46 protein-coding genes are annotated in these 55,902 nt (G+C 53.1%); 25 read left to right on the plus strand and 21 right to left on the minus strand.

All coding sequences use genetic code 11. The features are described from left to right. Positions 1–46: 46 nt before the first annotated feature. Together WKJ04_RS15750 and WKJ04_RS15755 are read right to left on the minus strand one after the other, a co-directional pair. Entirely contained in the window at positions 47–2,911 is a 2,865-nt protein-coding gene (locus tag WKJ04_RS15750) for a TonB-dependent receptor (protein WP_337881285.1), read from the minus strand. A gap of 416 nt (positions 2,912–3,327) precedes the next feature. Further along, positions 3,328–6,201 carry a TonB-dependent receptor gene (locus tag WKJ04_RS15755; RefSeq protein WP_337841230.1) on the minus strand — a complete coding sequence of 958 codons (2,874 nt, stop codon included), beginning with the start codon at positions 6,199–6,201 and terminating at the stop codon, positions 3,328–3,330. Between the two features lie 463 nt (positions 6,202–6,664). On the opposite strand from WKJ04_RS15755, the gene dinG reads away from it, so the two are divergent. The 4 genes from dinG to WKJ04_RS15775 are packed head-to-tail and all read left to right on the plus strand — an operon-like array spanning position 6,665 to position 10,994. Continuing rightward, positions 6,665–8,692: an ATP-dependent DNA helicase DinG gene (gene dinG, locus WKJ04_RS15760; protein WP_337881286.1), complete on the plus strand. Its 2,028-nt coding sequence runs from the start codon at positions 6,665–6,667 to the stop codon at positions 8,690–8,692. Beyond that, entirely contained in the window at positions 8,692–9,474 is a 783-nt protein-coding gene (locus WKJ04_RS15765; RefSeq protein WP_337881287.1) for a TSUP family transporter, read from the plus strand. Before dinG ends, WKJ04_RS15765 begins: the two co-directional genes overlap by 1 nt. Before the next feature lie 3 nt (positions 9,475–9,477). Continuing rightward, complete coding sequence (gene priC, locus WKJ04_RS15770) at positions 9,478–10,047, plus strand: primosomal replication protein PriC (protein WP_337881288.1); 570 nt, start codon at positions 9,478–9,480, stop codon at positions 10,045–10,047. Continuing rightward, a complete protein-coding gene (locus WKJ04_RS15775; RefSeq protein ID WP_337881289.1) occupies positions 10,023–10,994 on the plus strand; it encodes a histone deacetylase in 972 nt (323 codons plus the stop codon). The genes priC and WKJ04_RS15775 overlap by 25 nt, the downstream gene beginning before the upstream one ends. Here WKJ04_RS15775 and WKJ04_RS15780 read toward each other — a convergent pair. After that, entirely contained in the window at positions 10,983–12,080 is a 1,098-nt protein-coding gene (locus WKJ04_RS15780) for a tryptophan 2,3-dioxygenase family protein (protein ID WP_337881290.1), read from the minus strand. The genes WKJ04_RS15775 and WKJ04_RS15780 overlap by 12 nt on opposite strands. 148 nt (positions 12,081–12,228) lie before the next feature. Here WKJ04_RS15780 and WKJ04_RS15785 point away from each other — a divergent pair, with 148 nt between their 5' ends. From WKJ04_RS15785 to WKJ04_RS15800, 4 genes are all read left to right on the plus strand, one after another. Then, positions 12,229–12,498, plus strand: coding sequence for a late competence development ComFB family protein (locus tag WKJ04_RS15785; protein WP_337841236.1), 270 nt, complete (start codon positions 12,229–12,231; stop codon positions 12,496–12,498). Further along, the gene (locus WKJ04_RS15790) at positions 12,485–12,664 is read left to right on the plus strand and encodes a DUF2496 domain-containing protein (protein ID WP_337881291.1); all 180 of its coding nucleotides are present in this window, start codon (positions 12,485–12,487) and stop codon (positions 12,662–12,664) included. The genes WKJ04_RS15785 and WKJ04_RS15790 overlap by 14 nt, the downstream gene beginning before the upstream one ends. Positions 12,665–12,672: 8 nt before the next feature. Next, positions 12,673–13,590 carry a DMT family transporter gene (locus tag WKJ04_RS15795; protein WP_337881292.1) on the plus strand — a complete coding sequence of 306 codons (918 nt, stop codon included), beginning with the start codon at positions 12,673–12,675 and terminating at the stop codon, positions 13,588–13,590. Between the two features lie 66 nt (positions 13,591–13,656). Then, positions 13,657–14,439, plus strand: a complete 783-nt coding sequence (locus tag WKJ04_RS15800) for a transporter substrate-binding domain-containing protein (RefSeq protein ID WP_337881293.1) — start codon at positions 13,657–13,659, stop codon at positions 14,437–14,439. A 41-nt stretch (positions 14,440–14,480) separates the two neighbouring features. On the opposite strand, the gene WKJ04_RS15805 is transcribed toward WKJ04_RS15800, so the two are convergent. Together WKJ04_RS15805 and WKJ04_RS15810 are read right to left on the minus strand one after the other, a co-directional pair. Continuing rightward, entirely contained in the window at positions 14,481–14,987 is a 507-nt protein-coding gene (locus tag WKJ04_RS15805; protein WP_337881294.1) for a DUF1993 domain-containing protein, read from the minus strand. Between the two features lie 76 nt (positions 14,988–15,063). Further along, the gene (locus tag WKJ04_RS15810) at positions 15,064–15,456 is read right to left on the minus strand and encodes a cytochrome b562 (RefSeq protein WP_337881295.1); all 393 of its coding nucleotides are present in this window, start codon (positions 15,454–15,456) and stop codon (positions 15,064–15,066) included. A 112-nt stretch (positions 15,457–15,568) separates the two neighbouring features. Between WKJ04_RS15810 and WKJ04_RS15815 the strand changes: the two genes are divergently transcribed. Beyond that, the gene (locus WKJ04_RS15815; RefSeq protein WP_337881296.1) at positions 15,569–16,360 is read left to right on the plus strand and encodes a PhzF family phenazine biosynthesis protein; all 792 of its coding nucleotides are present in this window, start codon (positions 15,569–15,571) and stop codon (positions 16,358–16,360) included. Here WKJ04_RS15815 and WKJ04_RS15820 read toward each other — a convergent pair. Continuing rightward, complete coding sequence (locus WKJ04_RS15820) at positions 16,357–17,076, minus strand: DUF445 domain-containing protein (protein WP_337881297.1); 720 nt, start codon at positions 17,074–17,076, stop codon at positions 16,357–16,359. The two genes, WKJ04_RS15815 and WKJ04_RS15820, sit on opposite strands and share 4 nt — an antisense overlap. 396 nt (positions 17,077–17,472) lie before the next feature. Here WKJ04_RS15820 and WKJ04_RS15825 point away from each other — a divergent pair, with 396 nt between their 5' ends. Both WKJ04_RS15825 and WKJ04_RS15830 read left to right on the plus strand, forming a co-directional pair. Beyond that, positions 17,473–18,063, plus strand: coding sequence for an FMN-binding negative transcriptional regulator (locus WKJ04_RS15825; RefSeq protein WP_337881298.1), 591 nt, complete (start codon positions 17,473–17,475; stop codon positions 18,061–18,063). A gap of 60 nt (positions 18,064–18,123) precedes the next feature. Next, positions 18,124–18,537, plus strand: coding sequence for a hypothetical protein (locus WKJ04_RS15830; protein ID WP_337881299.1), 414 nt, complete (start codon positions 18,124–18,126; stop codon positions 18,535–18,537). Positions 18,538–18,584: 47 nt separating this feature from the next. Here the strand turns inward: WKJ04_RS15830 and WKJ04_RS15835 are convergent, their stop codons facing one another. Beyond that, positions 18,585–18,740: a hypothetical protein gene (locus WKJ04_RS15835; RefSeq protein WP_337881300.1), complete on the minus strand. Its 156-nt coding sequence runs from the start codon at positions 18,738–18,740 to the stop codon at positions 18,585–18,587. A gap of 81 nt (positions 18,741–18,821) precedes the next feature. Then, entirely contained in the window at positions 18,822–22,067 is a 3,246-nt protein-coding gene (locus WKJ04_RS15840) for a S41 family peptidase (RefSeq protein WP_337881301.1), read from the minus strand. A gap of 202 nt (positions 22,068–22,269) precedes the next feature. On the opposite strand from WKJ04_RS15840, the gene WKJ04_RS15845 reads away from it, so the two are divergent. Further along, a complete protein-coding gene (locus WKJ04_RS15845; protein ID WP_337881302.1) occupies positions 22,270–23,145 on the plus strand; it encodes a hypothetical protein in 876 nt (291 codons plus the stop codon). Positions 23,146–23,203: 58 nt separating this feature from the next. Here the strand turns inward: WKJ04_RS15845 and ltaE are convergent, their stop codons facing one another. The 3 genes from ltaE to WKJ04_RS15860 form a co-directional block, all read right to left on the minus strand. Next, complete coding sequence (ltaE, locus tag WKJ04_RS15850) at positions 23,204–24,274, minus strand: low-specificity L-threonine aldolase (RefSeq protein WP_337881303.1); 1,071 nt, start codon at positions 24,272–24,274, stop codon at positions 23,204–23,206. 29 nt (positions 24,275–24,303) lie between these two features. Continuing rightward, positions 24,304–25,041, minus strand: coding sequence for a hypothetical protein (locus WKJ04_RS15855; protein WP_337881304.1), 738 nt, complete (start codon positions 25,039–25,041; stop codon positions 24,304–24,306). Between the two features lie 124 nt (positions 25,042–25,165). Next, positions 25,166–25,762, minus strand: coding sequence for a LysE family transporter (locus tag WKJ04_RS15860; RefSeq protein WP_337881305.1), 597 nt, complete (start codon positions 25,760–25,762; stop codon positions 25,166–25,168). Between the two features lie 95 nt (positions 25,763–25,857). Here WKJ04_RS15860 and WKJ04_RS15865 point away from each other — a divergent pair, with 95 nt between their 5' ends. The 4 genes from WKJ04_RS15865 to WKJ04_RS15880 all read left to right on the plus strand — a co-directional run bounded on the left by WKJ04_RS15865 (position 25,858) and on the right by WKJ04_RS15880 (position 31,934). Then, positions 25,858–26,730: a LysR family transcriptional regulator ArgP gene (locus WKJ04_RS15865; RefSeq protein ID WP_337881306.1), complete on the plus strand. Its 873-nt coding sequence runs from the start codon at positions 25,858–25,860 to the stop codon at positions 26,728–26,730. Between the two features lie 187 nt (positions 26,731–26,917). After that, the gene (gene fusA, locus WKJ04_RS15870) at positions 26,918–29,014 is read left to right on the plus strand and encodes an elongation factor G (RefSeq protein WP_337881307.1); all 2,097 of its coding nucleotides are present in this window, start codon (positions 26,918–26,920) and stop codon (positions 29,012–29,014) included. Positions 29,015–29,172: 158 nt separating this feature from the next. Beyond that, a complete protein-coding gene (locus WKJ04_RS15875; RefSeq protein WP_337881308.1) occupies positions 29,173–29,952 on the plus strand; it encodes a dienelactone hydrolase family protein in 780 nt (259 codons plus the stop codon). Between the two features lie 707 nt (positions 29,953–30,659). Further along, positions 30,660–31,934 carry a jacalin-like lectin gene (locus WKJ04_RS15880; protein ID WP_337881309.1) on the plus strand — a complete coding sequence of 425 codons (1,275 nt, stop codon included), beginning with the start codon at positions 30,660–30,662 and terminating at the stop codon, positions 31,932–31,934. Positions 31,935–32,135: 201 nt separating this feature from the next. On the opposite strand, the gene WKJ04_RS15885 is transcribed toward WKJ04_RS15880, so the two are convergent. Then, positions 32,136–34,301, minus strand: a complete 2,166-nt coding sequence (locus WKJ04_RS15885) for a prolyl oligopeptidase family serine peptidase (protein ID WP_337881310.1) — start codon at positions 34,299–34,301, stop codon at positions 32,136–32,138. Between the two features lie 281 nt (positions 34,302–34,582). On the opposite strand from WKJ04_RS15885, the gene WKJ04_RS15890 reads away from it, so the two are divergent. From WKJ04_RS15890 to WKJ04_RS15900, 3 genes are all read left to right on the plus strand, one after another. Continuing rightward, positions 34,583–35,995, plus strand: a complete 1,413-nt coding sequence (locus WKJ04_RS15890; protein ID WP_337881311.1) for an alpha-amylase family protein — start codon at positions 34,583–34,585, stop codon at positions 35,993–35,995. Positions 35,996–36,091: 96 nt separating this feature from the next. After that, the gene (locus tag WKJ04_RS15895) at positions 36,092–37,195 is read left to right on the plus strand and encodes an alpha/beta fold hydrolase (RefSeq protein WP_337881312.1); all 1,104 of its coding nucleotides are present in this window, start codon (positions 36,092–36,094) and stop codon (positions 37,193–37,195) included. Between the two features lie 123 nt (positions 37,196–37,318). Then, positions 37,319–38,863, plus strand: a complete 1,545-nt coding sequence (locus WKJ04_RS15900) for a carboxypeptidase (RefSeq protein ID WP_337881313.1) — start codon at positions 37,319–37,321, stop codon at positions 38,861–38,863. A 61-nt stretch (positions 38,864–38,924) separates the two neighbouring features. Here WKJ04_RS15900 and WKJ04_RS15905 read toward each other — a convergent pair whose 3' ends face one another. From WKJ04_RS15905 to WKJ04_RS15920, 4 genes are read right to left on the minus strand one after another with little or no spacing between them, the layout of a single operon-like run. Next, positions 38,925–39,431 (minus strand): DUF2937 family protein, encoded by a 507-nt coding sequence (locus WKJ04_RS15905; RefSeq protein WP_337881314.1) that lies wholly within the window; start codon positions 39,429–39,431, stop codon positions 38,925–38,927. Then, on the minus strand, positions 39,428–39,724 hold the full coding sequence (locus WKJ04_RS15910) for a helix-hairpin-helix domain-containing protein (RefSeq protein WP_337881315.1): 297 nt from the start codon (positions 39,722–39,724) through the stop codon (positions 39,428–39,430). The genes WKJ04_RS15905 and WKJ04_RS15910 overlap by 4 nt, the downstream gene beginning before the upstream one ends. Positions 39,725–39,752: 28 nt before the next feature. Further along, entirely contained in the window at positions 39,753–40,031 is a 279-nt protein-coding gene (locus tag WKJ04_RS15915; protein WP_337881316.1) for a hypothetical protein, read from the minus strand. 45 nt (positions 40,032–40,076) lie between these two features. Next, a complete protein-coding gene (locus WKJ04_RS15920; protein WP_337881317.1) occupies positions 40,077–41,099 on the minus strand; it encodes a Gfo/Idh/MocA family oxidoreductase in 1,023 nt (340 codons plus the stop codon). 139 nt (positions 41,100–41,238) lie between these two features. Between WKJ04_RS15920 and WKJ04_RS15925 the strand changes: the two genes are divergently transcribed. Continuing rightward, positions 41,239–43,191, plus strand: coding sequence for an alkaline phosphatase D family protein (locus tag WKJ04_RS15925; RefSeq protein WP_337881318.1), 1,953 nt, complete (start codon positions 41,239–41,241; stop codon positions 43,189–43,191). 25 nt (positions 43,192–43,216) lie between these two features. Here WKJ04_RS15925 and WKJ04_RS15930 read toward each other — a convergent pair whose 3' ends face one another. Continuing rightward, entirely contained in the window at positions 43,217–43,942 is a 726-nt protein-coding gene (locus tag WKJ04_RS15930; RefSeq protein ID WP_337881319.1) for a transporter substrate-binding domain-containing protein, read from the minus strand. Positions 43,943–44,152: 210 nt separating this feature from the next. On the opposite strand from WKJ04_RS15930, the gene WKJ04_RS15935 reads away from it, so the two are divergent. Then, positions 44,153–46,483, plus strand: coding sequence for a TonB-dependent receptor (locus tag WKJ04_RS15935; protein ID WP_337881320.1), 2,331 nt, complete (start codon positions 44,153–44,155; stop codon positions 46,481–46,483). A gap of 48 nt (positions 46,484–46,531) precedes the next feature. On the opposite strand, the gene WKJ04_RS15940 is transcribed toward WKJ04_RS15935, so the two are convergent. The 4 genes from WKJ04_RS15940 to WKJ04_RS15955 form a co-directional block, all read right to left on the minus strand. Next, positions 46,532–47,707 carry a glycerophosphodiester phosphodiesterase family protein gene (locus WKJ04_RS15940; protein WP_337881321.1) on the minus strand — a complete coding sequence of 392 codons (1,176 nt, stop codon included), beginning with the start codon at positions 47,705–47,707 and terminating at the stop codon, positions 46,532–46,534. Between the two features lie 76 nt (positions 47,708–47,783). Further along, complete coding sequence (locus WKJ04_RS15945) at positions 47,784–48,641, minus strand: DMT family transporter (protein ID WP_337881322.1); 858 nt, start codon at positions 48,639–48,641, stop codon at positions 47,784–47,786. A 205-nt stretch (positions 48,642–48,846) separates the two neighbouring features. Continuing rightward, positions 48,847–49,332 carry a glutathione peroxidase gene (locus tag WKJ04_RS15950; RefSeq protein ID WP_337881323.1) on the minus strand — a complete coding sequence of 162 codons (486 nt, stop codon included), beginning with the start codon at positions 49,330–49,332 and terminating at the stop codon, positions 48,847–48,849. Positions 49,333–49,418: 86 nt separating this feature from the next. Beyond that, positions 49,419–50,312, minus strand: a complete 894-nt coding sequence (locus WKJ04_RS15955) for a diguanylate cyclase (protein WP_337881324.1) — start codon at positions 50,310–50,312, stop codon at positions 49,419–49,421. 194 nt (positions 50,313–50,506) lie between these two features. On the opposite strand from WKJ04_RS15955, the gene WKJ04_RS15960 reads away from it, so the two are divergent. The 4 genes from WKJ04_RS15960 to WKJ04_RS15975 all read left to right on the plus strand — a co-directional run. Then, on the plus strand, positions 50,507–52,072 hold the full coding sequence (locus tag WKJ04_RS15960) for a tyrosinase family protein (RefSeq protein WP_337881325.1): 1,566 nt from the start codon (positions 50,507–50,509) through the stop codon (positions 52,070–52,072). Between the two features lie 123 nt (positions 52,073–52,195). Beyond that, a complete protein-coding gene (gene cobB, locus WKJ04_RS15965) occupies positions 52,196–52,906 on the plus strand; it encodes a Sir2 family NAD+-dependent deacetylase (RefSeq protein WP_337881326.1) in 711 nt (236 codons plus the stop codon). Positions 52,907–53,098: 192 nt separating this feature from the next. Then, positions 53,099–55,099, plus strand: a complete 2,001-nt coding sequence (locus WKJ04_RS15970; RefSeq protein ID WP_337881327.1) for a PhoX family phosphatase — start codon at positions 53,099–53,101, stop codon at positions 55,097–55,099. Between the two features lie 444 nt (positions 55,100–55,543). Next, positions 55,544–55,902, plus strand: a 359-nt coding sequence (locus WKJ04_RS15975) for a hypothetical protein (protein ID WP_337881328.1), incomplete at its 3' end; no start/stop codon positions are given.

Genomic DNA, 55,902 nt, shown 5'->3' on the forward strand with positions numbered 1-55,902 from the left:
AAATAAAAAAGCGGGCCTTTGCCCGCTTTTTCTAATTCAAGTCAGCTTAGAACTTGAAGGTCACAGACGCGTGTAAGTAACGACCTAAGGTGTCATAGAAACCTGCGATCGCATTACCGTTGGTCGCCAGAGAGCCACCCACCATTGGCGGTTCACGGTCCAGTACGTTGTTCACACCGATTAACAAGGTGGTGTAATCGTTCACAGCGAATGAACCTTTCAGGTCAATAAAGCTTTGTGAATCGATGCCATCCTGTACCAGCGTGTCGGTGCCGCTGTAATCAGCGATTTCACCGTAGAAACGCCATTTCAACGTGGCACGCCAGAAGCTGCCGGTGTCATAGTTAAAGGCTAACACATGACGCCATTCTGGCTGGGCAAAACAGCCATAATCCAGAGTGCTGACGCAATCAAAGGCTGGAGAAACGCCTGGAATATTGTCGTACTCTTTGGTCAGCATATAAGTACCAATCAGGTTGGTATTCAGGTTGCCGCCAAATAATTCCATATTGTAGTTTGCACTTAAATCCACACCTTCCCAGTGCAGTTTACCCAGGTTGATATTGGTCGCGACGACGCGGCCTTCACCTAACCACAGACTGCCACTACCCGGAGTACGTTGTACGTTATCACAGAAAGCTGAGTTGCCGGTCAGAGCACATTGAGTCACGATAATTTCCGCATCAATGGCACCAATGGCATCTTCCAGTTCAATATTCCAGTAGTCGACAGAGAAGTTAAAATCTTCAAACGGATTGCCGACGATACCAAAAGATACGGTGTCTGCAACTTCAGGTTTCAGTTCAGGGCTACCACCAAACAAACCATTGTATTGGTCTGCCGGGCTCTTACTGATATTGCCGTACTGAGAAGCTGTTACACCAGTCAGCGCACATTGGGCAGCCGTTAAGGTTGGAGTGGCGCCAGAACATGGATCAGCACCCTGCCACAGACCTTCGCTTTGTGGCGCATAGAGTTCAATATTGTTGGCCGCACGCACAGCCCGGTTAAAGCTGCCACGCAGTTTCCAGTCGTCGTTTACATCCCAATCGACAGCAATCTTGTAGGTAGGCTCGGCACCTGATGTGCTGTAATCAGACCAGCGGTAACCCAGGTCTAAAGCAATACCATCCGCAATAGCGATGTCCTGCACCAGTGGTACACGTAATTCTGAGTACAGTTCACGAACTGAGTAACCACCATAGATACTCTTCGTGGTGCCGCCCTGACCTAATAACAGGCCTTGCTCATACACTTCATCCGCAGTACGTGAGTAGTTTTCTTTCCGGTATTCAGCACCCAATACAGCAGAAATTGGTGTATCTGAACCAGGGAAGCTCACACCAGTCTCACCGGTCACGAAACCACCGAAAATAATCTGCTCGGTCACACCATTCATAATGGCAGTACCAGTTAAAGCGCGGGCTGCTTCAGTAGTCACACCATTGTACTTAAACACTTCGTATGGAATACAACCATCTGTGCTTGCACAGTCTTCTCCATTGGCTGACAACGCAGTGAAAATACGCGGGCCGAAGAAGTCATTCAGGTAAGCAGAAGACGATGAGGTAGAGCCATACTGAATCGTCGTATCGTAGGTCCAGGTGTCCGAAATTTCACCTTCAGTCCCTAATACCAGACGGAAGGAGTTGTGCTCCAGCTGGTCCTGACGGCCGCCCCCTTCGACGTTACGTTTACCGATATAAGCAGCAAACTGATCGCCGGATTGCAGACCAAAACGGTCAGTCAACTGAGCACGCTGACCATCGGTCAGCAGCGGGCTGTCAAAATCAATCAGGTAGTTATCGTTAAAGAAAGTACCTGACTCTGCAATCTGCGCCACAGTGCGGTCACGCATAAACATCGCTTCCATATAAGGACGGAAGTGATCGTTTATTTCGTAGTTGGCAAACATACCAATGGTATGGCGCTCATTCGGGCGTAAGAAGAAGTTGATAGGTGCATAGTTATACACCTGGGTGTCAGGCGTAAAAGAGCTGTCAGAATTTAATGACCAGTACTCATAGTCACCTTCGTCCCAGTCAAAAGAACCATCCGCATTAGGAGACGAAATATAGAAGTTCGGGATTGGTGTATTACCTGAACCACCACAAGATGTACCTGTTGCACTCAAGGCACATGATGAATAGTCACGGGCACCCTGGCGTAATTCAGTTTGTTTCATGTAGGTCATATAACCTACAACGTGACCTTTGTCACCCAGTTCACCACCCATAGTGACAGAGAAGTCATAGGATTTACCGTCAATGCCTGAGCTGCCTGTCGGGTACTCATAACCACGGGCATCCATTTTGCTCTGGATGTATTTGTTATCGTTATCGTGTTGGTAACCAGACCCGTTGGCTGTAATTTCCAAACCTTCGAAGTTTTTGTCCATCACGAAGTTCACAACACCGGCAACAGCGTCAGCACCGTAAGTGGAAGAACCACCGCCGGTCATCACTTCGACACGCTCAATCAGAGCGGCAGGGATTTGGTTGATGTCAGCCGCAGACGAGTTGATACCACCGGCCTGCATACGGCGGCCGTTGATCAGTACCAGCGTACGCTGTGGACCCATACCACGTAAGTCTAAGCTTGCAGTACCTGTAGCGCCGTTCGACTGGAAGGCCGTGTTAGAGGCTTCGATTTGCGGCAGGCTGTTCATCATGTCTTCAACACGGGTAAAGCCGGCAATTTTGATTTCTTCTTTGCTGGTCACCTGAACCGGGCTGGCGGTCTCTAAGTCAGTTCTTTTAATACGAGAACCAGTGACCGAAATACGCTCGACTGAATCGCCTTCAGCAGCAGCTTCCTGAGCCATGACCGCAGAAGACATAGCTGCACCTGAGCTGACGCCGAAAATCATCGCCAGCTTCACAGCTTTTGACAGTTTATTATTTGTAAACATGTTTTTCTCCCTGGACCACTCTCTATGCAAGTGATTCTATTTTTTAAAAGGACTAATCCTGTTCAGCGATACAAGTTCCGTCTCATTGTTTCGGCCTTTGGCCTCAAACACATCGATAATAAACGCAATTTTTTCGATGGGTCAACAGCTTTTGCGGAACTAAACATCTGGCTGATGGTCGTCCGTGTTGACAACAAAGCACACAACGTGGACAACTTTTAACCAGTCTGTTTTTCCGAAGCAATTCCCCAAAATCAGACAGCACACGGAAAAACTGGCCTGCAGCGCGATCCTTAGTTCCACTTAAACTTTCAAACCTGCTGATTACGCAAAAAAAAACCAGCCCTGTACAGGGCTGGTTTTTTTTGAAATGACGGCTGAAAATAAATCAGCTGTGCATTTTAACGACGTTCAAATCAGAACTTCTGTTCGTAACGAACGTACCAGAAACGGCCGATATCAAAACCACCGTAGTAAGCGAAGTTACTGCTTGGCTGTGAATACATGATTGGGCCTTGTTTCTCAAACACGTTGTTGGCACCAACAGAGATACGGGCTTCCCATGGAGCATGGTAGCTGAACTGTACATCGTTGAACGTGGTTGAACCGTAACGGTTGTACGGAGTCACTACGTCGTTTGTCCAGTCCGCTTTGAAGTCTGGGATGCTGCACTTGTCAGTGTAGTAGCAACGCTCTTTGGTAGAGGAGTAGTAACGCATAGTCCAGTTCACACCAAAGTCGCCCAGGTTCCAGCTTAAACCTAAGTTAGAACGAACACGGAAGGTTGAACCGTAACCCACTGACGGAGTCAGCAGAGCTTCTGGGTCATTGGTTGACTTGCTGTCGTATTTTTCGATGTAGGTGCTGTTCCAGTTAGTACCAAAAGTACCGAACTCAGTTTCGTATTTGTAAGCCAGGCCTAAGTCGAAACCAGCAGTTTTGGTCATACCAGCGTTACGCAGGCCATACGTCAGGTTGCTGACAATATGGTTTACCGGGTCACGTGAGAACATAGCACAACGAGACTCGATCAAACCCACATAACAGTCATCCACAATGGCGTTTGCTGTATCGGTGACCATGGTGTCTTCGATCTTGATGTTCCACCAGTCGAATACCACGTTCAGGTTTTCAACAAACTCTGGGCTCCAGACGAAACCAACAGTGGTCGTTTCTGAAGTTTCAGGTTGCAGCAGTGGGTTAGAACCGCTGTTAAACGGAACCGGAGTCTGGGCAGCAGGGCCTGTTGTTGGGATAAAGCCCTGTTGCAGCTGACGGTAGTCGGCTGGAACATCTTGTAAACAACGGGCTGTGCCTTTGGCTACACCGTATACAGAGTCACACGGGTCGATAAAGCCTGTAACGAAGCTCTGTGAACCACCACCGTACAGGTTGCTGATGGTAGGCGCACGGAAGCCTTCTGACATAGTGGCACGAACTAACAGCTCGTCTACTGGTTTCCATTTCAGACCGATTTTGCTGTTGGTGGTGTCACCGAACGAGCTGTAGTCTGAGTAACGTGACGCCAGGCTCAGGCTGACTTCTTTTGCGAAGTCCATGTCCGCCAGAATTGGTACGTTTAATTCAGCATAGTACTCGTCCAGGTCGTAAGTACCACGAGTCGGGCCTGCAGCCAGCGTAGTCGTCATACCAGACTGAGCCAGAGCGTCAGGGCTGAACACACCTTCTTCTTTACGGTGCTCAGTACCTACGGCGAAGGTAACGTCACCAGCTGGCAGAGTGAATAACAGACCGCCGATGTTCGCGAAGAAGATTGACGATGTTGTTTCACCACGGGCGTGTGACGTTGGGAACAGGAATGCCTGAACAGCCGGATCTGACAATGAGTTCGCTTCAGAGCCTGCACCAAAACCTGCCAGTGGGTTCCAAGGAACACAACGGGTCAGAGGGATTGGGTTAGCTGCAGTACCACACTGAACAATACCCTGAGCGGTCATAAATGACGGGCCAGTTGCCAGAACAGTGTTTGGTACATGGAAGTCACCACGGCCAATTTGCAGAGTATTGCTCTGGCTATACAGACCGCCGATATCCCAGTCGAAGTAACGCTCACCGATATCAAATGAACCTTCCAGCGCGGCAGTAGCACGCAGAGTGTCTTGTTTGCTTTCAGTGGTGCGAGGCATTTCCCAACCACGACGGGTGAAACGTACGTTGGTGTCTACCGGGTTGAAATAGCTGTTCGCATCCAGGAACCAGCCGCTGACAGCACCAAAAGTACTGGCAGATTGCAGAGGGTAACCGGCGATCTGACGGGTAGAGCTGCGGTTGGTGTAACCGATGTCAGACGTAAACTTAACGTTTTCAGCCAGCTCGTAGTTTGAACTCAGGTACAGAGAACGTGCACTCAGAGGAGTTAACAGGTGCATCTGCTCGTTTGGATTACTGGTATCGCCCAGGCCTGAAGCACTGGCTGCTTGCTGAACATGGAAGTCGTTGGCAAAATCAGAAGCTGTGCTTGGACGGTCGGCAACCCACCATTGGCCATTGTAGCTGAAACGGCCATACTGACCGACCAGTGTGTAGTTTGAAGAATAATCTTCGCGGTCTGGGCGACCTAATTTTGAAAACTCACGGTCTTTTGCCCACACTTCGCCTTCGTCACGCCACTCGGCACCCCAAGTGATAGAACCTTTTTCACCAACAACACCACCAACCAGACTGACGTTGGTTTTAGCGCCGTCGCCCTGGTCATATTCACCAGTGTACGCAATTAATTCCAGACCTTCGAAGTCTTTACGGGTAATGATGTTCACTACACCGGCCATAGCATCAGAACCGTAAATGGTGGAGGCACCGTCTTTCAGTACGTCTACGCGCTCAACCATTGACATTGGGATGGCTGATAAGTCTTGCAGACCGTCAGTCGTAATACCTAAACGTTTGCCGTTTACCAGAACCAGAGTACGGTTTGCACCCAGGTTACGCAGGTTGGCATAGTTACCACCAACACCTTCACCTGAACTTAATACAGATGAACGGCTGATTGGAGGCGCACCAGTGCTTGACATGTTCTGCAGAATATCGGTTACAGAAGTGAAACCCTGGTTGGCAATGTCCATACGGTCCATTGTGAACACTGGTTGTGCAGTTTCGATATCGGTCTGACGGATACGGGAACCCGTTACGTCAATACGCTCTACTTTTTCTGCAGATTCTTCTTTGGCAGCGTCCTGAGCGAAAGCTGCGCCTGTGAACGCCACGGTTGATACAGCGCCAAAAGCAACGGCTAAGCGCACAGCTTTTGACAACTTATTATTTGTAAACATGTTTTTCTCCCTGGACCACTGTGAAGTGATTCTATTTTTACGACAACCAACCTTTCAAGGTGGCTGGAATTCCGATACAACATTCCGGAGGTGAAGCCGGTTCGGCTGCCGGATAATAAACGTAAATTTTTCTCGTGGTCAACAAATTTGGAGGAACTTCTGAGGTTAAGAGTTGTCTAATGTAAAGTGATGTGAGTATTTTTCCGCCAAATTGGCGCCAGAGCCCACCAGACAAGGAATTCTGCTGCAGTTTTTCCACCCGCAAATCACCGAAACTATCCGGTTATTCACCACAATTTAACAGCATTTCACCGCATCAGGCGCTGGCTGTTTGTATTGGTTTGCTGACAAAGTTGCACTTTTTTCCAGCAACAGCTGAGGTTAATTCAGCTGTGTTTCGTCGATTGTTGCATTCGACCTACTGATTTATCATAGGGTTTTTGCAGCGGCCCCAGTCTATTCAATGCTCAGTGATTCTCTGAAACAACGTATCCGCACCATTCATCAGGCCATGAAACTGCAGCTGCCGGGCTATCAGCCCCGCCCCGGTCAAAACCAGATGGTCGCCGAGATTGCCAATGTGATCGCTGGCAGTTATCACAGTTATGACAGAGTCGCCTTAATTGAAGCCGGCACAGGCACAGGGAAATCCTTGGCCTATCTGATGGCTGCTGTGCCTGCAGCACAGTTTTACAACAAGAAACTGGTGATCGCCACGGCCACAGTGGCGCTGCAGGAGCAGTTGGTCAGCAAAGACCTACCGTTTTTCCGTCAGCACAGCGGACTGACATTTGAGTTTTGCCTGGTCAAAGGCCGGCAACGTTATGCCTGTGTGGAGAAAATAAAACGACAACTACAGCAACCGGATTTATTTGCCGGTGCTGCCAACCCCTCGGATCTGAGTTTACTGCCCAAATGGCTGGCGCAATGGCAGGCCGGGCAATGGAGCGGTGACAGCGACAGTCTGGACGATGCGGTACCGCCCGCCCTCTGGCAACTGATCAGTGCAGATCCCCAACAATGCCCCCGCAGTCATCAGCACTGCCCTTTTCATCAAAGCCGCCAGCAGGCTGAGCAAGCCACCGTATTGGTGGTGAATCATGCCTTGTTACTGGCCGACCTGGACAGCGGCGCACAAATTTTGCCTGCACCAGAAGATTGCATTTATGTCATTGATGAAGCGCATCATTTACCCGACATTGGCCGGGATTTTTTCTCCGCCGAGGCTCAGCTGGATTTACCGGAACGCTGGTTAGATAAAACGAAAAAGCTTAGCCAGCAATTGCACGGCCTGCTGCCACAAAGTGGCGCCAGCACCTTGTGTTTTCAGTTTGACGAATTGTGGCTGGAGCTGGACAAAGAGCTCAGGCAGTTAACCCGGCAGATCAGTCAACAAGGCTGGTTCAGTGAAAAAACCAGCCACCGCTTTGCTGATGCCTTATTGCCGGACTGGCTGCAGAAACAAACCAATCCACTGGCCGAGTGCAGTGGCAAACTGCTCAGTGTGGTAGAAAAATTACAACAGCTGTTAAGCGACGCCGACACCGAACATAAAGTGGCCACAAAACTGACCCAGCCGCTGCAGCATGAACTCAGTTTGCAGCAGCACAGAGTGCAGAATCAGTCTGAACTGTGGCAATTGCTGTCGGTGCCGCAACACAAGCACGTCAGTCAGGCCCGCTGGCTGGAGTATCAGGAGCATCTGACTGCCCATGCCTGCCCGTTGTCGGTCAGTTTTATGCTGGACGATTTATTATTCAGCCAGGCCTTTGCCAGCATCTTGTGTTCAGCCACCCTGACCACGCTGAATAGTTTTGACCACATCCGCTTTGAGCTGGGGCTGAAAGACCACGAAGGTGTGCGTATGCTGCGGGTGGCCTCGCCTTTTGCCTACCAACACAATGCCAGCCTGCTGCTCCCCGCCATGCAAACCGATCCGGCCGATGACGCTTTTACCGATGAACTGATCCAGGTGCTGCCCAAGTTCCTGGACAAAACTCAGGGGCATCTGGTGCTGTTTGCTTCGTATTGGCAAATGCAACAGGTGGCTGAAGGCTTGCGCGGTCAAGGCTGGTCGTTGCTGGTGCAGGGCGAGGCTTCGCGGCAAAGCCTGCTGGACTTGCATCAGAAAAAAATCAACGGTGGCAGCGGCAGCATCCTGTTCGGCACTCAAAGCTTCTCTGAAGGGCTGGATTTACCCGGCAAGCTGCTGACCAATCTCATTATTACCAAATTGCCTTTTGCCGTGCCCTCCTCCCCCTTTGAAGAAGCAATGGCCGAAGCCATCACCAAACGGGGTGGCAATGCGTTTTTGCAGCAAACAGTGCCAGCGACGGCACGAAAACTGGTGCAGGCCTGTGGTAGACTGCTGCGCAAAGAGCAGGACACAGGCCGGGTAGTCATTTTGGACCGGCGTTTACTGACCAAATCTTATGGCAAAGCCATGCTCAGTGCTTTGCCTCCTTTTTCCCGGACAATAGAAGACAATTGATGGAAATAGCGCTGGATCTATGGATGGTGGCTGCTTTATGTGCTGTCGCCCTGGTGGCTGGTTTTATTGACGCCGTAGCAGGTGGCGGCGGCCTGTTAACGGTCCCAGCTCTGCTGACAGCAGGCTTGCCACCCCATCTGGTACTGGGTACCAACAAACTGGCCGCCACTTTTGGTTCAGTCACAGCGTCGCTTACTTATTATAAAAGGCGCTTGTTTGACCCTTCGTACTGGCGCACCGCCCTGATCTTTACTGCGGTCGGCGCCATTGCCGGCACTTTGGTGGTTGATCGGATCAGCAAAGAGTGGCTGGAAAAGATCATCCCGTTTTTTATTGTGGTGGCGGCGCTCTACAGTCTGTTGGTTAAAATGCAACCGGACGACAAACTCAGCCTGCCACCACAAACAGCCGGCCATTTCTGGCGCCAGCGCTTACAGGGCTTAAGCCTGGGTTTTTATGATGGCCTGGCCGGGCCTGGCACCGGCTCCTTCTGGATGGTGTCCACCATGGCGCTGTATAAAATCAACCTGCTGCTGACCAGTGGTGTGGCCCGCACCATGAACTGCGTCAGCAATGTGTTTGCTTTAGTCACCTTTGCCTATTTAGGCCATATTCATTACGCCTTGGGACTGACCATGGGCGCCTGCCTGATGTTGGGGTCCTATTTTGGTGCCCGCTCCGCCATTAAATTTGGCAGCAAGTTTATCCGGCCTTTGTTTTTAACTATGGTACTGGCTATTACTGCCCGTTTGTTATGGCAAGCCTGGGGCGGCCAGGGTTAAGTGATGCAACAGCAACTGAGCATTCTGACCGAACAGCTACAACAACTGGCGAACCAGGCGGAAACCCTGGATCAACGTCAGGCGCAGTGGTCTAAAAAGCCCTGGTTTGGCACTGAACTCTTTCAGTCCCGTTCACCTTATCTGATTGATTACGTGCAGGAAGCCGAGCAGTGCCTGAAACGGCTGAAACAAGCCGTAGCGAGCCAAAGCCCGTCCGCAGCTTTGTTGGCCAGTAAACTGGCAAAGCAGGTCGATGCGTTAAGCCGGGCTTTTGAAACCAAAGAGTTACGGGCATTAAAAGGCAAAACCAAACCCAAAACTCAGCGACAAAAAGCCGAACAACTGGTGGGCCAGCTGCGGCAAAGTACTCAACAGCTGTACAGCCAGCTCAGCACCACCAAAGGTTATGAGCAGCGTTTATTGGACATGCTGCAACTGGAGCAACAGGCGCTGGCGCAGCAACAAAGCAGCCCGGAGCGGGTGCTGGCGCTGCAGGCCAGGCTGGGCCGCTGCCGCAAGGCCATTTCTGAACTGGAGGCGCAAATTCAATGGGCAGAGCAGCACCAGAGCTGATTTATCATCCCATCTATTCCGAACTGGAATTGCCGTACCGCCACCGCTACCCCATAGGCAAGTACCGGGCTTTGTATCAGGCACTGCAGCAGCTGGGTGTGCCTGCCCATGCCTTTCAGCTGTCTGAAACCGCAGATTTAGCTCTGATCCGCCAGATCCATCAGCCGGATTACCTGCAGGCGCTTTGCACAGGGCAACTGGATGCCAAAGCGATGCGCCGCATTGGTTTTCCCTGGTCTGAACAATTAATCAGGCGCTCTTTGTTATCGGTCGGCGGTACAGTGCAAAGCACCCGGCTTGCCTTGCAGCACGGCTTGGCTTTGCATTTAAGTGGCGGTTATCACCATGCTTTTGCCGACTATGGCAGCGGTTTTTGTCTGCTGAATGATTTGGCCGTCGCGGCCCGTTATGCGCTGAACCAAGGTGTGCACAAGGTGCTGATTTTTGACTGCGATGTGCATCAGGGCGATGGCACAGCGGCTATTTTTGCCAACGAGCCTGCGGTGATCACCTGCTCTTTGCACGGCGAAAAGAACTTTCCATACCACAAGCAACACTCCGACTGGGATTTAGCGCTCGACAGCAACAGTGCCGACCCGGACTATCTGGCGGCAGTGGAACAAAGCCTGGATTATCTGCTGCGTTTGCATCAGCCGGAGCTGGTGATTTACGACGCCGGCATTGATGTGCACCAACAGGATGAGTTAGGCCTGCTGGCCGTCAGCACCCGCGGTATTGCACAGCGCGACTGGCTGGTCCTCAGCCGCTGCCAGCAGGAAGGCATCCCGGTAGCGGCAGTGATAGGCGGCGGTTACCAACGGGACCTGGCCCAGCTGACACATAGTCATCTGCAGCTGTTTTTTGCCGCTTTTGCGCTGGCCGGCCAGCCATTGCCCAGCCATCCCGACTGGCAATGGGCATTGGCAGCAACGCCCTTACTGGCCTGAAAAGTAAAAACCAAGTTGGCGACGCACCTGTTCCGGCAGTTGGGGTAAACCCGCTTTCGGCAACAGGAAAGTTGCCATATGGAACAGATCGGTAAAAATACGGTTCTTTTCCGTGGTGCGTTTTAAATAATCATGGCCAGACGAGCCACCTGTGCCAATTTTGGTACCCAGCATGCGCTGCACCATCATGGCGTGTTTATAACGCCAAATCGTCAGGTTCTCGTCAATTTCAGTCAGGCAGGTCAGCACCTGGAATGGCAGGTTAAAGACAGGTTCTTCCTGGTACAGGGTAATAAAAAGCGCGGACAACATAGCGCGCTGGCTTAAGCGGAAACTACCCTGCTGCTGCAGTTGCTGGTATTTGTTATCGTCCAGCAAAGCGGCAAATTTGGCTCTGGTATTGTCAATTTCTTTTAGCTGCAACTCTCGTTCATGTTCAGCAATCTGCTCAATGGAACGCACTGTCTGTTCATCTTCGTCCAGCATTTGTGCCGTCGCATCCTGGTACATCTGCCAGAAACTGAAATCGCCAAACTGCAAAAACGGCATGCGCTCCAGCCATTTCTGTACTAATTCAAACAAACTGGGTTCAGTTTCCAGCGCCTGCAGGAAGTGACGGTCTTTGTCATTCAACCGGCTGTAAAACGAGTTTTTGTCAAAGTCGATGCGGTATTCGCTTTTAAGACCTAAGCCAATTTCCAGCATTTTAAACTGCACACTCTGAAAACCTGAGGCTGGCACCAGGTAGTCGCGGAACGACATAAAATCCTGTGGTGTCATGGTTTCCATCACACTGATCTGCTGGTTCAGCAACTGCTGAATGCTGATCACCCGCTTCAGTTTGTGCACCACCCCTGTCAGTTGCTGGTCTTTGACCGCCGGTTCAGCAAACACCGCCAGCACCGCCTTTAATTCATGCAGAATTTGTTTAAACCAAAGCTCATACACCTGGTGCACCACGATAAACAGGGTTTCATCATGGGCTTCCTGGCCATACTTTTCACTTTCCGGCGCCTGGGCCGTCAGAATTTTATCCAGTTGCAGGTAATCGCCGTAATAACAAGGAGTGGTATTTTTTTGCATCATTCAGTTCTCTTGGCGTCAGGCCAATTGTATAGACAAGCTATTGTAGCCAGACGGAACCCAGCTGGCTATCCACCTGAACACTGGTAGCCTTTTTGGACTGAACTGATTATGCTAAACCGGACAGCATGAGAGCGGACAAGGAGCTCCAATGAAATTAGATGACGACATTCACAACTATTATGAAAAACTCTTGTTGGATCACTTGGTTGAGTTACAAATAGACCAGCAGTACGACGCCGAATTTATTGCCGATCTCTGTTGCATTGTACTCAATCAGCTGCCTGCCAAATACATCCGTTATGAAGTGGATATGGCGTTTTACCTGCCTCAGACCGAACGTTTTGAAATGGTGATGAAAGTCAGGGAAGCAGTGGCGCGGGCCAAAACCTTCCTCGATGGTCAACGTGACAAAGAATAAAACAACACCTTTGTCCGAAGCTGCACCTGAAGTGCAGCTGGCCGTGGACCTGATCCTGCTGCTGGAACAGCAGGAGCTTCCTGCGCAGCTGGTGCTTTCTGCACTTCAGATAGTGCAGCAGGATTATCAACGTAAACTTGCGCTGGCCTTGTCTGCCAGCCCCTGAGCTTATTCATGCTGACTCATTCTGCCACGCTTTACCTTGCCACAGTGCTGATCTGGGGTTCCACCTTTTATGCCATTAAATTCCAGCTGGGCGAAGTCTCCGAGCTCTGGTCCATCTGTTACCGTTTTGCTTTAGCCGCCTTGCTGTTGTTTGTCTGGTGCGGCTGGCGGCGGCTGCCGATGCGGTTCAGCCGGCAGCAACATGGCCGGATGGCGCTGCAGGGGTTGTTTTTATTTTGTCTGAACTACCTGTTGATTTATTACGCCACCGGCATGTTAACCAGTGGGCTGATTGCGGTGGTATTTTCCAGCATAGTGCTGATGAATATTCTGAACGGAGCCCTGTTTTTTGGCCGGCCCATTGAACGGCGCAGTTTGGTGGGCGCTGTACTGGGGCTGATTGGTATTGCCCTGGTGTTTTGGCCCGAACTGCGAAAGCTGGAGCACAACAGCCAGGCATTGACCGGCCTGGGGCTGAGTGTACTGGGCACTTATATCGCTTCGTTGGGTAATTTGTTTTCATCAAAAAATCAGCAACAGCAGTTGCCGGTGATCCAAACCAATGCTTATGGTATGGCTTATGGGGCTGCACTGATGGCATTGCTGGCGCTTGGCAGCAGTGGTTGGCCCGGTTACAGCAGCCAACTGAGCTTCAGTCTGTCCTTGTTGTATCTGGCCTTATTTGGTTCGGTGCTGGCCTTTGGCGCTTATCTGACCCTGCTCGGCCGCATTGGCGCTGCCAAAGCGGCCTACACTATGGTGCTCTTTCCTCTGGTTGCCCTGCTGATTTCAACCCTGTTTGAATCCTATCAATGGAGCCCACCCGCGTTACTCGGTATTGCAGTGGTTGTGCTTGGTAATGTGATCCTGCTGGCACCAGCCAGTCTGTGGCAACGATGGCGGCCAGCTAAAGCTCAATCTGGCTGAGTCCAACTTGTCAGCACCCTTCACTGCGGCTATAACCTTGTAACATGAAGGGGAACGGAGACCGTTATGCGCTGCCTGATCCTGTGGATGTGCTGGTTAAGTTTCGTGGTACAGGCGCAGCCTGTGCGTCTGATCACTGTGATAGAACCCCCCGTCAGTTACCTCGACAGCCACGGCAAACCAGTGGGTTTCGCCGTGGATGTGGTGAAGGCGGTGCAGCATGAGTTGGGGGATAAAACGCCGATTGAAGTCATGCCGGAGGCCCGGGCCATCTATATAGCCCGCACCGAACCTAATGTGCTGCTGTTCAGTTTTTCCCGCACCCCTGAGCGTGAAAATGAGTTTTATTGGATCACCCCGCTGGTGCAGAAATCCTGGTCTGTGTATGGACTGACCACCAACCCTATTCAGGTCCAGTCACTGGAGCAACTGAAACAAGTGACGGCCATCGGCGTGGTGCGGGGCGACATTCGCGAAGAATGGCTGAACAATCTGGGGTTTAAAAATCTGAGCAAGTCGGTGAATCATCAGCAAAACCTGGACCGCCTGCTGGCTGGCCGTCTTGATTTAATCGCCTATGAAAGCCAGGGGATCCGGCATTTATTGCAAGAGGCAAGCCTGAGCCTGGACGCTGTCCGTCCTGTGTTTGTGCTTCAGCAGTCCGATGTCTATCTGCTGATGTCAAAAACTGGCACGTCGCCCGAGCTGGCAGAACGCTGGCGTATGGCTGCAGATAAAATCCGCCGCAGTGGAAGCCAGCAGTTTATCGCTGAAAAATGGCAGCTGCAGCTGAAACATTTTCAGGATATGGACACTGAAATCCAAAACGGCGTGTTGGTCTTCAAGTAAATAAAATTTTATCTCGACACGTCAACAAGCCCCAGGCCGAATCAGCCCATAAAGTCTTTTTTACCAACCTCAATGCCATTGTGGCGCAAAATCGCATAGGCCGTAGTGACATGAAAATAAAACTGCGGCAGACCATAGAGCAACAGGTAGTCTTCAGTGCTGGCAAAACGTTTCTCTTTTGCCGTGCCAGGCCTTAACACCACTTCACGGCCAGCTGCGTCTGCAAATGCCGATTCAGGCAGGCTGAGCAAAAACTGCCGGGTTTTCTCCAGTCGCAGCACCAGCTCGGCATAACTCTGTTCTGTATCGTCATAGGATGGCACCTCCACCCCGGCCAGACGTGCTGACACACTTTTGGCAAAATCTGCAGCAATTTGCACCTGGCGGACCAGCGGAAACATATCAGGATACAAACGGCTTTGTAACAACACCGCATCGTCCAGATTTTTGCTCTGGCTGTAGAATTCTGCTTTTTTCAGCAACCCTTCCAGGTTATTCAAAAACTTAACAAAAACAGGCACTGAGGCATGATAAAAATTCAGACTCATAACAAAGATCCCTCGTGGTGAAAACTGAGGTTAGATATGAGGCTGGGTTGAATCATTTACAAGGCTGGCAGTGAGCTCAGGACTGGTCGGAGCCAAAGAGTAATTGCCAGAAACCTGGCTGACGTTCCTTGTGGTATTTTTTTCTGAGCCTGTCTAGCTCTGCCAGGCTGCTTTTAGCGCCAGCCAAATCATGTTGCTCAAGCAACTGCTGGGTGTGCTGCGTGGCCTGCTCCAACTCTGTCAGCCCCTGTTGCATCAGCTCTGCTTTGCTGCCTTTAAAACCCAACTGCTGTGCCTGGTGCAGTGACGCACTAAAATCCTGCATAGCACGTTGCATGACTTCCAGTGTCTGAGCTTCCCGCGCCTGTTTAAAGCTCAGGCCCATCTGTTTCATGCTGTCTTCCATATCGGGTGCAGCCTGTGCAGTAAAGACTATCAGGCTGAATAATAAGATCGTCAGGGTTTTCATGCTGTCCTCCGGTTTCGGCCGGCAGTATAAAACATTCGCCCGGTGTTTTGTGCTGTGCGCGGCGGATTTGCCTTGTTATGCTGCCAAGTCCGTCAATCCAAGGAACAACCTTATGCGTGCAGAGCTTTATCAGGTGGATGCCTTTACCAACCAACTGTTTCGTGGCAACTATGCCGCCGTGGTGCCGACAGCTGAACCACTTGCAACGGCTCTGATGCAGCAAATCGCCAGCGAAAATAACTTGTCTGAAACGGCTTTTGTCTGGCCGCTGGCCCAGGATCATTATCAAATCCGTTGGTTTTCGCCGCTGACCGAAATTGATTTTTGTGGCCATGCCACACTGGCTGCAGCTTATGTGTTATTCAGCAAGGGCGCTGGCCCGGTCGTCCGTTTCAGCACCCTGGCGGTGGGGGATTTATCTGTGCGCCAACATGAAACAGGCCGGATAGAAATGGATTTTCCACAGCGGCCGGCCAAATTCGCCACAGCACCGGCCCCGTTGCTGGCAGGTGTCTCTCAAGCGCCACAGGAAGTCTTACAAAGCCCGCAAGCCTGGATGCTGGTATACGCCAACGAACAGCAAGTGCGGCAACTGACTGCAGACTCCAGCTTACTGAAACAACTGGCGCCTTATGATGTGGTGGTGACAGCACCGGGTGAGCAGCATGATTTTGTGTCGCGCTATTTCTGGCCAGCCAACGGTGGCGATGAAGACCCGGTCACAGGCTCTATCCATGCAGCATTGGCCCCTTATTGGGCAGAGCGTCTCGGGAAAACAGAACTCACTGCCTTTCAGGCGTCCACACGAGGTGGCCAGTTATGGTGCCGGTTGCAGGGTGACCGGGTCTTAGTCAGCGGTGAAGCTGTGCTTTATCTCAAAGGAGAAATTCAACTGCCCGCTTAGGCGGACAGTTGGGCTAACAGCTGGCTTGCCAGTCCGATCAGTGCACCAAACACACCGCCCCAAACCACCAGCCAGCCCAGGTGTTCGCGAATGAGCTGCTGCACCAGTTCCTTCACCAGTTGAGGCGTCAGCTCATCTAAACGGGCCTGTACTATGTGGCTGATTTTGGCCTGCATCTGCTCCAGCTGTTCATTTTGCTGCAGCTGTGCCAATAACTGCTGCTGCACTTCTGGGCTGTCAGACAACTGCAACAAGGACAGTTTCAAGTTGTCGATAAAGGGCTGTTTCAGCGGCAGCAGCATTTGCGCCCCACCAAACATCGCCAGCATGCCACCCAAGGATGATTTTTGCACCGTATCAAGCAAGGCGTCAAAAGCCGGGGATAAATCCACCGCCTCCAGCACCGGACCCAGTTTGACAGCCACCGCATCCTGCTGGTGCTGGCTGCTAAGCAGCCGCTGCAGGTTTTCCGTGGAGAAAAACTGCCCCATCACCAACAGATACAAGGCTTGTTTGAATTCACTGAAACGGGCCGGGATCACCCCTGAACCATACAGCAGCGGCACTTTTTCAAACAACATATGGATGGCTAACCAGTTGGTCACAGCCCCTGAAAAGGCAAAGAGCCCCATCCCCCACAACCAGCCAAGCTCCAGCGTGTAACCCAGACCCATCGCCAGCAGGGCCACTAAATTGGTGATCAGACTTTTATTCATGCTGCAGACTCCTTCTCAATCCAATTGCGCATTCAATGCCGCGCGATTGTAATGAGCCTGCAGTCACTCAACAAGATGGAGTTCACGACGTGTTCAGAATGGCCACTGCTGCTGGATCAGCAGGGCACTGCCCATCAGCACCACAACCAGCCCCAGTACCTTACGACTTTGCAGCATAAAAGGCCGTTGCCCCTTTAACTCTTGTTTGTTCATCACACAGCTCCCAATTAACTTATTGAGAATAATTCTCATCAACATAAATTACAAGGGATCTGTGGCTGATTAAAACGGATGGGAAATTTCAGTTTTTCCGATGCAGCGCCAGCAAAGCGCTGTTGCACAGGCCACGGCTTATGCCAGAATGGCCGCTGTTCCCCTTGTATTACAGAGTCTGGCATGAGCTACCCACCCCGTTATTTTACCTGCACGGATGACGCCTTGATTCGTCAGTTTTTACAGCAACATTATTTTGGTTTGTTACTCAGCAGCCAGGCCGGGCTGCATTACAGTCCGCTGCCTTTTTTAATTGAGCAGCAGCCGCAAGGCTGGCAACTGGCGTGCCATCTGGCGCGGTCCAACCCACAGTTACAGGGGCTGGATGGGCAGCCGGTGACGGTGGTGATCCAGGGCCCACACGCCTTTGTGTCCGCGGCTTGTTATCCGGAAAAACCCGCCGTCTCCACCTGGAATTATTTACTGGTCGAATTTAAAGGCCGCGCCCGCTTGCTGACTCCCGAACAAACGCTGAGTCTGGCACGACGGCAGGAAAGCGACTCGGATCCGCAGCTGGAGCAATCCGCCGACTACCAGCAGAAATTACTGGCCGGCATTCAGGGTGTGCAGATTGACGTTGACAACGTCACAGCCCGCTTCAAGTTGTCACAAAATAAAAACCCGGAACAGCACCAGGCCGTGCTGCAGTACCTGCAGCAGCATGAACAGGCCGATTTTGTCTGGCGCTGGATGCAACAAACAGGCAGCGAGTAAGGCTCTGTTCAGCTGACGCTCGCCACACTGTGCTTCGACTTTTTGTTTTAGGAGCACACTATGAAAAAGTACCTCATCGCCCTGGCGTTTGTCGCTGCCACACAAGCCACAGCAGGTGAGTTTGTTCCCGCTGCTGGTTTTGGTTCCCAGTACGGTGATCTAGGGGCCAAGTTTATGTACCGCGAAGGCACTATGGCCGCTTATGCTGGTGTGGGGGTCGGCGGTGGTGCACTGGGTTTTCATCTGGCGCACTCAGCAGGCAGCCCACATGTGTTTGGTATGCAGTATGGTTTTTCATCCGATGTGTTTGATGGCAAAGACATGCTGCTGGGCACCTATGACTACCATTTCAGTGGTTTCAGTGGCCGGGGTTGGACCTTAGGCGCTGGTCTGGGTGTTGCCGACTATGATGATGGTCGCCGCGATGGCGAATCAAGAACTCTGGCTGTACTGAATGTGGGTTATAAATTCTGACTCTCAGACGCAACATAAAAAAACCGGGTAGCCCCGGTTTTTTTAGCTTATTCCGCCTCTTTTTGCGTAGAGGTGCGGTCCGGCTCCTCGTCATTCCAGACCTGTTGTAAGGCCTGACGCTCCTGCTCAGACAAATACACAATCCAGTGACGTGGACTGAAATAGGGCTGAGGCTCTGGCAGCTTACGTTTTACTGCGCTCATTCTGCTGTCCTCCTGATTGGTTCTTTATGGGCTTGTCGGTAAGCCTAACAAAACCAAACTGAGCAGAAACTGAACGCCCCATTACAACTTTCTGGCATCTCCCGCCATCCCCGGGCGCAATGGTTCTGCCTTTAATGCCGGGACAGGGCTTTTCTCCAGCTCAGTGTGCAGCTGTGCGATAGCCCGGCTTAACTGAGCATCCTGGCCAGCAAAGCTGGCAAACGGCAAGTTTTCCACCTGAATATCCGGGCTGACACCGCGGCCTTCAATAATCCAGCGACCCGCCGCGTCAAACTGGGCAGTTTCTGCCACCCGGGCCACACCAAAGTCAGCCAACAGATTACGGCCGGACAACCAGACACCTGCACCAGACGTTTGCTGACCAATCACAGGCCCCAGGCCAAGTGCTTTCACGCCTGCAGCAAAGGTTTCACCATCTGAGTAGGTTAACGGGTCGGTCAGAACCACCAGACGGCCGCGGAAGCTCTGCTGCATATTGGTATAAGCTTTGCCTTGCTGAGGTTGCCAGAATGCCCAGACCCGGCGCAGCAGTTTTTCAATCACCCAGCTGTCAATATTGCCACCCCGGTTGCGGCGCACATCAATAATCAACCCCTCCTTGTCCACCTGAGCATAAAAATCGCGGGCAAACTGGGCTAAATCGTTCGGGCCCATCGCATACAGATGCATATAGCCAAACCGGCCCTGACTTTGTTTGGCCACCAAGGCTTTGTTTTGTGTAACCCAGTGCTGGTAGCGCCACTGCTGCTCCTGCTCTGGGCTTTGCGGTACCACCACTTTCTGCCAGTTTTTGCCGTCCCGTTGCAGGCTCAGCAACACCTGTTGACCTTGTTGTTGCTGCAACAGCTGCTGCAACTGCAGCTGAGTCTGTACCGGATGATGATTTACCGCTTTGAGCAGATCGCCATTTTGCAGTGGAGCAGCTCCACTGGCCAACGGACTTTGCAACCAGGGCAAGTCCGGATCGGTCTGATACAGAGTCTGCAGCACCAGCCCCTGGTCAGTTTCACGCCACTGTCCGCCTAAACTGGCGGCCAGGCTTTGTTCCTGCGCTTTGGCATAATCGCCGCCACGCACCTGAGAATGCAACACTGACAGTTCCCCAATCAACTGGGCCAGCAGGTCGTCGAGTTCGAACCGATCGCGCACCCGCTCCAATAAAGGCTGGTAGTGTTGCTTCATTGCGGTCCAGTCTTTACCGCGCATCGCCGGGTCAAATAAAAACTCGCGGTGCATCAGCCAGGCATCCTGATACATTTGTTGCCACTCGGCTTTGGGTTGCAGCTTTACCACCAGCTTCTCCAATGCCCAGGGTTCTGCATCGTCCCCTTCAGGCGCTTTGGCAGTGGCGGCCCCCAGGAAAAACCTGTTTTGCCCTGGAGCCGTCTGATACCAGAGTGCAATATTTTTGCCATCAGCCGACACTTGCAGATCCTGCACCGCACTGGCATACCCCTTCAACTGCTTACTCCGGGGCTCAATGCTCAGGCTGTGCACTACCCCGGCCTGGCCCGGGGTCTCTGCAGCAGACAGCAGATACAGCTGTTTCTCTGCAACCTGCAGTTTCTGATAGTTGCCGGCCGCTACAGGCACCTGCCACAGGTTTTGCCCCAGTTGGGACACGGCTAATGGTTTAGGGTCGCCTTCCAGCGCTTTAGTCAGCTCAGATTCGGCATCAAAAGGAAACTGCTGATCCGTACTGAGCGCATAAGCAAACACCAAGGCGCGTTTATCAAAGGCCGGCCCCATATTGCGGTCACCCCAAGGTGCGCCCGGCTTGGCCTGCAATTGCCGCTCAGACAAAAAATACAGCCACTGGTTATCCGGGCTGAAGGCTGGGCTGTAAGAGTTGTAATCTGCACTGGTCAACAGGTGGCTGCTTTGCTCTTTTACTGAATACAACCCCAGCTGAGAACGGCCAATACCGTCGGTTTCTGTCACAAAAGCCAGCGCTGCAGAATCTGGCTGCCAGACCAAGGCGGTATAAGGTGATAAGCCAAAACCCTGCTGATAAATTTCGCTGTTTTTGCCACTTTGGGTATCAAGAATAAATAACCGTCCCGCTTTGTCGTCATGTGCCAGATAACGGCCATCTGGCGACAGGCTGAGTTGCCAGCGAAAACCGACCTTATCCTGAGTCAGCTGTTTGCCGTGATCCGAGCCATCGGCGGCATAACGCCAGATCTGCAGCTCGCCGCTCTGATCGGACAGCAGATACACCCATTGGCCGCTTGGACTCAGTACAGCACTGCGGGCCCGTGCATGGTCAGGTAAGGGCAGCTCCACCGTGCGCTTCGGTGAGCGCGACACGACCTGCACTTTCCCCCGCACCGTCAGGACAAGCTTTTCGGCTTTAAAACTGACCTTCTGATCGGTCAGGTACTTTAAAGGTTCAGCCAGCAGGCGTTCACGCTGAGCCGGAGAATCCGACAGCAAATTCGGGCTGAGGACAGAGTCGTTTCCACTGCCGTCCAGCAGACGCAAGTCAGCGCCGTGCTGATAAATCAGTTGGTGCCCCGAGGCCCGCACTGCCCGTACTGCGTAATCTCTATGCTGAGTCAAAGCACTGAACTGGCCGCTGTCTGGCTGATAACGCCATAGATTCGGCATACCTGAAGCGTCGCTGACCAGCAGAAGTGTGCCGTTTTGCCAGACCGGATTGCGCAACGAGCCCGCATGATCAGCCAGTAACCGCTGGGCTTCGTCAGTGGAATTCATTTTCCAGCGCCACAACTGGCCACGAGCGCCGCCCTGATACTGCCGGGCGTTATCCCCGGTCAGTTGCAAACCATAACGGATAAAATACAGATACTCGCCTTTTGCATCGATGGCGCCTTCCACTGCGTCCTGCAGCGGCAGGGTTTGGCTCTGCCCCCTGTTTAAATCCAGCAGACGCAGTTGCCAGGTATTCACCGGCCCAATGTTCGCGTCCGTGCTGTACAACAACTCGCCTTTGGGGCTGAAACCATGCAGTTTCACTTTACCGTTCAGCGCGGTCAGACGTTTCGGCTGGCCGCCGTTGCGAGGCAGTTGATAAATATCCTGGCTGCCGTCGTAAGCTGCCACATAGAGCACCTGTTGGCCGTCCGGTGTAAACAGTGCCTGGTTTTCTTCTGCAGCATGGGTGGTCAAGCGGCTGGCATTGGCCGCCCCCAGTTCTGTCAGCCATAAATCGCCTTCGGCCGTAAATACCAGTTGATTCCCTTCGATAGCCGGGCTGCGGTAATACGGCTGTGCCGCCAGGCAGGGTAAACTCAGACTCAGGGTGGTTACAGCCACCAGTTTCTTGATCCTATGCAGTTTCATCATGCTCCCGTGACCTGTCTTTGCAGGCTGTTGTTTCTGGCTTTACCTTAACTGCCTGTTTAGCATGAAACCAGCCCAATCAACTGATTTTCCGTGGTTTTTGGCCTGTTTAAGTCAAAAAAAGTAAAGTTAGGTTTGGCCGCTGAACTCCGTTTTTATCTTGCCTTCTCAGCCATAGAAATGACGAAAACCGGAGTGACCCATGAGCCAACAAACCACGGAACAACAAACCAGACGACGTTTTTTAAAACACTTGGGACTAGGGCTGGCGGCAGCACCTTTGATAGGTCTGATCGCCTGCGGTGACAGTTCGGACACCACAGAAATGGCCGAGACCGACTCCTCCACCGGCACTGGGGATACCGGGAACACGGACGGCACCGGCAGCAGCACCAGCTGGGCCAGCGGCGGTACCGCGTCGATGACCGCCAACTTTCCGGATGACAGTATTTTCGCAACCAGCGCAGCCTGCACAGTCGCACTGACCAAAGCCATGACTGAAGGCCCCTGCTTTTTTGCCGCTGATGCGCTGGATGACATTTCCGAAGAGCAGGCTGGTTTGCCAATGCAGTTATGCCTGCGGGTGATCGACAGCAGTTGCAACCCGGTGTCCGGGCTGGACGTAGAAGTCTGGCATTGTGACGTGGAAGGCATTTACTCCGGTGACACCACAGGCAGTTCAGACAGCCGGCGTTTCTCCAGCAGTTTTTGCACCGGCAATGACGCCGATGCACTGAAATCCAAATGGTTCCGCGGCTACCAGGTCACCGACAGCAGCGGCCGGGTTAACTTTAAAAGCTGCTTCCCGGGCTGGTACTCCAGCCGCACTATCCATATTCACTTCCGGGTGCGCAATAACAACAACGACCAGGTGATTTCGCAGTTTTGTTTCCCGGACAGCCTGACCGAAGACATTTGTACCACCCATGCCGACTACAAGAATCACGGTATGCAGGACACGACGCTCAGCAGTGGCAAAGACACTGTGTTCGGCAGCAACTATCAGGATTATCTGTTTGACTATCGGCAAAACAGTGACGGTTCTATTCTGGTGTATAAAACCATTCAGATCAGCTGATGCTGTGACTGGAAACGAAAGGTGGGTCTCGTCCGTGAGGCCCACCTTTTATATGGCGTTAAAAACTGCGCAGTGCGTTCAGTGCCTGCTGCAAATGCGCGGGCTGAATATCCAGATGAGTCACCCAACGCAGCCGCTTGTACTGGCCTTCGCTGGACGAATAACTGGACGAGGTAAAACGGATCCCCTGCGCTGTCAGATGGGCCAGCAACGCATCCGCCACTGACAGTTCAATGTCGGTAAACAGAATATTGGTATGAGCCGGATGCACCAGCACTTTCCCCGCGAGCCTGGGATGCTCCGCCACCACAGCGGCAATACCGGCTGCCAGCTCTGCGGCATGGCGGTGATCGTCCGCCAGCCGTTCCACATTGTGCTGCAGTGCATAAAGCCCCGCCGCCGCAATGACCCCGGCCTGACGCATGCCACCGCCGAGCATTTTCCTTACCCGGCGGGCTTGTTGAATAAAGGCCTGACTGCCGAGCAACAAAGAGCCCACAGGCGCCCCCAAACCTTTGGACAGGCATAAAGACACCGAGTCATAACCGGCGGTCAACGCCCTGGCCGCCTGCCAGATGTCCATGCCCTGCTCTGCGGCCACTGCAGCCGCCGCATTCATCAGCCGGGCGCCATCAATATGGGCTTTTAACCCCAGCTCTTTGCACAACGCAGCCACATCCTGCATATAAGCCAGCGGTAACACCTTGCCCCCTGTGGTGTTTTCCATCACGACCAGCCGGGTCCGGGCGAAATGTGGGTCATCCGGCTTCACGGCGGCACGGATGGAGGCCAGAGGAATAGTGCCATCCGGGTGTTGCTCCAGCGGCTGCGGCTGAATGGACCCCAACACTGCCATGCCACCGCCTTCCCAGCGGTAGGTGTGCCAGTACTGACCGACAATAGCTTCATCGCCGCGCTGACAGTGGGTCATCATGGCAATTAAGTTGGTCTGGGTACCGCTCGGGGCAAAGAGTGCCGCTTCAAAACCAAGCTGCTCTGCGGCAAAGTGTTGTAACTGGTTGACCGTGGGGTCATCGGCAAACACATCATCCCCCACCTCTGCCTGCGCCATGGCCTGACGCATGGCACTGCAGGGTTGGGTCACGGTATCACTACGAAAATCAGCCATGTGTTTATCCTAAAATTTGATTTAACTACTCATGTGTTGCCAAAGCGGCGGAGTGTAAATATAAAATCATTTCCAACTTTTACGCGCTTCACTAAATGCGCCTTGTCTGGACGGTGTTTTCGCCAATCCCATTCTCCATCCTTCAGTACAATATTAGTTACACCGAATCGATTTAAATCAGCAATGGAGTAGTCATAACCGATATAACCCTGACCAAACATGGAAACAAAATGGTCCCAAAGGCTAAATTTGTCCTGTCCGTACACAGTTAATGCATTGTCTACGCTTAAACGGTCGTAAAAATCAGACTCCTGCAGTCTCGTGTCTCTGAGATAGCGCTCAACAGAATCTTTATGTTTTGCTTCATAATCCCAGTGTTTCTGCCAGGCACTACCGTGCCACAACAGTATGGAATCTTTTTTGAGGTATTTATTTCGCCCTGCTGGAAATACATAATTCGCACAGGATGAAGCACAAATCTTGTCTACTGCAACATCCAGTTGATGCTGACGCACCCATTGACCCAACACCAAGCCAACCGCTATATCACCACCACCGCTGGATATAAGTAGTTGCTTTGGCTTCACATCGGCTGCTGCATAAGCATCAAAAAGGGCCTGATTAGCTTGTTCGCTCAACTCCCCCAAATAAAGTAATCGCCCATTGCGGATCCCTGAAAAATGCTCTACGTGATTAGCCGTTGGTTTCTCAGGAAGCAAACTGCACCCCGTGAGCAGTATTAAGAAAATCAGCAGAATACCTTTCAAACTACGCTCCCTTGTCGTAATAGCCATGCGATACAGCATGGTTATCAGGCCTGATATCGGAACTAAACACAAGAGCGGAAAGGTCAAAATGAAAGCCTACAGCGGTTGGCTGCTTTGCTCAGATTTAGCTGAGCGCCAAACGCAACGCAATGGCTGTCATCACAACAGCAATCAGCGCATCAAAACAACGCCAGCGCAGCGGCGAGTTCAGCAGCACATTCAGCTTGGGGGCAAAGCCGGTCAGGCTGCTAAACCAGACCACAGAGGCCAGTACAGCCCCGACACCAAACCAGAACGGCGATGACTGCTGGTTTCCCACACTGCCAATCAGCACGACGGTGTCCAGATACACATGAGGGTTTAACAGGGTGATGGCAAAAGCTGTCACCATGGTTTTTGGCCAGGGGTCAGGTTTCACTTGTTCTGCCTGCAGCCGCCCCTGCCCCAGCCAGGCACGACGGGCCGCACCAAAGGCCAGGTAAAGCAACAAAGCCACTCCCGCCCAGGTCAGCACAGGCACCAGAGGCGGTAACCAGTGTTGCACCAGCGCTATGCTGGAAATCCCCACCACTATCAGCAACGCGTCACACAGAATGCAGACAGCCGCTATCACCAGCCGGTTGGCACCGGCCATGCTTTGGCTTAATACCCAAATATTTTGTGCACCTATGGCCACTATCAGCCCCAGGCCAACACCAAAACCTATGCCTATGGATCCCATCTTGTCTTACCCCAACAATTTGTGTGACCCACAGGCTAGCTCAGCCTGCTATTATGATTCCAACGAATAATATTTATGTATCATGAGTTTTTATCATGCTTGATTATCGGCTGGTGCAGGCTTTGGACGCCGTGCTGACCCAAGGGGGCTTTGAAAAGGCGGCGCAGGCACTGAACCTCACTCAATCCGCGGTCAGTCGCCGCATTAAACAGCTGGAAGCTCAGCTTGGCCAAATGGTGCTGCAACGTACTACCCCTCCCAAAGCCACTTTGGCCGGTCAGCGCTTATTGCACCATTACCAACAGGTCCGGCAAATGGAAGCGGCGCTGGGCTTAAGTACGGCTGACGAAAAACAAAGCATACGGCTGGCGATGAATGCCGACAGCCTGGCCACCTGGGTTGCCGAAGCTTTGCTGTTGCCAGACCACCCGGGTGTACGTTTTGATTTGGTGGTGGAAGACCAGTCGGTTGGCCTGAACCGGATGAAACAAGGCGATGTGATGGCCTGTATCTGCGCCAGCCCTGAGCCGGTCAATGGCGGCGCTGTGGTCGCGTTGGGGGCTTTACGTTACCGTGCTGTCGCCAGCCCGGCTTTTATTCAGCGGTATCAGCTGGAAACCGCCCACCCCACCCAACTGGCGACAGTGCCTTGTCTGGTATTTAACGAAGACGACCAGTTACAGCATCAGTACCTGCGTCAGTACTGCGGCGAGCTACCACAACATATTCATTCTTGCCCTTCGTCCGAAGGTTTTTTAAAAGCCTGCCTGGCGGGGCTGGGGTATGGCTTGCTACCGGAACTTCAGATGCAGCAGGAGTTTGCCGAAGGCCGGCTGGTGGATTTAAGCCCCGAGCTGTACCTGGATGTGCCGCTGTTTTGGCACCACTGGCAAACCGAAAGCCCGTTACTGCAGCAACTGCGACAGCAGGTGCAACGGGTGGCGGCGCAGACACTCAGACATCTGTAATGCCATGAAACACAGGGGAAAGGTCAGACTACTGTCAATTTCCCGCTGCAGGGGCCGCCGTAACCCGCCTTGTCATCAGATCTTCACAACCGCCTTGAGGTTTCGCTGTTTTTTTTAGCGCAAAATAAAATAAAATCCTGTATATTGTCGCCCTAATTTTCTAACCCTTAGCTTAATCGAGATGACTATGTCAGCAGATTTATCTTTATACAGAAACATTGGTATCTTCGCCCACGTAGATGCCGGTAAAACCACCACGACCGAGCGGATCCTGAAACTGACCGGTAAAATCCATAAGCTGGGTGAAGTTCACGAAGGTGAATCTACCACTGACTTCATGGTGCAGGAAGCTGAGCGTGGTATCACCATTCAGTCTGCTGCTGTGACCTGTTTCTGGAAAGGCCACCGTTTCAACGTGATCGATACCCCAGGCCACGTTGACTTCACCGTTGAAGTGTACCGTTCTCTGAAAGTTCTGGACGGTGGTATCGGTGTATTCTGTGGTTCAGGCGGTGTTGAGCCTCAGTCAGAAACCAACTGGCGTTATGCGAACGACGCAAAAGTTTCCCGTCTGATCTTCGTCAACAAGCTGGACCGTATCGGTGCTGACTTTATCCGTGTTACAGATCAGGTGAAAAAAGTGCTGGGCGCGACCCCACTGATCATGACACTGCCAATCGGCCGTGAAGATACCTTCAAAGGTGTGGTCGACCTGCTGACTGAAAAAGCTTATGTGTGGGATGAAACTGGTCTGCCAGAGAACTACACCATCACTGATGTTCCAGCTGACATGCTGGAAGACGTGGCTATGTACCGCGAACAGCTGATCGAAACTGCCGTTGAGCAAGACGACGAGCTGCTGATGGCGTACATGGAAGGCGAAATGCCAACTGTGGAACAAGTGAAAGCCTGTATCCGTAAAGGTACCCGCGACCTGGCCTTCTTCCCAACTTACTGTGGTTCAGCCTTTAAAAACAAAGGTATGCAGTTAGTTCTGGATGCTGTTGTTGATTACCTGCCAAACCCGACAGAAGTAAACCCACAGCCTCTGACTGACGAAGAAGGTAACGAAACTGGCCAGCACGCTATCGTTTCTGCTGACGAGCCGTTCCGCGCCCTGGCCTTTAAGATCATGGACGACCGTTTCGGCGCCCTGACCTTTATCCGTATCTACTCTGGTGTACTGAACAAAGGTGACACCGTACTGAACGCTTATACGGGTAAAACAGAACGTATCGGCCGTATGGTAGAAATGAACGCGAACGACCGTACCGACCTGACCACGGCTCAGGCCGGTGACATCATCGCGCTGGTTGGTCTGAAGAACAACACTCAGACTGGTCACACCCTGTGTGATCCAAAATTCCCATGTACGCTGGAACCTATGGTGTTCCCAGAGCCGGTTATCTCTATCTCTGTCACGCCAAAAGACAAAGGCGGCATGGAGAAGATGTCTGTCGCTATCGGTAAGATGGTGGCTGAAGACCCAACGTTCCGCGTTGAAACTGACCAGGATTCTGGCGAAACCATTCTGAAAGGTATGGGTGAACTGCACCTGGATATCAAAGTAGACATTCTGAAGCGTACTTACGGCGTAGAGCTGATTGTAGGCCAGCCTCAGGTGGCTTACCGCGAAACTATTACCCGTGAAGTGGAAGACAGCTACACCCACAAGAAGCAGTCTGGTGGTTCAGGTCAATACGGTAAAATCGACTACCGCATCCGTCCGGGCGAGCCAAACTCAGGCTTCAAGTTTATCTCTACCGTTGTTGGTGGTAGCGTACCAAAAGAATTCTACCCGGCTATCGAAAAAGGGTTCGAGTCGATGATGTCCACGGGCACCATGGCTGGCTTCCCGGTGCTGGACGTAGAAGTTGAGCTGTTCGACGGTGGTTTCCACGCTGTTGACTCTTCAGCCATCGCGTTCGAAATCGCTGCCAAAGGCGCTTTCCGTCAGACCATGCCAAAAGCAGGTCCGCAGCTGTTAGAACCAATCATGAAAGTCGACGTCTTCACTCCGGAAGACCACGTCGGTGACGTGATCGGTGACCTGAACCGTCGTCGTGGCATGATCTCTGGTCAGGAATCAGGTGCTACTGGCGTACGTATCAAGGCCACAGTACCACTGTCAGAGATGTTCGGTTACATCTCTACCCTGCGTACTATGACGTCAGGCCGTGGCCAGTTCTCTATGGAATTCGACCACTACGCACCATGTCCACAAAACGTGGCTGACGCTGTAATCGCCAAAGAGAAAGAAAAGAAAGCCGCTGCTAAAAACTAAGTAGCGCTTTAAAAAAAGCCCCGCTGGTGCAAACCGCGGGGCTTTTTGTTTTCCCTCGTTTTGGTGTCAGCAAAGAGATCACCCTTTTTAGTGGCGACAGGGGCTCTGCGCCGCACTAGGATTGGCTGCGGGATAAATCTCTCACAGGAGACTGGTGCATGAAATGGCTTGCGACTATCTGTAGTTTGGTGACTTTGCTGCTTGGCAGCAATTGCCTGGCCGCTGTGACTGAACGGGTTGTGCAGTTGCCAGACCAACTGGGCAGTGCCGTGATTTACCGTAATAACAGTGTGAAAAACCAAGGCGCCGCTGTGCTGGTAATCCATGAATGGTGGGGTTTTAATGACTACGCCCGCAGCAGAGCTAAAATGCTGGCCGACCTGGGGTATACCAGTATCGCCGTGGATATGTACGGCACCGGCAAAGTGGCTGAGCATCCGGACAACGCCATGGCTTTTATGGAAGCCGCCATGAAGGATCCGGACAAGGTGAATGCCCGTTTTGATGCCGCCATGGCGTTGCTCAAAGCCGAATCGGGAGTGAACGCCAGCCGTATTTATGCCATGGGCTACTGCTTTGGCGGTGGTGTGGTGTTAAACCAGGCCCGGATGGGCAAAGCACTGGCCGGCGTCGCCAGCTTCCACGGCATGCTGACTTCCAAACGGCATAAAGCAGATGCCACCACGCTGAAGGCAAAAATTCTGGTCGCGCATGGTGGTGCGGATCCATTTGTACCCGCCGAACAAGCCACCAGCTTTGTTGCAGAAATGCTGGGAGCAGGGGCTGACCTGGATTTTCGGGTGTATCCCGGAGTGAAACACAGCTTTACCGTACCGGATGCGACAGAAAAAGGTAAAACCTTTAACATGCCCTTCGAATACAACGAACAGGCCGACAAAGACAGCTGGGCTGCCTTGCTACGCATGCTGGCGTCTTAACGGCAAGTTGACCAGACGAGTTGTCTTGCCCTTTGCCGCTGGCAACATCAAGCCTGGATACAGCCGGTCCAGTGCCCTGCCACAGTAAAACAGCTCGTTGGCCACCAGAGTTACATCAACCTGGGTCTGGTGACGGGCCAGGGTCGAAAACAGCTGCTGCATCGGCGCACTGTCGGAATCGACAGCTTCAGACCAGCGGCAGATATAACGGGTGTGATAAGGATTTTTCCGCTCTGCCAGCTAAGTCTGCCGGGCCTGACCGGTCAACAGCTCAGCGCTGGTTGGCAATGCATGGGTTCATTTATCACTCCCCAGCTCAGCAGCGTATTGCCAGTTGACACTATCCAGATGCGCCACCGTTTTCAGACCGCGGATTTGGCCAGCCGTACCGCCATGGCCAGCTCTGTTTTACTTACACCTGCATAGAGTTTCAGAACCTGCACACCTGAGGTTTTTTGCTGTTCAGTTTCTGCCCGCCAGCCCGCTTCATCTATGGGATAGACCGAACAGGCCTCTCAGGGGCGTTACGCTGCAGGGGCTGTGTCCCCCCTGCCCGCACACCGCTGCTGACCAGAGGTTCTGGCCAAGGTGTTCACAAAAAATTCATCAGTCTCAGCTGTCCGTTTTGTCTGACGGCTGACTCATTAGCTGAGATATCCCACAACAATGGAGGCTCGACAATGAAAGTGAACAGATGGTGTGCGGCAATGCTTTTAGCAGCAATGGGGCCTGTCAGTGCCGGTCAATCCGGTACTTTCAGCACATTGACCTACAATGTGGCCGGTTTGCTGGAGCTGTTTTCCAGTGCAGAAAGTGACCGTCAGGCGGCGACTGAACAAATCAGCTGTTATATCAACAACTTTGCTATTGTGAATGTGCAGGAAGATTTTAACTACCATGCCGCTTTGTACGACAGCTGCAACACACATAGCTATCGTTCATCCACGACAGGGGGGATGGGCATTGGCAGTGGTTTGAATAGTCTGAGTCACTTGCCATTTAGTACGATCAAAAGGGTGAAATGGAATCACTGCAATGGGGTGGATTGTCTGACCCCCAAAGGCTTTACCCTGATCCAGGTCAGGTTAGCCGAAGGTGTTTATGTTGACCTGTACAATCTACATACCCAGGCTCAGGTGGAAACTGCAGATCTGGCAGCCCGGCGGAATAATATACTGCAGCTGAAAAACTACATTGCCGCCCATTCGGCCGGCAATACAGTGATTATTATGGGGGATACCAACACCCGCTACACCAGAAGTGGGGACAATATCCGCGAGTTACTCGATATGGGTTTTACCGACGCCTGGCTGCAGCTTTATCGTGCCGGTGACGTGCCTCTGTCGGGGGCTGACGCTTTGGTCTGTGATCCTAAAATAACGGCGGCCCAATGTGAGATAGTCGACAAAGTACTGTACCGTAACAATGGTTTTGTAAACCTGAGTCTGCAGGATTATCAGGTTCGGCAGGATGACGAAACTGCAGATGGCCTCAAGTTATCCGATCATCCGCCAGTCTCCGCACTCTGGGGGTTTCAGACTCCTGACAATCGCAGACTCAGTGATCCTGCAGGAGGTGAAGGAGGTGTGTCATTTAATGATGTCAGCCAGCTGCCGGCCATTCCGGTGGTCAGTCAGCTTCATCTGCGCAGCGGCAGCAGAGTGGACCAAATTGGTTTGCAGCTGACTACAGGCCAAAGTTTCAGCCATGGTGGTTCAGGTGGCAATCTGGCCAGTCTGCAGCTGGCTCCTGGCGAGTACTTGCAGGGGGTGACACTGTGCCAAGGCAGTCGCAATGGCAGTATGCGGGTCTTTTATGTACGCATGCAAACTAACCTGGGCAGGGCTTTATCTGGCGGCTCTCAGACCAACAATTGCAGTGCATTTCAGGCACCGGTCGGTTGGCAAATTAGTGGCTGGCATGGTCGGGCGGAAACTGAGTTGGATAAGCTGGGGGTTATCTACAGCCCTGCACCATTCTGAACTGAGGTTTGCCCCTTGAGCAGCTCTGCTGAAAAGTGCGTTCTGATCACAGGTCCTGATTCAGGACAAACAAACTAAAGTGCCTGTCGGGCTGCAGAGATAAATGGGCCGGTCATTGCTTCTGCCTGACCGGCCCATATCCTTCGTACAAAAAAGCAGCCCGCAGGCTGCTTTTCACTTCACCAGATCTGCCTTAGCGCATTACTGCTTTGGCAGCTCTTTGACACCCATATTAAACAGGCTGAAGCCGATGATGTCGGTGGCCAGTTCAATTTGTTTGGACACAGGCACACCGGCGCCGTGACCGGCGTTGGTTTCAATGCGGATCAGCTGCGGATTAGTCCCGCCCGCTTTGGCCTGCAGTTCAGCGGCAAACTTAAAGGAGTGCGCCGGTACTACGCGGTCATCGTGATCGCCCGTGGTCACCAGAGTGGCTGGGTAGGCCACCCCTTGCTTCACGTTATGCACTGGTGAGTAGCCTTTGATGTAGTCAAACATCTCTTTGCTTTGCTCCGAGGTGCCGTAGTCATACGCCCAGCCCGCACCGGCGGTAAAGGTGTGGTAACGCAGCATATCCAGCACGCCCACTTGCGGAATGGCCACTTTCATTAAGTCAGGCCGCTGTGTCATCACAGCGCCCACCAACAAGCCGCCGTTGGACCCACCACGGATCGCCAGTTTGTTGTTTGAAGTGTATTTTTCGGCAATCAGGTATTCACCGGCCGCAATAAAGTCGTCAAACACGTTTTGTTTTTTCAGCTGAATACCAGCGTCGTGCCAGGCTTTACCGTATTCGCCGCCACCACGCAGGTTCGGCACCGCGTACACGCCGCCTAATTCCATCCACACCAGGTTGGCCACGCTGAAAGCTGGGGTCAGGCTGACGTTAAAACCACCGTAGCCGTACAGCAGCGTTGGGTTGTTGCCATCCAGCTGAATGCCTTTTTTGTGGGTGATAATCATCGGCACTTTGGTGCCGTCTTTGCTGGTGTAAAACACCTGCTTCGACTCATAGTCGTCGCTGTTAAACTTCACCGCCGGTTTGTAATACACCTTGGTTTCGCCCGCTTTGGGCTCAAAGGCAAAAGTGGTGGCCGCGGTGTTGTAGTTGGTGAAACTGAAATACACCAGTTCGTCTTTGGTTTTGCCACCAAAGCCAGATACGGTGCCGACACCTGGCAGTGTCACGTCACGCACCAGTTTGCCGTCGTAGTCGTATTGTTTCACCTGAGAAATGGCGTCCACCATATAGTGGGCAAACAGGAAACCTGCGCCTTTGTTCACATCCAGTACATTGGCGGTTTCGGCAATCACCTCAGTCCACTGGTCTGCCGCCACAGCTTTGGCGTTAATTTTCACCAGCTTTTTATTCGGCGCATTCAGGTTAGTGACAAAAAATAACTCATCGCCACGGCTGTCAACAAATTCAAAGTCGGCGCTGCCTTCGGCATAGACAGTGACAAAAGCACTGTCTGGCGCTGTTAAGTCTTTGATAAAGACTTTGTTGCCTGACGTAGCGTTTGCCGCAGACACAATCAGGTACTTGCCGTCGTCGGTTACAACACCACCGACATAACGGTGTTTTTCCGCTTCCACGCCGCCGTACACCAGCTGGTCATCTTTTTGGGCTGTGCCCAGCTTATGGTAATACAGCTTGTGTTGGTCGGTTTTGGCTGACAGTTCGGAGCCTTCCGGTTTGTCATAGCTGGAGTAGAAGAAACCTTCGTTGCCTTTCCAGCTGACGCCGCTGAACTTCACGTCCACCAGCTGTGTTTCCAGCTCTTTTTTGGTTTCAGTGTCGATAATAATAATTTTGCGCCAGTCACTGCCGCCTTCGGAAATGGAATAGGCCAGTACTTTGCCGTCTTTGGAAAACGACACATCCGCCAGCGAGGTGGTGCCGTCGCTTGAGAAGGTGTTAGGGTCTAAAAAGAGTTCAGCTTCGCCGTCGCCTTTTTTGCGGTACAACACAGACTGGTTTTGTAAACCGTCGTTTTTAAAGAAGTAGCTGTAATCGCCTTCTTTAAAAGGCGCCCCTACTTTCTCGTAGTTCCACAGGGTTTCTAAACGTTGTTTGATCTGATCGCGGTAAGCAATCTGGTCCAGGTAAGCAAAAGTCACTTTGTTTTGCTCTTTTACCCAGGCGCCGGTTTCAGCGCTTCTGTCGTCTTCCAGCCAGCGGTAAGGGTCGGCCACTTTAGTGTCAAAGTAAGTATCCACCACGTCGCCTTTTTGCGTCAGCGGATAGGTAAATGGGTTGGCCTGAGTTTCGGCTGCTGTCACTGTGTCGTTGCTCTTGGTGGTGTCTTGAGGTTGGCCGCAGGCTGTTAATAAAGCCAGAGCCACGGCGCTTACTGCGTATTTCATGGATCCTGTTCCCCGGATTTGAGTAAGTGAACTGTGAAAAAATCGCCACGAGCATAACAAAGTCGAACCCGCCATGCAGCCCCGCCAGCTGAATTTCTGCCGCAGCATCAGCGGCACTCAGCTTTTAGTGAATACGTATGCAAAAAGTAAATGAATTTATTTCATCTGTTTACAAATATCTTACCTGCGCCTAATTTTCATGGGTCACCGGTGAACAACTGCACAGGCCAATGGAATTGGTTTTGTGCAGATAACAACAAATCAACAGACAAGGTGACTTTATGCTGAACTTAACAACGTTCCGGCGACAGGCATGGCTCTGGCTCAGCGCCGCTGCGGCCGTCGTGCCCTCGGCTCAGGCCGATGTGATACTGCATGCGTTTAACTGGAACTACACTGAAATTACCGCCAAAGCCAATGAAATTGCCGCCGCCGGTTATAAAAAAGTGCTGGTGGCCCCGCCGCTGAAATCCAGTGGCAACGAATGGTGGGCCCGTTATCAGCCACAGGATTTACGCCTGATTGACCACCCGCGTGGCAACAAGCAGCAACTGCAAACACTGATCACCACTTTATCTGGCCTGGGCGTGGAGGTGTACGCCGATGTGGTGCTGAACCATATGGCGAACGAGTCCTGGAAACGCTCCGATCTGAACTACCCCGGCACTGAGCAGCTGAATAACTACAGCGCCAACTGGACTTATGTGAATAACCAGAAGCTGTTTGGTGATTTAAGCCAGAACTTTTTGTCCGGCTCCGACTTTCATGCGCCGGGTTGTATTTCCAACTGGCTGGATGTTGGCCATGTGCAGTATTACCGGCTCTGTGGCGGTGGCGGCGACACCGGCCTGCCGGATTTAGACAACAACAGCTGGGTGGTCAGCCAGCAACAACAGTACCTGCAGGCGCTGAAAAACATGGGGGTGAAAGGTTTCCGGGTTGATGCGGTAAAACATATGACCAATACCCATATTAATCAGGTCTTTACCTCAGGTATTAAAAGCGGCGTGCATGTGTTTGGCGAAGTGATCACCTCAGGCGGCGCCGGTAACCAGGAATACGAGCTGTTTCTAAAACCTTACCTGGATGGCACAGGCCAGGGTGCTTATGACTTCCCGTTATTTGCTTCTATACGCAGTGCGCTGTCGTATGGCGGCTCGATGAACAGCCTGGTGGACCCCGGCGCTTATGGTCAGGCGCTGGCCTGGAATAAAGCCGTCACCTTTGCCATTACCCATGATATTCCCACCAACGACGGTTTCCGTTATCAGATCTTAAACAGCACAGACGAGGCTCTGGCCCATGCCTATATTCTGGGCCGGGATGGTGGCATGCCGATGATCTATTCCGATCATGGTGAAACGGCCGCTTTGGACGGTTACCGCTGGCAGGATTTTTACAAAAGAGCCGATATTAAAAACATGATCCGTTTTCACAATGCCACTCAGGGCAATGGCATGCAGGTGATGGGCTACAACGACTGTTTCCTGCTGTTTAAACGCGGCAAAAAAGGGGTGGTGGGCATTAACAAGTGCGATCAGCCGGTGGATTTTTGGGTCGACAGTTACGCTTACGAGTTTAACTGGTACAAAAACTATGTGGATGTGCTGGCAGGCAATAGCTTCAACGTCAGCAGCCAGTGGTTCAAACTGACGCTGCCAGGGCGCAGCGCCCGGATGTGGCTGGAGCAATAACCGAATCAGGGCAGCGCATCCCCGCTGCCTTTTTTCTTGTCCATTCGTCGCTGGCTGGTTAGAGTACATCCACCTTGCCTTTACCGAGTTCTGAGAATGCTGCTCTGTGCTTTGTTGCTGCAACTGGCGCTGGTTCAGCCGGGTCCGGACACCTCTTTTGCCGCCACACCCACACTGCTGGTACCGGCAAAAAAGGCCGAGTCGTCCTGGCAGGCACCGCAGAATTTCAGCGCCTGGCAACAGCAACAAAAACAGCGTTATCGTGCAGCCTTGCTCTGGCCGGACGACGCGCCGGCGACGGGCCAATTGCACCATACAGAAGAGCGCGATGGCTACCAGCTTGAGTACTGGCAAGTACAGCTGACCAGTCAGACCCACAGCCAGGCCATTGTTTTGCGCCCAGCCAGGCCGATAGGTGCAGTGTTGTTGCTGCATGATCACGGCGCCTTTTTTGCCATAGGCAAAGAAAAATACTTTCGCCCGACAGACAGAGCCCAGCTGGCGTTGGCTCAGCCCTGGGTGGATAAATATTTTTCCGGTGTCTTTATTGGCGATGAACTGGCGCGCCAGGGCTATCTGGTACTGGCGGCCGACAGCCCGGGTTTTGCCAGCCGCGGCCCCATCAGCTATGACCAGCAACAACAGCTGGCCGCTAATTTGCTGGCCGCCGGTCATTCGCTGGCAGGCCTTGCCGCTTATGAGGATATGCAGCTGGCGGGCTTTTTACGCCAGCAGCTTCACAATGCCAGCCAGCCGATCATTAGCCTGGGTTTTTCGATGGGTGCCTTTCGTGCCTGGCAAGTTGCAGCCTTATCGGATCACGTGAATGCCGCAGTGGCTGCCTGTTGGTTTAACAGCTGGCCTGCCCTGCTTAGCAGTGGCAGCAATCTGGCTAAAGGCCAGTCGTCTTTTTATTTTCTGCACCCCGGGCTGAACAGCCAGCTGGATATTGCGGATCTGGTCAGCCTGGCCGCCCCCAAACCGTTGTACCTGCTAAATGGCGGCCAGGACCCACTGATGCCAGCTGACGCCGTGCTGAAGGGCTATCATCAGTTGAAGCAAGCCTGGCAGCAGGCTGGGGCCGCAGAAAAACTGCGCACTGAACTCTGGACTGAAGCCAAACACGAATTTCATCTGGCCCAGCAACAACAGGTCTGGGCCTGGCTGAGAGAATTGCAGGCGACCAAGCCCAGCCGCTGAAAGCAGGCTTTTGGTCGCAGCGCTCTGGTGCTTTGCACACAGCTAAGTTACAAACCTAAGGCGGTCTTTTGCCCGGATCGCTGGCACAACCAATTTACGCAGATAAAAAACACGGGACTAACAATGAAAAAAACCACCCTGACTCTGGCCAGCCTCAGCCTGGCCGTTTTACTCAGCCTGCAACCTGGTCTGGCACAAGCCAAAGACGCACCGGCGGGTGCCCTGCACAACCGCCAGATTGATGTGGACTCAGTGGTCGTGACCAATCACGACACCAAAGTGCTGGGCGAGTCCTTCAGCTATAAAGCCTATACCGGCACTCAGCCGGTCTGGGATGACGAAGGCAACGCCACCGCCACAGTGTTTTATACCTATTACGAACGTCAGGGGGTGAAAGACCGCAACAGCCGGCCTTTGCTGATTTCCTTTAACGGTGGCCCTGGTTCCGCTTCGGTCTGGATGCAAATTGCATACACAGGACCACGCGCCATCAATATCGACAGCGAGGGTTACCCGCTGCAGCCTTATGGGGTGAAAGAAAACCCCTATTCAGTGCTGGACACCGCCGACATCCTGTTTGTCAACCCGGTCAACACCGCCTATTCACGGGTATTACCTGGCAAAGATGGCAAGCTGCCTGGTAAAGATGCCCAGCAGAAAATGTTCTTCGGCACCAATGCCGACATCAAGTACCTGGCCGACTGGCTGAATACCTTTGTCAGCCGCTACGACCGCTGGCCATCCCCTAAATACCTGATAGGCGAAAGCTATGGCACCACCCGGGTGTCTGGTCTGGCACTGGCGCTGCAAAACCAGCAGTGGATGTATTTAAACGGCGTGGTGCTGGTGTCTCCCACCGAAATTGGGATTAAACGTGAAGGCCCGGTCGATGTGGCCAACCGCCTGCCGTATTTTGCCGCCACCGCCTGGCACCATAAAAAGCTGCCGCAGGACCTGCAACAAAAAGACCTGATGGAGGTGCTGGCTGAAGTGGAACGCTATACGCTGAACACTTACCTGCCGGCACTGGCCAAAGGAGCCTTTATTGACCCGGCCGAAAAACAGGCCGTGGCCGAGCAGGTCGCCCGTTACTCCGGCTTGTCACTGACCTCTGTGGTGCAAAACAATCTGGATATAGACCCGGCGTTTTTCTGGAAAGATTTATTACGTGACCGGGGCCAGACGGTAGGCCGGCTGGACTCCCGTTATCTGGGTATTGACCGCAAAGACAGCGGCGACAGACCGGATTACAACGCCGAGCTGACATCCTGGCTGCATTCGTTCACTCCGGCAATGAACCATTACCTGCGCACTGAGCTGAACTACAAAACCGACGTGAAATACAATATGTTCGGCCCTGTACACCCCTGGGATCGCAGCGATGACAACACAGGGGAAAACCTGCGGCTGGCAATGGCCGCCAACCCGTACCTGAACGTCATGATCCAGTCGGGCTATTACGACGGTGCCACCAACTACTTCGACGCCAAATACAGCATGTGGCAACTGGACCCCAGTGGCAAAATGAAAGAGCGTTTAAGTTTCAAAGGCTACCGCAGCGGCCATATGATGTACCTGCGCCACGACGATTTAAAACAGTCGAACCAGGACTTACGTGACTTTATCAACGCCACCCTGGTCAAACCGGATCAGGCCGCCAGGTACTGATCTATCCGTTATTCAGCACGCAAAGGCCAGAGTGACTGGCCTTTGCTTTTTCAGTGGTTCTTCAGCGCGCCCGAAGGCGCGCGGCAGTTTTCCTTCCCAGCACATAAAAAGGCCACATCAGCAGCAGGTTCAGTAATAAACCCACGATCAGACCAAACAGCAGACCTTCAGCGCTTAACGGAATGCCCGGAGTGAAGTTGCTCAGGACAACCCGTAACTGAGGCAATCGTTTTGGCTGCAGCATAAACAGCAATTTTTCCGGCAGGTAGCCATTGGCAAAAATATCGATACCGGCACTCAGTTCATGCAACAGCTCAACCGTCGCCTGTTTTTGCCTGGCGTCTGCCCGCACGCTGGCTTCTGAGTTGTTCAGGTGCCTGGCGATCATTGCATTTAAATCCGCAAACTGATGCGCTTTGGCGGTGGCTTCAAACCCATCCACCTGCTGTTTGGTGGCCTGATAAAATCCGCTCAGGTACTGATGGTAATGCTCAGCGAATAAGGGTAACTGCAAAGCCAGAAGCAGCGTAGCGGCAAACACTAACTTGTCGATAAAACGGCTAATCACAAAGGGATGTCCTCTAATCTGGCTTTGCGCTGTGCGGTATAACACCACCAGGCTTTCGGCTCTTCGCCGGCCATAAAACGGGTCACTGAGATAAACACATCAATAACACAGGGATCATGCCGCTGGCCGGTCAGCTCACAAAGTTGCTGATACATCTGGTATGGGTCCCGCTCTATCAGATCGGCAGGTTGCTCAATGCCCAGCAAACGCAGATCGGCAGCACCCGCCGGTCCAATATTAGGTAAATCCGTCAATTCGCAGGTTTGCAGACGCTTTACTTTGGCTGGATGCATAGGATCACTCCTTCAGAGGCCCGGGCGCTCAGTGGAACAGCCCCACCGCCAGTTCAGCCCAGATCAGTAACAATGCGCTCAGCACAGCAAAGGCGAGCACCAGACGCTGCTTTTTCGTGCGCAGCTGCACAGCGGCCAGTTGGTACAACATACCAGCTGCAAACACCAGCAACCCGGCCAGCAGGAAGTCGCCTGGCCCCCAATTCACTTCAGCGCTGAATTGCATCGCCAAAAACGGCAGCAGCAGTACCACTGCGGTGACGCTAACCACCTGCCTGCTGCGTTGGGTCAAAGATAAGCTTTGCATCTGATCCTCCTTTTAAGTTGTTAGATCATGACCATAAATCGTCCGTCAGTTCCACGCCACTGTTTTCTGCTGGGCCGCGCTTTGCAGCGCCAGCTCAATGGCTTTCACGCATTGCACCGCCTGCTGCACTGTGACAGGCAAAGCGGCCTTTCCCGAGAGTGCCAATGCCAGTTGCTGATAAAAACCGGCATAACTGCCCTGCGGCAATGCCAGGCTGTGGCTGCCTGTGGCATCGGCAAACTCAGCCTGACGCTGCTGCTCCCGCACCGGCCAGCGCGGGTCGCGCAGGCCCTGACCAAAACGCAAGATCTCTTCCTGCGGGTCCAGGCCATAACTGCGGAAGCTGGCCTGGCAGCCCTGCACTTCAAAACGCAGCGGGGTGGCGGCGGCAAAAGGCGACGAGCTTACACAGACTTCTTTATCCGCGTAGTGCAGCTGCAGCTGAAAATAATCAATAGTCTGCCCGGCTTCTCGCAGTATACGACAGCGGGCCGTGACAGCCTCAGGCACACCAAATAACAGCAAGGCCTGGTCAATTAAATGCGGGCCTAAATCAAATAAAATACCGCTGCCAAACTCCGCCCTTTCGCGCCAGCGCTGCTGCACCTGCGGTCTGAACCTGTCAAAACGCGACTGCATCAGCCGCACAGCCCCCAGCTTGCCTTCTGCAATCAGTTGCTGCAGCGCCAGAAAATCATCGTCAAAGCGGCGGTTATGGTAAACGCAGAGCTGCAGGCCTTTTTGGGCGGCCAGCTCAACCAGTGCTTCCGCTTCACTGACACGCAGCGTAAAGGGCTTTTCCACCACCAGATGTTTACCCGCCAGCAACGCCGCTTTGGCGAGCTGATAATGGCTTTGATTGGGCGAGGTGATGACCACCAGTTCAGCTCCGGTCTGGTCAATCAATTGCTGCGCGTCGGCATAAAGCTTCAGGCCAGGCCGGTACGAGCTGGCTTCGGGCTGTGAGCTTGAAAGAGCGCAGAGCTCAAAACCAAGTTCCGGGGTCAAAAAAGGCAGATGGAATACCTTGGCGGATAAACCAAAACCAATGACTGCGGTTTTTATCATGCAACAGGCCTCTTCAATCATGAACCCTGAGCATAGCGGTTTTGACCACGCCAAGTGATTCAATTCAGTGAAGATTTACAAAAACTGCGATAGGATGATGCAGAGTTTAAAAAAACAACACCCAAAGGAAGTCCGGCTTTTGACCACTGACTCTTTGCCGTTGCTGCTGGCCGGCCCTATTCTGCGCCGTATCACCCCCAGCCGCCTGACCTTCTGGCTGGCCACCTCTGCCGCCGTCCAGTGCCAATTGCAGCTGCAGAGTGACAGCGACACTCCTTATTCGGCGCACTGCAGCAGCCAGCAACTGAGTGAGGCCACCACAGAGCTGCAACTGGCCAGCTCGCTGTACCTGCAGCTGATTGACCTGCCACTGCAGCAGCCACTGCCATTGGAGCAAGCGGTTTATTATGATTTGCAGCTCAAAGCAAAGCAGGACTCCCACTGGCAAAGCTGCCACCAGTTGGTTCACACCTTGCGGTACCCGGACCAGCACTTACCTTTTTTCCGGCTGCAGCCCCAGGTGCGGCAACTGCTGCATGGCTCCTGCCGCAAACCGCATTTTAATGGCCCGGATGGCCTGGTGCGGGCCGATCAGTATCTGGCCGCTTGCTCAGCACAGGACTGGCCCAGCCTGTTGATGCTCAGCGGTGACCAGATTTACGCCGACGATGTGGCCATGCCGATGCTGCATGCCATTCACCAACTGACGGAGAAACTGGGTTTTGCCGACGAGGTGTTGCCCAATGCCGAAATTCAGAGCTCCTGCGAACTGCACCTGCAGCGGCCTTATTACGGCCAGCGTGAGCAGTTATTGCCCGACACCCAAGCCGGCCAGCAGGTGTTGCAGCAAGTGTTTAAAGGGGTGCGCAAACCTGTATTCACCAGCGACAATGCACACAACCACCTGATTTCGTTTGCCGAAGTCTGCTGCATGTATTTACTGGTCTGGTCACCACAGTGCTGGTCTCTGCTGAGCAGCGGGCTGCCTGCGGATCTGGTCCTGTCTTTACCTGCGAAACAACAACTGAAAGCGCAGCAACAGCATCAGAGCATTCAGGCCTTTGCTGCCGGCCTGGGCCAGGTCCAACGCTTGATGGCGCATCTGCCGGTGGCGATGATCTTTGATGACCACGATATTTCCGACGACTGGAACCTGACAGCCGAATGGGAACAAACGGCCTACCAGCAGCCCTTTTCACGCCGCATTATTGGCAATGCTTTATTGGGCTATGCCTTATTTCAGGGCTGGGGCAATGCCCCGGAGCGTCATCAGCCGTTACTGCCCTTATGCCAGCAAGCGGCCGCACATCAGGGCAGCTCTTTGCATGATGACTGCATCAGTGCCTTGCTGAAGTTTAACCAGTGGCACTATCAGTGGCCGACCGAACCGCCACTGATAGTGCTGGATACCCGCACCCAACGCTGGCGCTCGGAAGTGTCACCGGCCAACCCGTCCGGCCTGATGGACTGGGAAAGCATTACGGATTTGCAGCAACAGTTATTGGGCAAAAAAGCGGTATTGCTGGTCTCCCCTGCCCCTGTATTTGGCGTCAAACTGATTGAAGCCATTCAGCATCTGTTTACCGCTTTTGGTAAACCGCTGCTGGTGGACGCCGAAAGCTGGATGGCTCATCCGGGCTCAGCCCATGCGCTGCTGAACCTGTTCCGTCACCCGAAAACACCGCAGAATTTTGTGATTTTGTCCGGCGATGTGCATTACAGCTTTGTATTTCAGGTGGGGTTGCGTTGCCGTGAGCACAGCCCGTCCATCTGGCAGATCACCAGCAGTGGCCTGAAGAACGAATTTCCCGATCGCTTGTTGCAGTTGCTGGACAGATGCAACCGCTGGCTCTACGCCTCCCGCTCGCCGCTGAACTGGCTGACCAAAAGACGGCAGATGAAAGTAACCCACCACAAACCAGTGGGAGCCACCGCAGGCCAGCGTCTGGCAAACAGCGCAGGTATTGGCCTGGTGCAGCTGACTTCAGATGGCGTGCCGCAGCGGGTGCTGCAGTTAACCGCCAAAGGTGAAAACATCGAATTTGATCTGACCCAGGGCGATGATGAAGTCAGCGAGGATTACAGCCTGTGACCGCCTGGCCCACGCGGGCTGAGGGTTACTGATTGGCCTGCCGGAAGAATTGCAGCTGCAACTGATAAAAAGCATCGGTTTGCTGAAACTGCTGCAACGCCTGACTGAACTGCTGCACCAGCTGCGGATCACGGCCAAGCAGGTGATAACTGTTGACACCAAACCAGTGCAACTGCTGCAGGCTGCTATCCTCCGGTGCTGTCTGCCGGTAGTAATACTCAAAAATATTGCGGTCCATCACCAACGCATCCACCCGTTTTTTCAGCAACATACTGGGTAACTTTTGCTGTTCCACCACCTCCTGGTAGCTGGCCAGCAGCGGCAACATGCGGCGATAATCGTCGGTTAAAAACTGGCTGGCGTTTTGAAAGGCCATCAGCCGCTTGCCGGCCAGATCGCTCAGACGCCGCACAGAGCGCACTGCATCCTTGCGGATAATCAGCACATTTTCATAACGGATATAAGGCGCTGTGGCGTGCAGGCCATCTGGCACAGTGCGCTGCAATGAGACTAAATCAGCCTGACCTTCGTTAAATTGCTCCAGCAACCGGCCATTGGGCACATGTAAAAAACGGGCACAACGCCCTGTTTGCTGACTGACGTGTTTCAGCAGTTCCAGCTCAAAGCCACTTTGGCTTTTGATGTCAATATAAGGAGGTTTATCCACCCCCACCAGAATGGCGAGTTCAGGGCCGCTGCACGCCCACAGCGGCAGACACCAGATGCCGATTATGCATAGCCAGAACTGCATTAAGACTCCTTAGCAAAGGACTCTTAGCTTAAGCAACAGGCTGAATATAATCCAGTTTTTTAGCGGCTCTGTTCGCACAACTTACATTTTAATTACACAATTCGGTAACACCGCATTCACTGGTCTGTCATCTGCCCACTCCAGAATAAGCGCGAATTTGCCCGTCAGTGGTAAAGCCTGATACCTCAATGAATTAAAGGGAGATTGCGCGTGACTTTACAAAAAACCTTAGTGGCTATTGCCATCAGTGCCAGTCTGAGCCACCCGGCTTTGGCCGAAGAAGCAGCCAGCCCCGCGACAGCAGAAGCGGAAGTGGAAGTAATGGCGGTAACCGGCAAACGCATCAGCTATGCCAATAACACTGTCGATGACGTGATGAAACAAAGTAAGTCTCCCATTGGCAACGTGATGGATCTCGTCAACCAGCTGCCTGGTATTACTGTCGGTCAGGGTGACGCTTTTGGTGGTGACGACTGGTCAACCACCATCAGTATGCGTGGTTTTGCCGTCAGCGGCAGTGAACAGCAACTGGGTATTACGGTGGATGGTTTGCCTAACGGAGGGTCTTCGTATGGCGGTGGCAGTAAAGCCAACCGGTACCTGGACACAGAGAACACCGCAATGGTGGAAGTAGGCCAGGGCACGTCCGATATCGCCTCTGCTTCATTGGACGCCTTGGGCGGTACGCTGAACTTTGTGTCGATGAACCCGGACGACGAAGAAAGCCTGAACTTCGGAGTGACAGGGGGTGACCACAATGCCCGTCGTTATTTCACTCGCTACAACACAGGTGAGCTGGGCGGTCATACCAAAGCCTATGTCAGCCTGTCAGACAGCTACAGCAACAGATGGATTGGCACCGGCAGCAATGGCTTTACCGAACGCCTGCATGCTGAAGCCAAGTCGGTCACCGAACTGGGCAACACCACAATCACCGCCCGCTTCTCGTACGATGATGCCAATGAAGATAACTACAACACAGTATCGCTGGCTCAGTTTGCTGAAAACCCGCATTGGGACCGCCTGACCAACGTCTGGACTGGTGATCCGGATATTGACCAGAATTTTGCCGAAGTCTGGTCAACCTTACGTGAAAACAGCTTCAGCTATGTCAAAGTGGAAACCGATTTAACCGACGATATCCAGCTGACCCTCACCCCTTACCTGCATCTGCAATCCGGCCGCGGCGACTGGATGCCCAACTACCAGGTCTATGTAGTGGATGCGCAGGGCAACCGCGTCACCCGCGGCACAGGCACAGGGGTGCTGAGGCCTTACACTCATGTCGACTCACAAAACCGTCCAATTCTGGACCCAACGGCCGATGTATCGGAGGCCACCCGGGTGTCGTCTTACCGCCATACCCACTACGAGAAGCAGCGTCTGGGCATGACCTCTGAATTGTTCTGGGCTGTGGGTAACCATGAGCTGCGTGCCGGTGCCTGGCTGGAACAGCAGGAGCGGGATGAAAGCCGTGACTGGCACAATGTGATTGACCCGGTGCAGTACCATTATTTCGACGCGTCGCCTTATTGGGTGCAGTACGACCGCACCTACGACACCGACACCCAAAAACTGTACCTGCAGGATCAAATCCGTCTGAGCGACGACCTGAGTGTGACCCTGGGTGTGAAACAGTTTTATGTGGACGTGGAGCGCCAGGACAATATTGTGACGGCGAACCAGGGCCAGCTGGACAGCGATTCCGACCTGCTGCCTTCTGTGGGTCTGGTGTACAGCCTGACCAACCAGATTGAGTTGTTTGCTGGCTACACGGAAAACTTTAAAGCCATCAGCGACGCTATTCTGGAAACCAACCAGGATTACAACGCGCTGGAAGCTGAAACCGCTGACAACATCGACCTGGGTCTGCGTTACTTTGGTGATGCGCTGAACTTCTCTGTGACTTATTACGATGTCACCTTCGACAACCGCATTACCTATCTGCAGCCTGGCGCCAACGGTGGCCCGGATTACCTGAACGAGCTGGATGGCACTTATGTCAACGTTGGCGGTATTGATTCCAACGGCATTGAAGCCAGCATGGACTGGCAGTTGGGTTCAGGCTGGAGCCTCTATGGCGCTGCCACCCTGAACAAAGCTGAATACAACCGCACTGTGAACAGTCAGGTGCTGGATGAAGACGGCAATGTGGTGGTGGATGCAAACGGCAACCCGGTGATCAACCCGGCAGCTATTTTTGCCGGTGACAAAGTGGCTGGCTCGCCGGAGAAAATCTACAACCTGTCGCTGCGTTATCAGGGCGAAGCCTACCGCACCGGCCTCACAGCCCGTCATATGGCCAGCTACTTTGGCGCCGCCATGGGTGGCAATAAAGACGAGCTGCCAGCCTCCACAGTGCTGGATTTCTATGTCGGTTACAGCAAAACCCTGAGCAATTCAGAGCTGTTTAAAGGCCTGGATTTAGCCCTGGTGATCAACAACCTGAACGATGAAAGCTACCTGACCGGTGGTCAGGAAGGCGCTTACTTCATCGGTGCTGAACGCACAGCCAGCCTGACCCTGTCACTGGACTTCTGATAACCCTGGGGTCAGAGTACTACTCTGACCCCAATTTCTGGGTTTCACTTATTTCGCGCAGCTTTGCCGCCACTCAGTGCGCTCCGCCAGCACCAGATCCGGGTAGTCACTGAATACCCCTTGCACTCCTTGCTGCATTAAGGCATTGGCCTCAAATCTCAGGCTGAAACTTTTGCCGTCTTTATCCTTTTGCAGGTAGTTGTCTTCGTCCCGTAAGGTATAAGGGTGCAGCTGAAATTGCTGTGTCAACGCAGCAAACTCAGGTTTTAATGTAACAGTGCCCTGCTGGTACAAATTGCTTTTCCAGGGCCCGACACCGCTGGCGTAGCTTTGCAGCAAGCTTTTGCCATCGCCTTGCAGCAACTGGCTGTAATCCAGTGGCGTTGGCAGCCTGGCAATCAAGGCGGCCGCTTCACCATAGAGCCCGGTCAGCTGGGTCTTTTGCTGCTGGTGATACCACAGATCATAAGGCACTGAGAAATTGTCTTTGGGTGGCAGGTAGGCTTTGTCAGTGTCACCCAGCAGCTGCACCAAGGGCAGGCTGACCCGGTATTTCGGCATCAGTTGCTGTTTCAGTTCCAGCAGGTTTTGCAGTTCAAACGACTGAATAAACACCCGTTTCGGGTCCGTAAAGCCGTGCTTTTTCAGCGCCTGCACTAAGAGTTCTGAGGTATTGAGGTGGATGGCCGTGCCATCCAGATGTTTGCCTTCAAAACGGAAAAAGGTCGGGTGTTTGGTCTCGGGGTAAATTCCCACTTTACGGCCGGTGTCCCGCTCAAACTGACGCACAGCCGCAATAATTTCGGCCAGCGTCACCAACTGGTACTGATCATTATGGGCTACCCCCTGTGGCCGCAGCTGTGGCAAGGGTTCACGGGCTTTCAGTTGTTTAATTTCGGCCAGGCTGAAGTCTTCGGCAAACCAGCCCGTTACCTCCATGCCATCAATACGTTTTGTGGTTTTGCGGCTGGCAAACTGCGGCAGATCAGCCACGTTGGTGCTGTGGGTCAAATCATTTTCATGCCGGCTGATCAGCACCCCGTCACGGGTAGGCACTAAATCCGGTTCAATAAAGTCGGCGCCCATCTTCATCGCCAGTTGGTACGCTTCCAGCGTATGTTCAGGCAAATGGCCACTGGCGCCACGGTGTGCCACCACCAGAAAATCCGGGCAGGCGGCCTGCGCTGTCAGCGGCAGCAAAGCAGATAACCACAGGTAGTTCATCAATCAGACTCCGGTTAAAATTTTGTAGTCTAAAAGCCAGGTATGACAAGCCCGTGACGCTCGCAGCCATCAGCTGTCAGTGCCGCTGCTGCGCCAATAAATACAAACCGCTGCCCATAATCACAGTCGCCCCTATCAGCAATGACCAGCCAGGCACATGCTGCCACAGCAGCCAATCAAAACCTAAACCCCAAATCAGCGCCGTGTACTCAAAAGGAGCAATGACGGACGCAGGGGCAAGCCGGAAAGCTTCGGTGATACACACCTGGCCTATGGCACCGGTGAGCCCCAGCGCCAGCATCCAGGGCAGATAATCTGCCGACAAGGGTACCCAGTCCGGCCAGGCCAGAGCACCGGCCCCCAGACCGATCATCGACATCAGCCAGAACACCATATTGCCGCTATTGTCCGTGCGGGCCAGCACGCTGACCGTCACCGCCGATATGGCGTAACATAAAGCCGACAGCAACGCCGCCAGGGCACCCAGGCTTAATAACTGGTTGCCTTCGGGTTTGAGCATCCACAGCACAGCCGCCATGCCCACTGCAATGGCAACCCATTGCCGCAGGTGCACCTTCTCTTTCAGAAACCAGACCGACAGCAGGGTGATCAGCAAAGGAGCGGCAAAAAAAATGGCATAAGCGTCGGCCAGCGCCAAAGTACGGATGCTGAACACAAAAGCCGCCAGCATCACGATGCCAAGCACGGCACGCAGCAAATGCAAAGACCAGCGGGCATTGAGTAAATGTTGCACCCGGCCGGTGGCCAACAACCAGCCGACGATCAGGGGCCAGGCAAATAAAGCCCGCAAGGCGGTGATCTGCATAGGCCCGTACTGCACCGTCAATTGTTTCATGCAGGCGTCCATCGCAGAGAAAAAACCCACTGCGGCGACCATAAAGAAAATACCCTGCCTGACCTGGTGTGCAGCCATGTTTCAGTTCCCTCGCTTTAACAACTGCAGCAATGTGAAGATTGTGCCCTGAACTGTCAACAGAAGAAGCGGAACTTGTTCTAAATCAAAGAGGAAACACTGAGTTGCCAGGATAATCAGCTGGCGTTTAACGCACAGGGTTTTGAAAGCATGTCTGCAGTCTTCCCAGCCTGTCTTTGAAACGCCCCTTCATCGGGGCGTCTTTTTAATGCGCCAGGGCCTGTTCAATGGCATTGACCAGATCTTCAGGTTTGGTGCTGGGGGCGGCCCGCAAAATGACCTGACCGTCACGGCCAATCAGAAACTTGGTGAAGTTCCATTTAATGCTTTGGGTGCCAAACAAGCCAGGTTTGGCCTTTTTCAGTGCGCTGAACAAAGGCAAAGCATCAGGGCCGTTGACATCCACCTTGGCAAACAGCGGAAAACTCACCCCATAATTCAGTTCACAAAAGCTGCTTATTTCTGTTTCATCGCCCTGCTCCTGCTTGCCAAACTGATTGCAGGGAAAACCCAGTATCACCAGGCCGCGGTCTTTGTACTGCTGATACAGCTGCTCCAGCCCTTTGTATTGAGGGGTAAAACCACAGGCGCTGGCTGTATTGACCACCAGTACCACCTGTCCTCTGTATTGGCTTAAATCCACTGTGTTGCCACGAATGTCTTTCACTTGCTGCGCCAGAATATCCGTCATCTGTGTTCTCCGTTGTTTTTCAACAAAAAACCCAGTCTGAAAGAAAATCCGTCGGCTGACTACTGGAATATTTCAATCAGCTTATTCTATTTTTCCGATCGATCCGTTGACACAGATCCGGCAAAACACAAATGCGGCCATTGCAGCTTGGCCCGGAACATCGCCTGATCGGCCAGGCACAACAAGCTGTCCGCATCCACCGCATGTTGAGGATACAAAGCCACCCCTATGCTGGCTTCCAGCGGCAGGCTCTGCTGCTGCCAGAGAAAAGTCAGCTGGCAGGCCTGTGTCAGTTTTTCCAGCACAGGGGCCACTTCAGCGGCATTCTGACAATCCATCAACACCACAAACTCATCCCCACCCAGTCGGGCTACAGTGTCCGTATCCCGCAGCGCAGTCTTCAGCGCAGTGGCCAGCGCGCACAAAGCAGCATCCCCCGCCGCATGGCCATGCTGATCATTAATCAGTTTGAATTTATTTAAGTCGACAAAGCAGAGCGCCAGCACCCGGTTTTCACGCCTGCAGCGGGCCAGGCCCTGTTGCAGCCGGTCCATCAGCAGCGCCCGGTTTGGTAAGCCGGTTAAGCAATCATAAAATGCCAGATGCTGCAATTGCTGCAGCACCTGTTTATGTGAGGTGATATCGCGGGCGACGGCCACCCGCACCTGCTCAGTTTCCGACCAACGGGCCGACCACTGTAAATGCACCACGGAACCGTCTTTACGGATATAGCGGTTTTCAAACTCAGTTTTAACCTGACCGGCCATAATGTCGTTTACTGCCAACAACGTACGGTCTTTGTCATCCGGGTGCATAAACTCCAGCATATTCCGACCACGCATTTCCGCCGCTTTATACCCAAAGACCCGCTGTGCGCCTGGGCTTAAGTACACAAAAACGCCTTGCCTGTCCACCACACAAACGGCTTCCAGCAACTCATCAATAAGCTGACTTAACGAATGAAACTGACGTAACGGCATCACAGCACACCTACAACAAGCCTGTGTCTACCATAGCAAAAAAAAGCCGCACTGGAAGCAGTTCCGGCAGATGTCCCCCTCCTGAGCAAAATTGTAAATGAATTGATGTAAAAAATTGATTTAACTGAAAAAGGAACTAAGATTTTCTTGCTCCTAATGCAGGAACAATTCTTCACCACCAACAAGGACTCATCATGAACAGCATCTGCATTCCGGCTCTGGCCGTCGCCATCGCCTGTGGTTTAAGCAGCGCAGCACAGGCGGACTCGTTACGGATCAGCGCTGCAGACTTTGCCAAAGACCCGGCCCGGGTTGCCGCTTTGCGCGCTGGCATTGCGAACATGCGCACCAGTAACCAGGCCAATCCGTTGTCAGCCCAGTTTCGCACCAGCTTTAATTACTGGGCCAATACCCACGGTTATTTTGGCACCGGGGGGAATGCCACCAACCTGCCCAACTACATTGCCTACCGTATGCCGCAGTGCCTGGCCATTCTCAGCCAGGCCCAATGTGACGCCTATTATCAGCCTATGCACACCAGCACTGTACCGGCCGATGGTTTTACGCAGAATGTCTGGGGGACCTGTCAGCATGGCAACCTGAATTTTCTGCCCTGGCACCGCATGATGCTGTATTTTTACGAACGCACTGTCCGTAAATACGTCGGTGCCGACTACGCACTGCCCTACTGGGACTATTACCAGGAAAAAGCCGCCAACGGCCAGGGCCTGGCTTTACCTGCCCTGGTGCGTGGCCCGCAGACAGGCTCTCTGTATGACCCCTTTCGCACACCAGGCCTGAATGAAAACACCAGCGCGATAGACCCAGACAACGCCAGTGCAGCCCAGGCTTTTAAATTCAATGACTTTACTCAGTTCTCCAACCAACTGCAGGGACAGCCACATGGGGTGATGCACTGTGCTGTGGGTCAGAACTGCGCTTTACCCAATATGGGGTTTGTGCCTATTGCCGGCTTGGACCCGGTATTTTATATGCATCATGCGAACATTGACCGGCTCTGGCAGTGCTGGCTGAACCGTAAAGCAGCTGGCCAGCCCATTACGCTGGAGTGGGCGAAAAAGAGCCTTGGCATGCCAGACAGCTGGTACAGCACCAGCTACACCTTTGCTGATGAAAACGGGGCCCAGGTTAGCATGACCATTGCGGATGTGTTTACACCGGGCAAAATTCCGGTGCGTTATGCCAACGAAACCCAGTGTGAAGGTCAGGATCCGTTCATGAGCACCAAAGCCAAAACTGCTCAAGCCAGTTTGTTTAAAACCAATCATCAGCCGGTCAGCAGCAACAAAGCGGTGCGGCTGATGGGCGTCAGTCAAAAGGTGTCACTGGACCCGCAAACCGCCACGCTGATGCAAAGTTCAGAAAAACTGAATTTGCTGAGCCAGTCACCCGGTCAGACCTTTTTGGTCCTGGATGATGTGAAGATGATTGGCGCGCCCCATCTGACCTACAAGATTTACCTGTCTTCAGAGAAAAACCCGGACCACCAAGTTTATGTCGCCACCATTAACTTCTTCGGTGTACTGGACCATGACCATGGCGGCCATGCAGCCCATACCGGGCATCTGGGTCAGTTGGTCTACCAGGTCAGTGATCAGGTGCAGCAACTGGGCGTCGCAGCGACCGATTTAACAGTGCAGTTTGTCGCCACCGACCTGACCACCAACAAGGTGGAGGAAAAAACGCTGGAAACCGGTCTGGCGATTGGCCAGGTACGGCTGGAAAGCGGAACCAACTGACCTTCCCCCTCACAGCATCAGCCCGCATCAGGGGCTGATGCTGCAAACAGCTTATTCTGGCAAACCTGCCTCTGGTTTGACCGGCCTGCTCCTGCAATAATCAGCTTCTGACAAGGAGCAAAGATGCGTTATTCCAATATTGTGGTCCTGACAGGCGCTGGTATTTCAGCCGAATCCGGTATTAAAACCTTTCGTGACCAACATGGCCTGTGGGAAAACCACGCCATTGAAGACGTGGCGACCCCGGAAGGCTTTGCTGCCAATCCAGCACTGGTACACCGGTTTTACAATGCCCGCCGAGCTCAGCTGCTGGACCCGGCATTAAAACCCAACGCCGCCCATCTGGCGTTAGCCCAACTGGAGCAACACCACTGTGCTGCGGGTGGCCAATTTTTATTAATCACCCAAAACGTGGATAACCTGCACCAGCGTGCCGGCTCGAAGCGGATGATCGCCATGCATGGTCAACTGCAACAGGTAAAATGTGTGCAAAGTGGTCGTTCTCAGCCCTGGACCGGGCCACTCAGTCCCTCTGAACCTTGCAGCTGCTGCACGCCCACCCAGCCGCTGCGGCCCGATATTGTCTGGTTTGGCGAAATGCCGTACCAGATGGAACAGATTGAGCAGGCATTGCGCCAGGCAGACCTGTTTATGGCTATCGGTACGTCCGGCCAGGTGTACCCCGCTGCGGGTTTCGCCGCTGTGGCGGCGGCCAGCGGGGCTTATACGGTGGAGCTGAACCTGGCAGCCACCCGCGGCGAATTTGCCGCCGGACTGTATGGCCCCGCCAGCAAAGTGGTGCCGCAGTTTATAACGCAACTTCTGAATCCGTAACACCTGGAGTACTGATTTAAATTGTTAATAAAACTGCCGCAGCCACCCCGGATGCCGATCCAGGCTTAAATAATTGATTTTCATAAATTTGACATCAAACCGTCGCCAGAACATCAACACCCGTTAACAATTACGTCATCTTTACCCGCTGTAATGTCGCGAGCTTTTTCAGGTCATGACATTGGAGTCAACATGAATAACAAGAACTTTCACATCGATAATTCGGGTATAGACCCACAAACCAATTTCTCCGACAACCCGGAGTTTCAGCAGGTCCTGGCCAGCCGCCGCAGCTTTTTAAAAGGCTCTTTGGGTGCTGCTATCGCCACCATCATGGGCACCACACTGGCCGGCTGCGACACCGACAGTGCCGATCCGGTGAAATTACCTGAAGCCCAGCTGCCAGAACCAGCGCCAGTGTTATTGGGTTTTACCGCGCTGGCCGCTGCCCGGCCCGACACCATTCTGGTGCCCCAGGGTTACACAGCCCGCGCTTTTTTACCTATGGGCACACCACTGCTGGGCAGTTATCCCGCCTATAAAAACGGCGGCCAGAACACTGGCGCTGAAATGGAACAACAAGTAGGCGCCCACCATGACGGTATGCATTTTTTCCCGTTAGACGCCCGCAGCACTCACCAAAACAGTGCTGAAGGTTTATTGGTGTTTAACCACGAATACCTGGACCCGGATTTATTGCACCCGAACGGCGCCACAGGTCTGCCCCGCCCGGCCGACGAAGTGCGTAAGGAAGTAGCGGTGCACGGTGTGACTGTGGCCCATATCAAAAAGGACGCCTCTGGTGAATTCCAACTGGTGCAAGGCAGCCCTTTGAACCGTCGTATCACAGGCGCTACCCCAATGGAGCTGACAGGCCCTGTGCGTGGCCACCAAAAAGTGATCACCAAATACAGCCAGGACGGCACCCGCACCCGCGGTACCCTGAACAACTGCGGTAACGGCTTTACGCCCTGGGGCACTTACCTGACCTGTGAAGAAAACTGGGCCGGTTATTTTATGAATGCCGACGCGACCCAGCCGCGTGAACACAGCCGTTATGGCGTGGGTAAAACAGCCAGCCGCTACTACTGGGAAACCGCCGACAACGGCGCCGACCAGTACCAGCGCTTTAATGCCACGACTATGGCGGCCGACGCCAGCGCCGACTACCGCAATGAACCCAATACCTTTGGCTGGATTGTCGAAATCGACCCGTTTAACCCGGACAGCGTGCCGCAAAAACGCACCGCTTTGGGCCGTTTTGGCCACGAAGGGGTGATCTTTGGCCCTGTCACTGAAGGCCAGCCGGTCACCCTCTATTCAGGTGACGACTCGCAGTTTGAATACATCTACAAATACGTCTCCAACGCCCCTTATTACAAAGCCACAGCAGGCGGTCACCTGCTGAACGATGGTACGCTGTATGCCGCCAAATTTAACGCGGACGGCAGCGGTGAATGGCTGGCACTGGACATCAACAACACCGCCTTACAAAGCGCAGCCGCTGCGGCCGGTGTGGTGTTTGACAGCCAGGCCGATGTGCTGCTGAATACCCGTTTAGCCGCTGACCTGGCGGGCGCCACCAAAATGGACAGACCTGAATGGGGCGCGGTGCACCCGGCCACAGGTGAGGTGTATTTCACCCTGACCAACAATACCCGCCGCACCGCCGCCCAAATAGACCCGGCCAACCCGCGCGCCAATAACGCCACAGGCCATATCATCCGCTGGAAAGAAAGCAGCAGCTCAGTGCGTAACTTCAGCTGGGATATTTTCCTGCTGGCCGGTGATGTGGGCACCAACACGCCGGGCACCAATATTACCCTGACCGCTGACAACCATATGGCGAGCCCGGACGGTTTGTGTTTTGACGCCAATGGTTTGTTGTGGATCCAGACCGATATGAGCGGCAGCCAACAAGGTGAAGGCCCATTTGGCAATAACCAGATGCTGGTGGCCAACCCGGCCACCAAAGAAATTAAACGTTTCCTGGTAGGCCCAATGGATGCCGAAATCACCGGCCTGGCTTTTACCCCCGATGGTAAAACCATGTTTGTGAATATTCAGCACCCGGGTGACCGCTCTACCCCAACCAACCTGACCAGCCACTGGCCAGCCAACGACGGCACCAGCCACCCACGTTCGGCCACAGTGATTGTGACCAAAGACGATGGCGGCCTGATAGGCAGCTAGGTTTTAGAACGGGTCGGTTTGGCACCTTTGAGAAGAAATTTATAGGATCTGTGGTAGGGGCGCACCTTGGTGCGCCCTTAGTGTTTGTTATTGAATCGTAGACAGCTCCAGCATCGCTTCAGGCAAAGCAGCATGGCCCCACGATACAAACAAAAATCAGCACCACCCACTCATAGAGATTATTGAAACACGACCATTTCTATGCGATAAGAATCAAAATCGTGGCATAAAAATAAGTGCCGCTTTAAAAAATAAAATCAATAGGTTGCATGGATGACAACAGCAGCAGTTCCTTTTCAGCACCCAGGCGCTTATCAAGAAGCTAAAAGGTTAATCAATCAAGCATTAGCAACAGGCGCAAGCGAGTTGGATTTAAGTGGCTTGCGCCTAAGGTATTTGCCTGCAGAGTTAGCTCAGCTGTCGGGGCAACTCACCAGCTTAGATTTGAGTCACTGTCACGCCCTAAGCAGCCTGTCAGGCATTGAGCACCTCACCGCCTTAACCAGCTTGAATGTCAGTGGGTGTCAGGCACTGACCAGCCTGGCGGGCATTGAACAGCTCACCGCCTTAACCAGTTTGAATGTCAGTTTCTGCTTTGCACTGACCAGCCTGTCAGGCATTGAGGACCGCACCGCCCTAACCAGCTTGAATCTCCAATTCTGCCAGGCACTGACCAGCCTGGCGGGCATTAAACAGCTGATCGCCTTAACCAGCTTGAATGTCAGTGGGTGTCAGGCACTGACCAGCCTGACAGAGATTGAACAGCTCACCGCCCTAACCAGCTTGGATGTCAGTTGCTGCCA

Source organism: Rheinheimera sp., assembly GCF_037442345.1.
Classification (GTDB): domain Bacteria; phylum Pseudomonadota; class Gammaproteobacteria; order Enterobacterales; family Alteromonadaceae; genus Pararheinheimera.

Coding starts and splice junctions, on each gene's coding strand:
- WKJ04_RS15945 (WP_337881322.1), bottom strand. CDS start 48,641: ATGGCTGCACACCAGGTCAGGCAGGGTATTTTCTTTATGGTCGCCGCA.
- WKJ04_RS15915 (WP_337881316.1), bottom strand. CDS start 40,031: ATGCAAAGCTTATCTTTGACCCAACGCAGCAGGCAGGTGGTTAGCGTC.
- WKJ04_RS15845 (WP_337881302.1), top strand. CDS start 22,270: ATGAGCCAACAAACCACGGAACAACAAACCAGACGACGTTTTTTAAAA.
- WKJ04_RS15865 (WP_337881306.1), top strand. CDS start 25,858: ATGCTTGATTATCGGCTGGTGCAGGCTTTGGACGCCGTGCTGACCCAA.
- WKJ04_RS15840 (WP_337881301.1), bottom strand. CDS start 22,067: ATGAAACTGCATAGGATCAAGAAACTGGTGGCTGTAACCACCCTGAGT.
- priC (WP_337881288.1), top strand. CDS start 9,478: ATGCAACAGCAACTGAGCATTCTGACCGAACAGCTACAACAACTGGCG.
- WKJ04_RS15780 (WP_337881290.1), bottom strand. CDS start 12,080: ATGATGCAAAAAAATACCACTCCTTGTTATTACGGCGATTACCTGCAA.
- fusA (WP_337881307.1), top strand. CDS start 26,918: ATGTCAGCAGATTTATCTTTATACAGAAACATTGGTATCTTCGCCCAC.
- WKJ04_RS15900 (WP_337881313.1), top strand. CDS start 37,319: ATGAAAAAAACCACCCTGACTCTGGCCAGCCTCAGCCTGGCCGTTTTA.
- WKJ04_RS15930 (WP_337881319.1), bottom strand. CDS start 43,942: ATGCAGTTCTGGCTATGCATAATCGGCATCTGGTGTCTGCCGCTGTGG.
- WKJ04_RS15875 (WP_337881308.1), top strand. CDS start 29,173: ATGAAATGGCTTGCGACTATCTGTAGTTTGGTGACTTTGCTGCTTGGC.
- WKJ04_RS15775 (WP_337881289.1), top strand. CDS start 10,023: ATGGGCAGAGCAGCACCAGAGCTGATTTATCATCCCATCTATTCCGAA.
- WKJ04_RS15920 (WP_337881317.1), bottom strand. CDS start 41,099: ATGATAAAAACCGCAGTCATTGGTTTTGGTTTATCCGCCAAGGTATTC.
- WKJ04_RS15955 (WP_337881324.1), bottom strand. CDS start 50,312: ATGCCGTTACGTCAGTTTCATTCGTTAAGTCAGCTTATTGATGAGTTG.
- WKJ04_RS15960 (WP_337881325.1), top strand. CDS start 50,507: ATGAACAGCATCTGCATTCCGGCTCTGGCCGTCGCCATCGCCTGTGGT.
- WKJ04_RS15810 (WP_337881295.1), bottom strand. CDS start 15,456: ATGAAAACCCTGACGATCTTATTATTCAGCCTGATAGTCTTTACTGCA.
- WKJ04_RS15785 (WP_337841236.1), top strand. CDS start 12,229: ATGAAATTAGATGACGACATTCACAACTATTATGAAAAACTCTTGTTG.
- WKJ04_RS15835 (WP_337881300.1), bottom strand. CDS start 18,740: ATGAGCGCAGTAAAACGTAAGCTGCCAGAGCCTCAGCCCTATTTCAGT.
- WKJ04_RS15830 (WP_337881299.1), top strand. CDS start 18,124: ATGAAAAAGTACCTCATCGCCCTGGCGTTTGTCGCTGCCACACAAGCC.
- dinG (WP_337881286.1), top strand. CDS start 6,665: ATGCTCAGTGATTCTCTGAAACAACGTATCCGCACCATTCATCAGGCC.
- ltaE (WP_337881303.1), bottom strand. CDS start 24,274: ATGGCTGATTTTCGTAGTGATACCGTGACCCAACCCTGCAGTGCCATG.
- WKJ04_RS15795 (WP_337881292.1), top strand. CDS start 12,673: ATGCTGACTCATTCTGCCACGCTTTACCTTGCCACAGTGCTGATCTGG.
- WKJ04_RS15860 (WP_337881305.1), bottom strand. CDS start 25,762: ATGGGATCCATAGGCATAGGTTTTGGTGTTGGCCTGGGGCTGATAGTG.
- WKJ04_RS15880 (WP_337881309.1), top strand. CDS start 30,660: ATGCTTTTAGCAGCAATGGGGCCTGTCAGTGCCGGTCAATCCGGTACT.
- WKJ04_RS15815 (WP_337881296.1), top strand. CDS start 15,569: ATGCGTGCAGAGCTTTATCAGGTGGATGCCTTTACCAACCAACTGTTT.
- WKJ04_RS15970 (WP_337881327.1), top strand. CDS start 53,099: ATGAATAACAAGAACTTTCACATCGATAATTCGGGTATAGACCCACAA.
- WKJ04_RS15910 (WP_337881315.1), bottom strand. CDS start 39,724: ATGCATCCAGCCAAAGTAAAGCGTCTGCAAACCTGCGAATTGACGGAT.
- WKJ04_RS15885 (WP_337881310.1), bottom strand. CDS start 34,301: ATGAAATACGCAGTAAGCGCCGTGGCTCTGGCTTTATTAACAGCCTGC.
- WKJ04_RS15750 (WP_337881285.1), bottom strand. CDS start 2,911: ATGTTTACAAATAATAAACTGTCAAAAGCTGTGAAGCTGGCGATGATT.
- WKJ04_RS15820 (WP_337881297.1), bottom strand. CDS start 17,076: ATGAATAAAAGTCTGATCACCAATTTAGTGGCCCTGCTGGCGATGGGT.
- WKJ04_RS15895 (WP_337881312.1), top strand. CDS start 36,092: ATGCTGCTCTGTGCTTTGTTGCTGCAACTGGCGCTGGTTCAGCCGGGT.
- WKJ04_RS15890 (WP_337881311.1), top strand. CDS start 34,583: ATGCTGAACTTAACAACGTTCCGGCGACAGGCATGGCTCTGGCTCAGC.
- WKJ04_RS15950 (WP_337881323.1), bottom strand. CDS start 49,332: ATGACGGATATTCTGGCGCAGCAAGTGAAAGACATTCGTGGCAACACA.
- WKJ04_RS15765 (WP_337881287.1), top strand. CDS start 8,692: ATGGAAATAGCGCTGGATCTATGGATGGTGGCTGCTTTATGTGCTGTC.
- WKJ04_RS15805 (WP_337881294.1), bottom strand. CDS start 14,987: ATGAGTCTGAATTTTTATCATGCCTCAGTGCCTGTTTTTGTTAAGTTT.
- WKJ04_RS15800 (WP_337881293.1), top strand. CDS start 13,657: ATGCGCTGCCTGATCCTGTGGATGTGCTGGTTAAGTTTCGTGGTACAG.
- WKJ04_RS15825 (WP_337881298.1), top strand. CDS start 17,473: ATGAGCTACCCACCCCGTTATTTTACCTGCACGGATGACGCCTTGATT.
- WKJ04_RS15940 (WP_337881321.1), bottom strand. CDS start 47,707: ATGAACTACCTGTGGTTATCTGCTTTGCTGCCGCTGACAGCGCAGGCC.
- WKJ04_RS15755 (WP_337841230.1), bottom strand. CDS start 6,201: ATGTTTACAAATAATAAGTTGTCAAAAGCTGTGCGCTTAGCCGTTGCT.
- cobB (WP_337881326.1), top strand. CDS start 52,196: ATGCGTTATTCCAATATTGTGGTCCTGACAGGCGCTGGTATTTCAGCC.